This window comes from Sphingobacterium sp. N143, assembly GCF_030325625.1.
Lineage (GTDB): Bacteria > Bacteroidota > Bacteroidia > Sphingobacteriales > Sphingobacteriaceae > Sphingobacterium.
Genome location: NZ_JACAIS010000010.1, coordinates 115,343 through 173,013, shown reverse-complemented (window position 1 = coordinate 173,013; position 57,671 = coordinate 115,343). Strand labels below are relative to the sequence as shown.

Annotated in this window: 52 protein-coding genes and 1 tRNA gene (2 of these 53 running past the window's edge); 27 read left to right on the top strand and 26 right to left on the bottom strand. The window is 40.4% G+C overall.

All coding sequences use genetic code 11. From position 1 onward, the window contains the following. The 6 genes from kdpB to HX021_RS18545 all read left to right on the top strand — a co-directional run. A protein-coding gene (gene kdpB, locus HX021_RS18570; protein ID WP_286592049.1) for a potassium-transporting ATPase subunit KdpB crosses the window boundary here: on the top strand, positions 1-1,829 show its 3' portion. 181 nt of this gene lie to the left of the window's left edge; only the last 1,829 of its 2,010 coding nucleotides appear in the window; its start codon lies beyond the left edge, outside the window; its stop codon occupies positions 1,827-1,829. 20 nt (positions 1,830-1,849) lie between these two features. Beyond that, the gene (locus HX021_RS18565) at positions 1,850-2,413 is read left to right on the top strand and encodes a K(+)-transporting ATPase subunit C (protein ID WP_286592048.1); all 564 of its coding nucleotides are present in this window, start codon (positions 1,850-1,852) and stop codon (positions 2,411-2,413) included. 11 nt (positions 2,414-2,424) lie between these two features. Continuing rightward, entirely contained in the window at positions 2,425-3,507 is a 1,083-nt protein-coding gene (locus HX021_RS18560) for a porin (protein WP_286592047.1), read from the top strand. Positions 3,508-3,585: 78 nt separating this feature from the next. Continuing rightward, complete coding sequence (locus tag HX021_RS18555) at positions 3,586-4,707, top strand: sensor protein KdpD (RefSeq protein WP_286592046.1); 1,122 nt, start codon at positions 3,586-3,588, stop codon at positions 4,705-4,707. A 1-nt stretch (position 4,708) separates the two neighbouring features. Further along, the gene (locus tag HX021_RS18550) at positions 4,709-6,454 is read left to right on the top strand and encodes a sensor histidine kinase (RefSeq protein ID WP_286592045.1); all 1,746 of its coding nucleotides are present in this window, start codon (positions 4,709-4,711) and stop codon (positions 6,452-6,454) included. A gap of 112 nt (positions 6,455-6,566) precedes the next feature. Then, positions 6,567-7,019, top strand: coding sequence for a hypothetical protein (locus HX021_RS18545; protein ID WP_286592044.1), 453 nt, complete (start codon positions 6,567-6,569; stop codon positions 7,017-7,019). A gap of 83 nt (positions 7,020-7,102) precedes the next feature. Here the strand turns inward: HX021_RS18545 and HX021_RS18540 are convergent, their stop codons facing one another. Beyond that, entirely contained in the window at positions 7,103-7,903 is an 801-nt protein-coding gene (locus HX021_RS18540; RefSeq protein ID WP_286592043.1) for a 3-keto-disaccharide hydrolase, read from the bottom strand. Between the two features lie 290 nt (positions 7,904-8,193). On the opposite strand from HX021_RS18540, the gene HX021_RS18535 reads away from it, so the two are divergent. The 5 genes from HX021_RS18535 (at position 8,194) to HX021_RS18515 (ending at position 10,745) form a co-directional block, all read left to right on the top strand. Continuing rightward, complete coding sequence (locus HX021_RS18535) at positions 8,194-8,472, top strand: TFIIB-type zinc ribbon-containing protein (RefSeq protein ID WP_502959013.1); 279 nt, start codon at positions 8,194-8,196, stop codon at positions 8,470-8,472. Positions 8,473-8,642: 170 nt separating this feature from the next. Further along, on the top strand, positions 8,643-8,984 hold the full coding sequence (locus HX021_RS18530; RefSeq protein ID WP_286592041.1) for a hypothetical protein: 342 nt from the start codon (positions 8,643-8,645) through the stop codon (positions 8,982-8,984). A gap of 278 nt (positions 8,985-9,262) precedes the next feature. Continuing rightward, positions 9,263-9,344: transfer RNA gene (locus HX021_RS18525), tRNA-Leu, on the top strand. A gap of 41 nt (positions 9,345-9,385) precedes the next feature. Beyond that, a complete protein-coding gene (gene rsgA / locus HX021_RS18520; protein WP_353621063.1) occupies positions 9,386-10,138 on the top strand; it encodes a ribosome small subunit-dependent GTPase A in 753 nt (250 codons plus the stop codon). 160 nt (positions 10,139-10,298) lie between these two features. Next, complete coding sequence (locus tag HX021_RS18515; RefSeq protein ID WP_286592039.1) at positions 10,299-10,745, top strand: VOC family protein; 447 nt, start codon at positions 10,299-10,301, stop codon at positions 10,743-10,745. 153 nt (positions 10,746-10,898) lie between these two features. On the opposite strand, the gene HX021_RS18510 is transcribed toward HX021_RS18515, so the two are convergent. Next, on the bottom strand, positions 10,899-11,867 hold the full coding sequence (locus tag HX021_RS18510; RefSeq protein WP_286592038.1) for an ROK family protein: 969 nt from the start codon (positions 11,865-11,867) through the stop codon (positions 10,899-10,901). 660 nt (positions 11,868-12,527) lie between these two features. Here HX021_RS18510 and HX021_RS18505 point away from each other — a divergent pair. Then, positions 12,528-13,745, top strand: coding sequence for an enolase C-terminal domain-like protein (locus HX021_RS18505; protein ID WP_286592037.1), 1,218 nt, complete (start codon positions 12,528-12,530; stop codon positions 13,743-13,745). A gap of 24 nt (positions 13,746-13,769) precedes the next feature. On the opposite strand, the gene HX021_RS18500 is transcribed toward HX021_RS18505, so the two are convergent. The 6 genes from HX021_RS18500 to HX021_RS18475 form a co-directional block, all read right to left on the bottom strand. Further along, entirely contained in the window at positions 13,770-14,828 is a 1,059-nt protein-coding gene (locus tag HX021_RS18500; RefSeq protein WP_286592036.1) for a DUF6807 domain-containing protein, read from the bottom strand. A gap of 19 nt (positions 14,829-14,847) precedes the next feature. Further along, entirely contained in the window at positions 14,848-16,212 is a 1,365-nt protein-coding gene (locus HX021_RS18495; protein WP_286592035.1) for a Gfo/Idh/MocA family protein, read from the bottom strand. A gap of 148 nt (positions 16,213-16,360) precedes the next feature. After that, the gene (locus HX021_RS18490) at positions 16,361-17,548 is read right to left on the bottom strand and encodes a DUF1501 domain-containing protein (RefSeq protein ID WP_286592034.1); all 1,188 of its coding nucleotides are present in this window, start codon (positions 17,546-17,548) and stop codon (positions 16,361-16,363) included. 17 nt (positions 17,549-17,565) lie between these two features. After that, on the bottom strand, positions 17,566-18,939 hold the full coding sequence (locus HX021_RS18485) for a DUF1800 domain-containing protein (protein ID WP_286592033.1): 1,374 nt from the start codon (positions 18,937-18,939) through the stop codon (positions 17,566-17,568). Between the two features lie 208 nt (positions 18,940-19,147). Next, on the bottom strand, positions 19,148-19,498 hold the full coding sequence (locus HX021_RS18480) for a VOC family protein (RefSeq protein ID WP_286592032.1): 351 nt from the start codon (positions 19,496-19,498) through the stop codon (positions 19,148-19,150). Positions 19,499-19,618: 120 nt separating this feature from the next. Next, positions 19,619-20,503 carry an NAD(P)-dependent oxidoreductase gene (locus HX021_RS18475; protein WP_286592031.1) on the bottom strand — a complete coding sequence of 295 codons (885 nt, stop codon included), beginning with the start codon at positions 20,501-20,503 and terminating at the stop codon, positions 19,619-19,621. Between the two features lie 139 nt (positions 20,504-20,642). Here HX021_RS18475 and HX021_RS18470 point away from each other — a divergent pair, with 139 nt between their 5' ends. After that, complete coding sequence (locus HX021_RS18470) at positions 20,643-20,936, top strand: winged helix-turn-helix transcriptional regulator (protein WP_286592030.1); 294 nt, start codon at positions 20,643-20,645, stop codon at positions 20,934-20,936. 122 nt (positions 20,937-21,058) lie between these two features. Here HX021_RS18470 and HX021_RS18465 read toward each other — a convergent pair whose 3' ends face one another. Next, entirely contained in the window at positions 21,059-21,751 is a 693-nt protein-coding gene (locus tag HX021_RS18465; RefSeq protein WP_286592029.1) for an HAD family hydrolase, read from the bottom strand. A gap of 75 nt (positions 21,752-21,826) precedes the next feature. Between HX021_RS18465 and HX021_RS18460 the strand changes: the two genes are divergently transcribed. Next, complete coding sequence (locus HX021_RS18460; protein ID WP_286592028.1) at positions 21,827-22,423, top strand: Crp/Fnr family transcriptional regulator; 597 nt, start codon at positions 21,827-21,829, stop codon at positions 22,421-22,423. Here HX021_RS18460 and HX021_RS18455 read toward each other — a convergent pair. Beyond that, entirely contained in the window at positions 22,405-22,893 is a 489-nt protein-coding gene (locus HX021_RS18455; RefSeq protein WP_286592027.1) for a GNAT family N-acetyltransferase, read from the bottom strand. The genes HX021_RS18460 and HX021_RS18455 overlap by 19 nt on opposite strands. Positions 22,894-23,179: 286 nt before the next feature. Then, positions 23,180-24,520, bottom strand: a complete 1,341-nt coding sequence (locus HX021_RS18450; RefSeq protein WP_286592026.1) for a M60 family metallopeptidase — start codon at positions 24,518-24,520, stop codon at positions 23,180-23,182. Between the two features lie 364 nt (positions 24,521-24,884). Between HX021_RS18450 and HX021_RS18445 the strand changes: the two genes are divergently transcribed. The 4 genes from HX021_RS18445 to HX021_RS18430 all read left to right on the top strand — a co-directional run bounded on the left by HX021_RS18445 (position 24,885) and on the right by HX021_RS18430 (position 31,077). After that, positions 24,885-25,256: a hypothetical protein gene (locus HX021_RS18445; RefSeq protein WP_286592025.1), complete on the top strand. Its 372-nt coding sequence runs from the start codon at positions 24,885-24,887 to the stop codon at positions 25,254-25,256. Between the two features lie 114 nt (positions 25,257-25,370). After that, a complete protein-coding gene (locus HX021_RS18440) occupies positions 25,371-26,756 on the top strand; it encodes a TolC family protein (protein ID WP_286592024.1) in 1,386 nt (461 codons plus the stop codon). A 13-nt stretch (positions 26,757-26,769) separates the two neighbouring features. After that, entirely contained in the window at positions 26,770-29,940 is a 3,171-nt protein-coding gene (locus HX021_RS18435; RefSeq protein ID WP_286592022.1) for an efflux RND transporter permease subunit, read from the top strand. 9 nt (positions 29,941-29,949) lie between these two features. After that, entirely contained in the window at positions 29,950-31,077 is a 1,128-nt protein-coding gene (locus HX021_RS18430; protein WP_286592021.1) for an efflux RND transporter periplasmic adaptor subunit, read from the top strand. A 119-nt stretch (positions 31,078-31,196) separates the two neighbouring features. Here HX021_RS18430 and HX021_RS18425 read toward each other — a convergent pair whose 3' ends face one another. From HX021_RS18425 to HX021_RS18400, 6 genes are all read right to left on the bottom strand, one after another. After that, on the bottom strand, positions 31,197-32,312 hold the full coding sequence (locus tag HX021_RS18425) for an SGNH/GDSL hydrolase family protein (RefSeq protein ID WP_286592020.1): 1,116 nt from the start codon (positions 32,310-32,312) through the stop codon (positions 31,197-31,199). Positions 32,313-32,401: 89 nt separating this feature from the next. Then, complete coding sequence (locus HX021_RS18420; protein ID WP_286592019.1) at positions 32,402-33,283, bottom strand: glycerophosphodiester phosphodiesterase family protein; 882 nt, start codon at positions 33,281-33,283, stop codon at positions 32,402-32,404. 173 nt (positions 33,284-33,456) lie between these two features. Beyond that, positions 33,457-34,821: a Gfo/Idh/MocA family protein gene (locus tag HX021_RS18415; protein WP_286592018.1), complete on the bottom strand. Its 1,365-nt coding sequence runs from the start codon at positions 34,819-34,821 to the stop codon at positions 33,457-33,459. 158 nt (positions 34,822-34,979) lie between these two features. After that, entirely contained in the window at positions 34,980-35,501 is a 522-nt protein-coding gene (locus tag HX021_RS18410) for a fasciclin domain-containing protein (RefSeq protein WP_286592017.1), read from the bottom strand. Positions 35,502-35,556: 55 nt separating this feature from the next. Continuing rightward, the gene (locus HX021_RS18405) at positions 35,557-36,930 is read right to left on the bottom strand and encodes a RagB/SusD family nutrient uptake outer membrane protein (protein ID WP_286592016.1); all 1,374 of its coding nucleotides are present in this window, start codon (positions 36,928-36,930) and stop codon (positions 35,557-35,559) included. A 92-nt stretch (positions 36,931-37,022) separates the two neighbouring features. Beyond that, a complete protein-coding gene (locus HX021_RS18400) occupies positions 37,023-40,052 on the bottom strand; it encodes a SusC/RagA family TonB-linked outer membrane protein (protein WP_286592015.1) in 3,030 nt (1,009 codons plus the stop codon). Between the two features lie 541 nt (positions 40,053-40,593). On the opposite strand from HX021_RS18400, the gene HX021_RS18395 reads away from it, so the two are divergent. Continuing rightward, positions 40,594-41,091, top strand: coding sequence for a DinB family protein (locus HX021_RS18395; protein WP_286592014.1), 498 nt, complete (start codon positions 40,594-40,596; stop codon positions 41,089-41,091). A gap of 89 nt (positions 41,092-41,180) precedes the next feature. Here HX021_RS18395 and HX021_RS18390 read toward each other — a convergent pair whose 3' ends face one another. Further along, positions 41,181-42,107 carry a 2-hydroxyacid dehydrogenase gene (locus tag HX021_RS18390; RefSeq protein WP_286592013.1) on the bottom strand — a complete coding sequence of 309 codons (927 nt, stop codon included), beginning with the start codon at positions 42,105-42,107 and terminating at the stop codon, positions 41,181-41,183. Positions 42,108-42,273: 166 nt separating this feature from the next. Between HX021_RS18390 and HX021_RS18385 the strand changes: the two genes are divergently transcribed. After that, complete coding sequence (locus HX021_RS18385; protein WP_286592012.1) at positions 42,274-43,041, top strand: DUF4382 domain-containing protein; 768 nt, start codon at positions 42,274-42,276, stop codon at positions 43,039-43,041. A gap of 106 nt (positions 43,042-43,147) precedes the next feature. Here the strand turns inward: HX021_RS18385 and HX021_RS18380 are convergent, their stop codons facing one another. Then, a complete protein-coding gene (locus HX021_RS18380; RefSeq protein WP_286592011.1) occupies positions 43,148-43,453 on the bottom strand; it encodes a hypothetical protein in 306 nt (101 codons plus the stop codon). 59 nt (positions 43,454-43,512) lie between these two features. Then, a complete protein-coding gene (locus HX021_RS18375; RefSeq protein WP_286592010.1) occupies positions 43,513-43,749 on the bottom strand; it encodes a TetR/AcrR family transcriptional regulator in 237 nt (78 codons plus the stop codon). A 434-nt stretch (positions 43,750-44,183) separates the two neighbouring features. On the opposite strand from HX021_RS18375, the gene HX021_RS18370 reads away from it, so the two are divergent. Then, positions 44,184-44,741 (top strand): hypothetical protein, encoded by a 558-nt coding sequence (locus tag HX021_RS18370; protein WP_286592009.1) that lies wholly within the window; start codon positions 44,184-44,186, stop codon positions 44,739-44,741. Positions 44,742-44,803: 62 nt separating this feature from the next. Here HX021_RS18370 and HX021_RS18365 read toward each other — a convergent pair whose 3' ends face one another. The 3 genes from HX021_RS18365 to HX021_RS18355 all read right to left on the bottom strand — a co-directional run bounded on the left by HX021_RS18365 (position 44,804) and on the right by HX021_RS18355 (position 48,525). Continuing rightward, complete coding sequence (locus tag HX021_RS18365) at positions 44,804-46,642, bottom strand: cytochrome-c peroxidase (protein ID WP_286592008.1); 1,839 nt, start codon at positions 46,640-46,642, stop codon at positions 44,804-44,806. Between the two features lie 31 nt (positions 46,643-46,673). Next, positions 46,674-48,020, bottom strand: a complete 1,347-nt coding sequence (locus HX021_RS18360) for an alkaline phosphatase family protein (RefSeq protein ID WP_286592007.1) — start codon at positions 48,018-48,020, stop codon at positions 46,674-46,676. A gap of 121 nt (positions 48,021-48,141) precedes the next feature. Next, positions 48,142-48,525 (bottom strand): winged helix-turn-helix transcriptional regulator, encoded by a 384-nt coding sequence (locus tag HX021_RS18355; RefSeq protein WP_286592006.1) that lies wholly within the window; start codon positions 48,523-48,525, stop codon positions 48,142-48,144. 216 nt (positions 48,526-48,741) lie between these two features. Between HX021_RS18355 and HX021_RS18350 the strand changes: the two genes are divergently transcribed. The 5 genes from HX021_RS18350 to HX021_RS18330 all read left to right on the top strand — a co-directional run bounded on the left by HX021_RS18350 (position 48,742) and on the right by HX021_RS18330 (position 52,602). Beyond that, on the top strand, positions 48,742-49,425 hold the full coding sequence (locus tag HX021_RS18350; protein ID WP_286592005.1) for a YceI family protein: 684 nt from the start codon (positions 48,742-48,744) through the stop codon (positions 49,423-49,425). A gap of 199 nt (positions 49,426-49,624) precedes the next feature. Further along, a complete protein-coding gene (locus tag HX021_RS18345; RefSeq protein WP_286592004.1) occupies positions 49,625-50,362 on the top strand; it encodes a YoaK family protein in 738 nt (245 codons plus the stop codon). A gap of 241 nt (positions 50,363-50,603) precedes the next feature. Beyond that, a complete protein-coding gene (locus tag HX021_RS18340; RefSeq protein WP_286592003.1) occupies positions 50,604-51,230 on the top strand; it encodes an HPP family protein in 627 nt (208 codons plus the stop codon). A 326-nt stretch (positions 51,231-51,556) separates the two neighbouring features. Further along, positions 51,557-52,330: a hypothetical protein gene (locus tag HX021_RS18335; RefSeq protein ID WP_286592002.1), complete on the top strand. Its 774-nt coding sequence runs from the start codon at positions 51,557-51,559 to the stop codon at positions 52,328-52,330. Beyond that, positions 52,324-52,602 carry a hypothetical protein gene (locus HX021_RS18330; RefSeq protein WP_286592001.1) on the top strand — a complete coding sequence of 93 codons (279 nt, stop codon included), beginning with the start codon at positions 52,324-52,326 and terminating at the stop codon, positions 52,600-52,602. The genes HX021_RS18335 and HX021_RS18330 overlap by 7 nt, the downstream gene beginning before the upstream one ends. A gap of 129 nt (positions 52,603-52,731) precedes the next feature. On the opposite strand, the gene HX021_RS18325 is transcribed toward HX021_RS18330, so the two are convergent. The 3 genes from HX021_RS18325 to HX021_RS18315 all read right to left on the bottom strand — a co-directional run bounded on the left by HX021_RS18325 (position 52,732) and on the right by HX021_RS18315 (position 56,568). Beyond that, positions 52,732-53,136 (bottom strand): VOC family protein, encoded by a 405-nt coding sequence (locus tag HX021_RS18325; RefSeq protein ID WP_286592000.1) that lies wholly within the window; start codon positions 53,134-53,136, stop codon positions 52,732-52,734. Between the two features lie 83 nt (positions 53,137-53,219). Continuing rightward, positions 53,220-53,855, bottom strand: coding sequence for a Pr6Pr family membrane protein (locus tag HX021_RS18320; protein ID WP_286591999.1), 636 nt, complete (start codon positions 53,853-53,855; stop codon positions 53,220-53,222). A 265-nt stretch (positions 53,856-54,120) separates the two neighbouring features. Continuing rightward, the gene (locus tag HX021_RS18315) at positions 54,121-56,568 is read right to left on the bottom strand and encodes a glutaminase family protein (RefSeq protein WP_502959014.1); all 2,448 of its coding nucleotides are present in this window, start codon (positions 56,566-56,568) and stop codon (positions 54,121-54,123) included. A 442-nt stretch (positions 56,569-57,010) separates the two neighbouring features. Here HX021_RS18315 and HX021_RS18310 point away from each other — a divergent pair, with 442 nt between their 5' ends. Then, positions 57,011-57,671, top strand: the 5' portion of a protein-coding gene (locus HX021_RS18310) for a DMT family transporter (protein WP_286591998.1). The gene runs 209 nt beyond the window's last position; only the first 661 of its 870 coding nucleotides appear in the window; the start codon lies at positions 57,011-57,013; its stop codon lies beyond the right edge, outside the window.

Below are 57,671 nucleotides of genomic sequence, written 5' to 3'. Positions count from 1 at the left end.
GTTTTGGATACAATTTCGCTGTTTTCCTGATATTGTTGCTCACACTATTATTTGCCAACTTTGCCGAGGCTATTGCCGAAGCGAGAGGAAAAGCACAAGCAGACAGTCTACGCAAAACCAGGGAGGAAACACCTGCTAAACTGAAAAACGGAAAGACAATATCATCTGCTCAACTCCAAAAAGGGGACACCTTTATCTGCCAAGCAGGTGATATCATTCCTGCAGATGGTGAAATTATTGAAGGCCTGGCAACAATCGATGAGAGTGCCATCACTGGTGAATCGGCTCCAGTTATTCGTGAAGCTGGTGGAGACAAAAGCTCAGTAACGGGTGGTACCAAGGTACTTTCTGACAAAATTGTAGTACAAGTGGCTACACAACCAGGAGAAAGTTTCCTGGATAAAATGATTGCCCTGGTTGAAGGTGCTTCAAGACAAAAAACACCTAACGAAATCGCACTGACAATTTTACTGGCGGGCTTTACATTGGTATTTATTATTGTCTGCGTAACTTTAAAACCTTTTGCAGATTATGCCAATGTGGGTATCACGATAGCATCTTTTATCTCACTATTTGTATGCCTTATTCCTACAACAATAGGAGGTTTATTATCCGCTATTGGTATAGCAGGTATGGACCGAGCGTTGCGAGCAAATGTGGTCACCAAGAGTGGAAAAGCTGTTGAAACTGCAGGTGATATTGATGTCCTATTACTAGATAAAACGGGTACCATTACCATAGGCAATCGGAAAGCAACCCACTTTTATCCAGCACATGACATTGATGAGAAAAAATTAATAAAGGCAGCTGTGTTGAGTTCCATGGCTGACGAAACACCTGAAGGGAAGTCTATTATCGAACTGGCCAATATCGACCCATTGAGCTACGACGTAAAAAATCCTGAATTTATCAAATTTACAGCGGAGACACGAAGTTCGGGTATAGACTATGAGAACATACGTATCCGAAAAGGTGCGACTGATGCGATTAAAGATATTGTTACTGGAGCTGGCAATACATTTTCCGAAGAAGTCGAAGAACGGGTCAAAGCCATATCCCAAAACGGAGGAACACCATTAGTGGTATCTGAAAATGAAATAGCATTGGGCGTAATAGAATTGCAGGATGTCATCAAACCCGGAATTCATGAAAGGTTTGAGCGTCTTCGTAAAATGGGGATTAAAACAGTCATGGTAACAGGTGACAATCCCCTTACAGCCAAATTTATAGCCGAAAAAGCAGGAGTCGATGATTTCATCGCTGAAGCTAAGCCCGAAGATAAGATGAACTACATCAAAAAGGAGCAGGCTGAGGGCCGTCTGGTGGCCATGATGGGCGATGGTACAAACGATGCTCCGGCACTGGCTCAGGCTGATGTGGGTGTAGCGATGAATTCAGGAACCCAAGCAGCAAAAGAAGCCGGAAATATGGTCGATTTGGACAATGATCCGACCAAATTGATCGAGGTAGTTGAAATCGGCAAACAATTATTAATGACAAGGGGCACATTGACCACTTTTAGTATTGCCAATGACGTAGCTAAATACTTTGCTATTATTCCAGCCTTGTTTATCACAGCAATTCCGGCATTACAAGGGCTTAATATTATGAAACTACACAGTCCGGAAAGTGCCATTCTATCGGCTGTAATTTTCAATGCCATCATTATTCCCCTGTTAATACCATTGGCCCTAAAGGGGGTTGCTTATAAACCGATTGGGGCAAGTGCTTTACTACGCAGGAACCTTTTGATATTTGGACTTGGTGGTGTATTGGTTCCTTTTTTAGGAATTAAGCTTATAGATATGGCCATATCTATTTTCTTTTAATCATACATAAAATAAGAGTAATGAAAAAAAATATTTTACCCGCAATAAAATTGACTGTTATAATGATCTTATTCTTTACAGTCATATATCCGTTAGCAGTTTGGGGAATAGCTCAGTTTTCGCCCAACGCTGGAAAAGGAGAAGTCATTGAACATAAAGGGAAAAAGTACTATACAAACATCGGTCAGGCCTTTACAGTTGACAAATACTTTTGGTCGAGGCCATCAGCTGTAGGCTATAATGCTGCGGGTTCAGGAGGAAGCAACAAAGGGCCATCTAATAAGGAATACCTCGCTCAAGTTCAAACACGTATTGATACATTCTTGGTACATAATCCAGGTATTAGAAAATCCGAAATCCCAGTAGACCTGGTTACAGCAAGTGGCAGTGGCCTGGATCCCAACTTTTCGGTTCAAGCTGCCAAAGTTCAGGTAAAACGCATTGCAATGGTAAGAGGTATCGAAGAGCAAAAAATAAATCAAGTGATCGAGAGAAACATAGAAAGACCCTTATGGAGAAATTTTGGACCTCAGAAAATCAATGTTCTAAAACTCAATATTGCTTTGGACAATATTGGCAAATAACAATTAATCGGATGAAAAAAATATGGATGCTCCCTGTCCTCTTATTGGGAGCAACAGGTAGTTTATTGGCTCAAGAAGAAGCAAAAAAAACACTTACCATCAGTGGCTATGCAGAAGTTTATTACCAACAGGATTTCAATAACCCCAAATCAAATACAAGGCCCGGATTTGTATATAGCCACAATAGAAACAACGAGGTGAGTTTAAATTTAGGGTTGATAAAAGCCACATATGAAACACAAAATACGAGAGCTAACCTTGGTATAGGTGTAGGCTCATATATGAACGCCAATTATATGGCAGAACCAGGAGTATTAAAAAATATATATGAGGCAAACATTGGCATAAAATTGTCCAAGACCCATAATCTATGGTTAGATGCAGGCATTTTCCCTTCCCATATCGGTTTTGAAAGTGCCATTAGTGCTGATTGTTATACCTTGACAAGAAGCATCATGGCGGAAAATTCACCGTACTTTGAGACGGGAGCAAAACTGTCCTATGGTACAACAAATGGCCAATGGAATATGGCCGTTTTCATTTTAAATGGATGGCAACGCATTCAGCGCATGGATGGCAATACCACTCCTGCCTTTGGTCATCAGCTCACTTTCCGTCCTTCCGATAAAATCACCCTCAACAGCAGTTCATTTATTGGTAATGATTTCCCAGAAAGTGAGCGTAGAATGCGGTATTTCCATAATCTATATGGACAGTTTCAGGTCAGTGATCAATTTGCACTCATCGCAGGTTTTGATATAGGTACTCAGCAAAAAGCTAAAGGTAGCAGCAAATATAGCACTTGGTATGCTCCGGCACTGATTGCAAAATACAGCCCATCAGAAAAAATAAGCATGGCGGCAAGAGGCGAATATTATCATGATCAAGACGGTGTGATTATTTCATCAGGTACAGCAAACGGATTTCAGACTTTGGGGGCTTCGGTCAATATAGACTACCAAATATTACCAAATATCGTCTGGAGAACCGAATTTAAAAACCTGCGTAGCAAAGACGCGGTATTTGCAACCCGGGGAGAGAAAATGAAGAAAGGTAACTCTTCATTAATAACAGCTTTGGCTGTTCGTTTCTAATGATCCCATATTTTAGTAATTCCCCTAGGCAAATTGTCTTAGGGGAATTTGTAAGTTTATATAAGTAAAGATATATTTATGGATGAAAGAAAAAGTGCTGAACATTTTTTGAATCTGATCCAGAAATCCCGGCGGGGTAAATTCAAGCTTTATATTGGGATGAGCGCCGGCGTAGGAAAGACGTTTCGTATGCTCCAAGAAGCTCATACTCTTCTGCAGAGCGGTATAGATATTAAAATCGGATATATTGAAACCCATCATCGTACCGAGACACATGCTCTACTGAAGGGTCTTTCTATTATCCCCAGAAGAAAGTTATTCTACAAGGGTAAAGAGCTAGAGGAGATGGATTTACAGGCTATCATATCTCTTCGTCCGGAAGTCGTTATCGTAGATGAGCTGGCACATACCAATATTGAAGGTAGCAAGAATGAGAAAAGGTGGCAGGATGTCATGGATATCCTTGAAACTGGTATCAATGTAATCAGCGCGGTAAATATCCAACATATCGAGAGCCTCAACAATGAAGTCAGAGACATCACTGGGATTGACGTTCAGGAACGCATCCCTGACAGTATTGTAGCACAAGCCGATGAAGTGGTAAACATTGACTTGACAGCAGAGGAGCTCATCAATAGACTGAAAGCAGGTAAAATTTATGAAAGCTCAAAGATAACTTCAGCACTAAATAACTTTTTTAAAAGTGAGCATATCCTACAACTGAGGGAATTGGCCTTAAAGGAAGTAACCTCCCAAGTACAGCGAAAGGTTGAGACTGAAGTGACCCTCAATAGGAATATCAAAAAAGAAAGGTTTTTGGCATGTATCAGTTCGAATGAAAACACAGCAAAAAATATCATTAGAAAAACTGCTCGCCTTGCCAATTATTATAATAGCAAGTGGTATGTCATGTATGTACAGGTCCCAAAAGAAAGTGTAAACAGGATCGCATTGGACAAACAACGGCACCTCATCAATAATCTTAAACTGGCGACCGAACTCGGTGCTGAAATTATCAAAGTAAAAGCAAAAAATGCAACCAAAGCTATCATAAAAGAGTGTGAAGATCGTATGATTACTACAGTATGTATCGGTAAGCCTCATTTAAATCTATTTAAGATTATTTTGGCAACAGATACATTCAACACATTACTGAATAAACTTTCGCAGGAAAATATTGACCTCGTAATATTGTCATAAAATGAAAATTAAAGCAAAATTAACCTTTGGAGTAGGACTTCTGTTTATATTGATTGTGGCTTTAGCAGTCATTAGTGGATGGTATGTTAATCGGCTCAAAAGAGACACAAATAATATCCTCGTTGCTAATTACAATACGCTATTGTATTCACGCAATATGCTTAATGCCCTTGAAGATATCGCTAAGGACGATTCGGCGATTGATACCTTTCGGAATAACTTAGTTCTTCAGAAAGGAAATGTGACCGAAATCGGTGAAATCGAAACAACAAATCTCATTGTGAAGCACTTCAATGCACTTAAGGACCATCCTGACGATGTACAATTGAGCTCTTTAATCAGAAAAGATATCACCGAACTGATGCGTTTGAATATGGATGCAATCAATAGAAAAAGTGGTATTGCAGATGAAACAGCAAAAAAAGCAATACTCATCATTTCATTTACGGGAGCACTATGTTTCTTGATTGCAGTCATATTATTGATAAACCTTCCATCCAACATCGCCAATCCGATCAAGGAGCTGACCGAAAGTATAAAAGAAATAGCTGATCAGAATTACTCAAAACGTGTCAATTTCGGGGGACATAACGAATTTCGAGATCTGGCAAGATCATTTAATACCATGGCCGAAAAACTTGAAGAATATTCGGACAGTAAATTGGAAAAAATTCTAAAAGGGAAAAAAAGGATCGAGGCGCTCATTGATAACATGCATGATCCCGTTATTGGAATTGACGAGGATAAAAAAGTACTGTTCGCAAATGAAGAAGCCTTAAATATTTCGGGCTTGAGTAAAGAAGATTTCATCGGAAGAACAGTGCAGGACATAGCAGTTACAAATGATCTTATCCGCGATATTATAAAGGATATTTTCCAATCAGATGCTAAAGATAGTAAAACAGAACAGCTGAAAATCTATGCCGACGGTAAGGAAAGCTATTTTGAAAAAGAAGTTCTTGACATCAATATTGTTCCAACTGGGGAAACAGAGACCAAGTTTATCGGCCAAGTCATCCTATTACGTAATATAACGCCCTTTAAAGAGCTTGATTTGGCTAAAACAAATTTTATGGGAACAGTATCTCATGAGTTCAAAACCCCTATTTCATCAATCCAAATGGGCATCCAGCTATTAGAAAATGAGAAAATAGGTAATTTGAACGGAGAACAAAGGGACCTCATCAACGGAATCAAGGATGACACCGAACGGTTACTGAAAATAACAGGCGAACTACTCAATATCACGCAGGTTGAAAGTGGGACCATACAAATCAATCTATTGCCATCAGCGGTCAAACCTATCATTGAATATGCCGTAAATGCGAACAAATCGGCTGCAGACAATAAAAATGTTCAGATAGAAATTGAGATGGAAAAGAATATTTCTATTGCATTGGCCGATAGTGAGAAATCAGCCTGGGTACTCACCAACTTAATTTCCAATGCTATACGCTATTCCTATGAAAATGCTAAAATTTATATAAAAACAGAACAGGAAAATAACCAGATCAAATTTTCGGTCACAGATACTGGACAGGGAATCCAACCTCAATATTTAGAGAAGATTTTTGAAAGGTATTTTCGTATTCCAGGTACTAAGAAAGAAGGTACCGGTCTGGGGCTGAGCATTAGTAAGGAATTTATTGAAGCTCAAGGTGGTGAAATTTGGGTTGAAAGCGAGTATTGTGCAGGCAGTACTTTTTATTTTACACTTCATTTGGATAAAAAAAAGAATAAGCCTTAATTTTAGTGTTTGCATCTTAATGATTTCTTACCTAACTTAACAGCTAATTATATTACTATAATGAAAAGAAATATGCCACAAGGTATCCTTTAAGGTAATAAAAGAAAAACTTATGTTGCATACAGGTCTTATTTTAAGTTTAGGGATTTGCACGTTAGCAAGTTGTGTTTCACAAAAGAATAATGCGACAGACGGGCAAGACAGTCTGCGTATCGAACTAGCTGAAGGACAACAAGAGCTACTAAAAGAATACCCGATGCTTATTAAATTCACTGGCATCGTAGAAGACAACCGCTGCCCCAAGGGTGTCAACTGTATTTGGGCAGGTGTTGCTGTTGCCAGAATTGAAATAACTGAAAAAACTGCTAACACCATCAGCTTGAATCTTGCCACAACAGAAATGGAGAAAAGAGGCTATCAGAAATCGGCCACCAGCAACGGATATACATTTTTACTGCACGACGTATCCCCCTACCCTACGGCTGAACAGCGTGCACCAAGCCTAAAAGGTACTTATAAAATTACCATCACCATACATCGAAATAAAACTACTTCTCCCGACTAAGCCGATCTTCACGACATATAAATTTGCTACTGGAACAACTGGCCTTTCACTATAAAGCATGCTATCCGACCTTGAAGGGCTACTTATTTCTTTGGTACTGGGAGTTCTTTGATCCAAATATTCTTAAAATCTACAGGTTGTCCTTCACTTTGCAACGCAATAAATCCACTGCTAAGTAACTTACCGTCAATCTTGATCTTAGGGTCATAACCATTTGCAGTACCACCTCCGATTTGTGGTTTAGAATATTCAAGCACGGTATCCCCATTGATGATATGTTTTATCAGGGAATCCCCCAGTACAATCAGTTCCCCTTTGACCCATTGATCGCCATCATAGGTCTTAGAAGTCGAATTTAAGCAATGCGAAGCAGCTATCTTACCTTGATACACCACATTGGTTCCTGGAGAACACATATTACCTGTAGACCGTGGTTGACCATCGCTAAGACCTCCTAAAAGTTGCATTTCTACAGAAATTGGCCAATCCTGCTCTTTCAACATTGTTCTGGGGTCTTGGGAATGGAACATAATACCACTATTGCGTAGGGTGTAGGAAGGTGCTCCTCGATGAAGATCACCCTTAAAGCGATATTCAAATTTTAGATGATAATAGGAAAAAGGCGTTTTGTAATATAAATGACCGAACTGATCATTGAAATCATCATACTGATCGTACCTGATCTTAATCATTCCATCTTCAACTCTGAAGGTATTGCCAAAATTCTCACCAACTTCATGATGATGGATCTTGACAAACCAATCTTTGATGTCCTTTCCATCAAATAATGGTCTCCATCCTTCCTTGTTCTGCTGTCCTTTTATTCCCGCGCAACTTGTAAAAATAAGACCTGAAGCAAAAATTATATAAATCAATCTTTTCATTTAATCTATAGTGGTTTAAATTGAACAACAATATACGACATATTCCATTAATCTGATTTTTTTCCTTATTTCCACTTCCAACCAATTCATATTTTCCACTCTAAGCTTTAGTTAATGCTTATGAGTAAATGCTTAAAGCAGATCTCAGAAAATTGAACATATAAAGACATCAGTTAAAAAATGCTAAATATGGCATCAAGAAAGGATTGGTTGTGCATTTTTGATTATATTGTAATTTCACAAATATTTGAAAAACCATGAAATGTCCAAACTGTAACGAAACACTACTGATGACAGAACGTCTCCGAATTGAAATAGATTACTGCCCGAACTGCAGAGGTGTGTGGCTGGATAAGGGAGAACTGGATAAACTGCTGGAGCAAGCTGGCAAGGAAAGTGAAAATAACCAGGCTGAAAATAGAGATACTGGCGGTTATCCTAAAAACGAACGGGAAAGCTATCAATCTCAACAACAACACCGTGATAGTGACCGACATTCAAACAGTCACAACTATCCGCATGGTCGAAAGAAAAAATCTTTTCTCTCCGATCTATTTGATTTTGATTAGAAATAAATGTACACATGGCTCTATAACTATCATTATGGGGCCATTTGCATTTTTGGATTAAACTTGAACTACCTAGGTCACAGTATAAATTCAACAATAATTTTATCCATACCTTTGTGTAAATGAGCATCAGTAACAGGATTTTAGATGCTCTCACAAAATGGTATTATATGAAAACTAAAAACCAAATTAACGAGATCACCTATCTGCCTGTCGCCTGGGAATATCGTGAGATTATTGAGGAAGAAATCAACAAAAAAAACAGCGGAAAAATATTTTATTTTGAAGAGGACAACAAGATTGGTGAAGCACAGGGAATCATTAGCGAAATGATAGAGCAAAAAAAGAAAGGGGTATTTATTGTGATGCAAGATGGACTTCAGATAAGGATAGATCGGATCATTACACTCTTCGGAAAAGTAGGGGCAGCCTACGATGAATATAATGCCTATGCGGATGCTTGTATGGATTGTTCCGGAGGCTATTCAAAAGAAGAATTGGATAATATGTAAGTTAATGAAGCTAAAAACATTGTTTGATAGCCGCATCAGACTTTTGACGGCTGTAACAAGTAAAACGCCCCCTATGACCAAGCATACAAATTATATACAGATGTAATATGATGCACTTTTACATCTGTATGGTCCAATTTGATCATTAGCAAAAGTTCTTAAAAAAAATATTCTGTTCATAAACAGGACAATCTGTATCTGATATAAGGAATATAAGCAGAATGCTTGCAAGATATGGGTTTGGTTCCTATATTTGCGACATCAAAAGAAATCCTAATGCGGAAGTGGCGTAATTGGTAGCCGCACCAGACTTAGGATCTGGCGCCGCAAGGCGTGGGGGTTCGAGTCCCTTCTTCCGCACATGAAAAACTCCCGAGTATAAACTCGGGAGTTTTTTTTGAATAACCTCTTACATTGACATGGCTTCTATTGTACAGAGCCTTGATAACAATTTTAATGTACGTAGAACCGAACGTTTCATGATTCAGATCCTTGAGGCAAACATCAAACCGATACTGGTACTCAACAAAGCTGACCTGGAATTTGACCATGACCATGTGGCTGCAGCAATCAAGCACCTGGAACAAAATATGCCCGTATTGATGACAAGTATCCATCAGCCACAGACGATTACTCAGTTACGTAGATATATTGCAATGGGTGAGACTGTTGTGATCGTGGGGTCTTCTGGCGTGGGCAAAAGTTCCCTTGTCAATGCTTTGTGTGAAAAATCAACCTTGCGTACATCAAAGATAAGTCAGTCTACAGGAAAAGGAGGACATACTTCAACCCAACGTCAAATGGTCGAGATGGGATATTCCGGCATCTTGATCGATACGCCTGGTGTGCGCGAATTTGGACTTACCACAGGTCGTACCGAAACGTTGTTAAACGCATTGGACCTTAATGATTATGCCAGACTATGCCGATTTAAAGACTGCACACACCACAACGAGCCCGGATGTGCTGTTACAAGGGCAGTAAATGAGGGTACCCTGGATCAAAAGGTATATCAAAGTTATCTTAAGCTTGAACGGGAAATAAATCATTTTACGGCATCAGAACATGAAAGAAGGAAACTACAAAAGTCTCAGTCGAAACTGGTGAAAGAGGTGAAGAAACGAAAAGGGATACACAATGCCTCAGGACATTAAAATATAATTAAAATCAGAACAATTCTATTTTATTTGCTGTTCTTGATAAGTAGCTATAAACATTCGTTAAATTATAAAAATGAAAGTTACTTTAAGCTATTGACAGACTGTTGTCAATAGCTGATTTATCTTTGATGTATTCAACTAAAATTATATTATCATGGCACTATTACACGCATATTTAAATTTCAACGGCAACTGTGAAGAAGCGTTTGAATTTTACAAAACAGTATTTAATACTCCACTGATCGGAGTTCATCGTTTTGGCGACATGCCAGCAGATCCTGAATACCCGGTTGCGGATGCTGACAAGAATAAAATTATGCATACTGCACTAAAAATCAACGATTCGGTCATGCTCATGGGATCTGACTGCTTAGAGAGTTTCGGACAGAAGGCAACCTTCGGAACAGGGAGCTACTTGATGTTAGACGCTGAGTCTGCTGCAGAGGCAAAAGCGTTATACGATAAACTTTCGGCAGGCGCCCAAAACGTGGAAATGCCATTGGGTGAACAATTTTTTGCCGAGCTATTTGCTTCTTTTCAAGATAAGTTCGGCATTGCCTGGATGATTCACTTTGAGGGAAACAAAAAGATGCGCTCATAAAGAAGTTTTGTTCAGCAAGGTGATCGATCCTGTTGGAAAAGATAAGTCGCTTGAGATGTTCAAGCGACTTTTTATAAGAAAAAATAGTTGCTATTAAATATTAAAGCAAAACTTCATTTGCTAAAAATCATTCAGCTACTCCGTGGGATGAGGTTACTTTTCCCAAACCAAAGCACTCGCTCCCAGAATAGCAGCATCGGCTTCGTCAAGCTCACTGAAAACCAATTTCACTTTGTTCCTAAACAGTGGAAAAAGATTTCTTTCCATATGCAATTTTGCAGGTTTTAAAATAAAGTCTCCAGCCTTAATGACCCCACCAAACAACAGAATAGCTTCAGGGGAGGAAAACATCACAAAATTTGCTAAGGCCTCACCTAGCTTTTGTCCCGTATACCGGAATACTTCAATAGCAATTGCATCCCCTTTTAGCGCACATTCATGAACGGTTTTAGAATTGATGGCATCTTCAGGAAACTGATTGAGCATCGATTCTGGAAATTCGGCCCTCATTTTTTTGGCTGTAATCGTGATACCAGTTGCAGAAGCATACGCCTCCAGACTTCCTTCAGAACCGGTGCTCCAGTGCTTTCTTCCTCCTGGCTTGACAATTGTATGCCCTAATTCCCCAGCAAATCCATCGTGTCCATATATAAGCTTTCCGCCAGCAACAATACCGCTTCCTACTCCTGTCCCTAGGGTGATCATGATAAAATCTTTCATCCCCCGAGCAGCTCCAAAAAGCATTTCACCATATGCTGCGGCATTTGCATCATTGGTAATGGTGCAGGGAATATTGAACTTTGCAGTCATTAGATCACTGAATCGAATCACCCCTTTCCAGGGAAGATTGGGGGCATGATCTATTGTCCCCGTATAATAATTCGCATCAGGCGCACCAACACCAATTCCATCAAAGCTTTTCTCACCGCCAAACATTTCGATTAAGGGGTACGCTTTCTCATATAAAGCGTCGATAAACTCTTCAACACTCGCGTACTCATCTGTTTTTAAGCTTCCTTTTTCAAGTACTTCTCCTCGATGATTGACCACCCCAAATTTCGTATTGGTACCGCCAATGTCTATTCCCAAGGCTACGCGTTTTGATAAATCTATTAATGACATTTCTATTCCTTATTTTCTAAATTCTAAAATTATAAAAAGATAATACTTTATGAGGAATAAATGAGGGAAAAATTACAGTTTCACCAAAACAACCAACCTGATACTTGAAGATACCAATGAAAACACACCTTTATTCCAACATTTGATACGTTGTCAGAAAAAGATAGTTTTTATATTCAACTTACCTACTTACAAGGAGAGAAAAAATTCAGAATCATGGATAACGACTTTGGATCAATTTTTAAATACTATAAAACAGGGTATCTCGCTTTTGATAAATCGAGTATTAACGAAGAAAGAAAATTAAGATTTGGAAACATGACATTGAAAATTAGCTCCTCATTTAAGTTTATGCAATGATGGCAATGAAATAATTGAAAATAAGTTCTGGAGCTAATCTATCGAACTTCTTAAATCACTGGCCTGCAAATAAAAAAACCGATAGCGTATTCACAATTTAGGTTTATGAATTTTGATACGATTTGCATATCAAATGATACAAACTGACATCTCATGATTTATAAATCTCCGTAATTTGTACATATTCTTTAAAAGAATTGCTCTCCCCTTCAGAATATGTACAAAATGTATTTCAATCGGGAAATGTAGAATAGATAGATAATTAACTATTCGGTTGATGACCAAAAAGATAAACTTAATATGAGAAGAAGAACTTTTTTGCAGGCACTTAACCTGGGTATTGTATCTGCCACATGCTACAGTGGACCTGGATATGGAATGTCGATAGTGGATTTTTTGGACAAGAATAACGATGATAACGAACTGTCGTACCACCGCATACAGCAGGTCAATTTCTCGTCCGTCAAATTGAAGTACCCTCGTTTAGTGGGAAAAAATGCTCGACTTGACCTCCATGGGCATGGACCTGAAGTGGAAATATGTTATATCAAGACAGATAAAGGTGCAATGGGATGGGCATCACTCCGTGGATCCAAAAGGGATGCTGAGCAGGTTGCAAACACCCTGATAGGCAAAAAGGTATCTGAGCTTTTCGCTTGTCGAATCGGCACATTAGATGACAGACATATTGCTTTTGATATTGCGCTTCATGATCTCGCAGGTGTAATATTACAGAAACCTGTATATGCACTGCTGGGCAAAAAAAAACCATTCATTACAGATTACTATAGTGGCATGATCTATTTTGATGATTTGGAACCTACTGATAAACCAGCCGGGATTGACCGTATTCTGGAAGAATGCCATGATGATTATAAGTTAGGTTATAGACAGTTCAAGCTGAAAATAGGCCGTGGTCATAAATGGATGTCATCCAAAGAAGGATTACAACGAGACATAGACGTTACGAAGGCTGTTGCAGCGGCCTTTCCCGATTGCGGTATACTAGTGGATGGTAACAATGGTTTTTCTGTAGATCAGTTTATCCAGTATCTCAAAGGGATCCATTCGGTAGATCTTTTTTGGATTGAAGAACCTTTTCATGAGACGGTCGCCGATTATCAAAAATTAAGAAGCTATATGCAAGGGGAAGGCAGAAGCACTTTGCTAGCCGATGGTGAGGCCGACCCAAATCCAGCACTGTTGAAAGAATTATTTAGTAAAAAGCTGCTGGATGTACATTTAACCGACATTGAAGGGCTAGGCTTCACCAATTGGAGAAAGTTAATGCCCGAATTGAAAAAGCTGGGTGCAAAGGCATCCCCACATGCATGGGGTTCTCAGCTCAAGAGCTATTATACTGCCCACTTAGCTGGCGGGCTCGGAAATACCGTAACCATAGAGGGGGTAACAAGCACCTCAGCGGATGTTGACTTATCGAGCTATAGGATCAAAGACGGAAAACTGATCCCTCCTTCTACCCCAGGCTTCGGAATGACACTCATAAAAAAATTATAGACAACAATTTTATGTCTTAAAGCTTTATCTTTTTTTAGCTACACCTTCGGATGCGGCAAATGCATGCGTTAATTTATTGATCTCATTGTTAGACAGTCGCTCCTTCCCCGATGCGATCACCACACGGTATCGGAACGTAATAGACTTACCTGTTTCTAATTGCAGATTCAGTGCCTCAGCCCCATTACTGAACACTTTCTGTCCAAGTGGGTTAGCAGCAAACAGGCCATAGCCACGTGCGTGCCAATAGGTCGGATAACCAATATTGTCGGGGTGATCTATCATGACAATACTCATCGTATCTTTTCCTTTCTGACCATAGAGCATACACCATTTGCCCCGTGTACCCCACACGCTGTCACCCTGTTTATTTTCGCTGGTCAGATAATTCCCTGTAACAGTTTGATCGTCATTGCCCTTTACCGTTGTCACCTCTCCGTGGGCATCCGTAAACTTCCGTTCTTCTTTGCTCGGCAGTTCGAGTTCATGTGCAACACGCAGACCAAGAAGACCGTCCTTGACATCGGTAAAAGAAACAGGTTCAGCAGCAGTAAGTGTAGTAGTACGGTCAATAATCCGATAAGCTGCTGTGGCGGCAAACTCCAGTGTGCTATGTTCTTTCAATATGACATGCTGCCGAATATCACTCCAATCGGCAGTATATTTGATCACACCCGTTTCCCCACTCTTAGTTTCGGTTATGGCTGTGGTTTTGATCCAGCCATATTTACTCTTTTTAGCTGGGGCAATGACTGATGAATTGTTCCAAAAGTCAAGATCATTCACACTTTCATAATTCATCCATAAGCCAATATGATGCGGATGGTCTGTGGGTTCCTTAGCCCGCGGAGCAAGGGGGAATCCACGAGTAATAGTTTCACCATTTGCAGCGATGATAGGGAACAGCGTTGGTTTCTCTAGATTTTTGGAATAAATAAATGCAGTAAAAGGCAAGCCATCAACCTGGACAACAACTTCCTGATGTACCTGGTCTTGCAAAACACTTATAGCTTGCTTTTTCTGGGCATAGGCCAGGGAAATTAGTGTTCCAAAAATGGATATAAATAATAGTATTTTTTTCATATTAATATTTGGGCTTGGGTTAATATTTAAATACTTTTCCACCGGCAATTACCTCTTGCTTTTGATCATCGAACGTGACCTTCTCACCAGTACGGTAGGCAGCATTGGCCATCATAACAGCGATCGAATGGTTGTAGCCTGCTATAACGGGCGCATTGGGTTCCCTGCGGTGACGGACACATTCCATCCAATTGCGTACATGGGCCATGGTAACAGGATCACCTCCCGTATTGGCAGCTGTGCCAACACGTACGTCACTTAAACTCATTTCTGGCAGCAAATTCGCCTGCATTCCCATGACGCTGGCATACTGCTCTGTGAGACCACCAACAGCGGTAATCTTATTGGTATCTAAGTTAAGAGTTCCACCATTGCTGTAATAGATTTCCTTTACTTCTTCCCCGTTCAATACACCCGAATTTGTCTGTCTCGATTTAAAGAGGACCTGAAATCCTTTGGTCAGATCATCAAATGGCCCATAATCAAAAACAGCTGTAAAAGTATCAGCATTCTCCCGACCATCTTTCCAAACATAGTTGCCCCCATTAACCGCTACACTCCGGGGGTGTGAAAGTCCGGTAAACCAATGCACAGTATCAATCTGATGACATAACCACTGACCAGGTATACCCGATGAATAGGGCCAAAATAGGCGATATTCTAAATAATGCCTTGGATTGAACGGTTCATAGGGCCTGTTGAGCAAAAAACGTTTCCAATCAGTATCTTCTTCTCTTAACCTGGCGACTAACTCAGGCCTCCGCCATCTTCCAGGCTGATTTACGTTCCAGGTAAGTTCTACCATGACGATATCACCAAATTTTCCACTTTTGATAAAATCATTGGCCGCAAAATAATTGATACCACTCCGACGCTGTGAGCCAATTTGGACAATCTTTTTACTATCAGCGACAGCCTTTAATACCGCACGTGCATCTTCCATGGTCTCGGCAAGCGGCTTTTCTACATAAGCATCCTTTCCCGCGCGAACAGCTTCTATGGCATGCATGGCGTGCTGAAAATCGGCAGTGGAAACAAAGACAGCATCAACATCTTTCATGGCATACAATTCTTCATTGTTCACACATGGCTTAATATCATGCGCAAGCTGCTGTTTCCAAAAATTTGCACCCTCTTCACGACGCAATTTCCAAATATCACTCACCGCGATAATATCAAAATTCAATTCTTTATAAGCGGCGAGAAAGGATGGTGCATGGGCACCTTTATGACGGTCTGAGAACCCAATCACCCCAATATTTATACGGTCATTTGCACCAATGATTCTCCGATAACTAGCAGCACTGAATGCATTGGCCCCGACATACATACTTGTACCGAGCAAACTTGCTTTTTTTATAAAATCTCTCCGCGAATTGTTCATGGTTTTAAGTTTATCTAGTTAATAAAGAATATTTTCGACATTTTGTTTTCACATACATACAACCTGTATGCTGAATAATGTAAAAAATCTGTCCTCTCTAATAACTGGAGGGAAATTATAATAGGTAAAAATTCCAGATTGATTTGGCTCAGACAAAATCATATAATCCATTTTTCCAACCTAATATTTTGGATGAGTCTGCCTTTAGCCAGTTTTTAAGTACCGTAGCATAGACTTTTCGGAAGTCTTCAGCATAAATCAGATCACCTTCATCCAGATTCTGGAGGTCGGGAAGTGAATTGAGCAAGCCTTTCTGTTTCAGTCCCCCTGATAGAAAAAAAAGCTGGTTTGCAGTACCATGATCTGTGCCATGGCTTGCATTCTGCGATACCCTCCGCCCAAATTCGGAAAAGGTCATCAACATAACATGTTCGAAAAGTCCATTTTTCTTTAGGTCATGCACAAAGGATTTCACCGCATCATTAATTGTATGAAACAAATTTTCCTGTCGTTGTCGTTGATTGATATGGGTATCAAAACTACCAATCTGAAGATAGTATACTTGTGTATTGATATCGGACTTGATCAATGATGCAATGGTCTTAAAATCTTTACCCAAAGCAGAATTGGGATATGTTGTAGCCGTCATCTTTGCTCGACTTTTTTCAAAAATATAGTCAGCATTGTTAATCGTTGCCCCCAGAGTCTGATAAAGATAGCTTACCGTTTCATCATCATGTTGATGATGTTCATAAATTGATTTGAAATATTCCTCGCGACTCGTTTGATAAAGTTTTTTCGGGTCTTTAAAGGCGAAAGCTTTGTTTCGTTCACCTTTCAGAGCGAGGCTAAGCATATCATTGATTTCCAAAGCCTGAGTAGGATGCGCACAATCATAACACGCTTCATCCAGATACCGCCCAATCCACCCATGTTCTAGATATTCGTCACTACGGCTAGCACTGTGCCAGATATCCATGCTTCGAAAATGTGACTTATCGGGATTGGGATAACCGACATTATTCAGCACAGCCATCTCACCTTGGTCAAACAGTTCTTTAAAAAAAGGTAAAGCAGGATTGATACCAGCATCATCCGTAAGCCTGAGTGCATTATTGACGGCGATAGTCTGCCGTTCCCGAAAGTAGATATCATTGCCCATGGGGACGATCGTATTGAGTCCATCATTCCCGCCACTGAGCTGAAGGACCACCAGGATCTTCTTTTCAGGTTCCAATGCACCCGGTAAAGCCATTGCTTTTAGAAAATTGGGGAGCAGCATAGATGCTGTTGCTAATGAACCTACTTTAAGAAATTCGCGTCTTTTGATAATCATGGTCTTTAGCTTAAAGGTTAACAGAGCTGGTATTCAGGAATGCTCATGGTCTCAATGATATCCATCTTGGCGCTCCCATCAGCATATTTTTCTAAAGCACGTTGATTAAAGGTAGGTTCTTTCTGCAATAATATGGCTGATGTTTCCCGCGCTGCAAATACGGCTTCAACCTGCTCCCATGCGATCGACATATGAGGATTTTTAAATCCTTTGGCCAACGGTCCTTTTTGTTTGAGCCCCATGTCAATATCGTCGTCGTTTGGCGCATCGAATTCGAGGGGCCGCAGACCGCTCCATATCTGTGGGATCTGCATCCGAAGCAGAAGTGTCGAACTATCAATCCAGGCTTTTCCTGATGGCCAGCCCGAAACATTTGGTGGATATAATAACATCTGTCCCAACAATCTTTGATATAGGATCAAATTTTCAGGATTTTCTATTTTCATAGGCAAAACACGCATAATACCGACCATAAGCTCTATCGGCGATTTTATTTTACGGCCTATATGTTTCTGATCATAAAACCACGATGAGGTAAATATCGTATCAAGTAACTTTGCTATGTCATAGCCTGATTCATAGAACCCATTACTCAACATATCAACGATTTCATCATCTACCTGCTCATTGACGAGAAAACGGTATAATTTGTTTGTAATAAATTTTGCTGTGGCAGGCTGCTCCAAAATAATATCCAAGATAGCATGACCGTCAAAATGCCCAGTTCTTCCTAAAAATGTCTTGCGGCCTTGGTCATGAAATCTTTTTCGTTCAACAAATTGAGCTTCTTTATTATAAGACCAGCCAGTAAATGCACGTGCAGCCTCCCGTACATCCACTTCAGTATATTTGCCTCGCCCAATCGTAAAGAGCTCCATGACCTCACGTGCAAAATTTTCATTTGGATGGCCCTTTTTATTTTGCTGATTATTGAGAAAACTGAGCATCGCTGGTGCTTTGGATACGGCATACAACAGATCTTTAAAGTTTCCCAAGGCATTTTTGCGAATTGCATTGAGTATATGTGCGCTAAACTTAGGATTGGCAACCCGACTGGCAAAATGACCGTGCCAGAAGAAAGCCATTTTCTCCCTTAACTGATCTTCGGCGTGGACCATTTCCATCAGAAAATTAAGATTGATTTCAATATTCTGCCGTCGGTTCAACTGTTGTACTTTCTTTTTCGCTAAAGCATTGAGTTTGGCGGCTGCACCATATTCGAAATCTATAGGGGGAGTATCAAAACCGATAGGTTTGAATGGCTGTGGCCTCGAATATGCTTTCCAGACCTCCACCGTACTTTGATGTTCAAATTGTTCAACCTGTGCAAGGCTAATTCCAAATCCGGCACGATTGGCCAGGTGCTTATTTTTTATGAATTCAGAAACCATTGCATTCCGTTTATAACATTAACAACTGAAGTTAGGAATCTTTGGCCCTCAATACAAAGATTTAACAAACCTTAAGGTATATTAACAAAAACAGTCTGCCAAGTGATGGTAGACCAATGTAAAAACATGTTATAAAATCTGATACGCCTTAATTTACAGCGGTAATATGTGCCTACGATTTCTTGGTATATCGATCCAGTGACCAACATCAGCGATGCATAAGAATATTGACAGTCTTTCCAAAGGGATCTTCAACAAAAAATCTCCTGACTCCCCATGATTCGTCGTTGGGACCATAGATAATCTTAAATCCTCCTTTTTTCATCTGCTGATATACTTGATCAACATCATCAACCTCAATAGAAATGTCAGGAACAGGGGTCCCAGCTCCTCCTTCACTGAGAAAACTTATCTGTACTTGCATTTGATGATCATTTCCATAAGTACGGATCCATGTCATATCCATAAGGGGTTGTAACCCCAAAATTTCTCCATAAAAATACTCCGCCGCTAGCATATTTTCGGTCGGGATATTCACGACTATTCTTCTTGTTGCCATGCATTCCTAATTTAGTGTGGTATTGCAAAAGAGAACATAATCATTCCGTTGAAAATTATGTCAAACTCCCTTGATTATAATTCACCAATATAACATCTCGATATAAAAATAGTTTAATTACTATTTACTTTGCCTCAGCATTTTGATCATTGCCGCAAACTCTTCGTTTTCATAACCAGCAGCTTTTGCCTTTTGAAGCCAATTTACTGCAAACTGGGGAAATTCACTATTTATTCCACTCAGCATCGCCATGGCAAGAATTCGTTCTGTTGCCCCCACAGAAATAGATAGCGGGCTTTGTGAGATCTTAAAATCTCCACTACTGATCACCTCGCCCTCGTGTTTTAAAAAATCTCCCATTCCCGGTGCAATTTCCGCAATAATATTTCCATATTCCCGCACATCAAAATTCTCTGATTCTGCAATGAGTGCTCCATGAAAAAAACCTATCGCAGCACCATAGATATAGGACAATGTAGCAGTATCTAAGGCTGCAGCAGCCCCGATCTTAGCGCCTAGGTATTTTAGGTTGCCACCCAAGATCTTCAATTGGTCTTCCACCTCGGAATATTTAGTCTTATTGCCGGAGAACAGTATAGTGGTATCCGGCTGAGACATCTGTTCGGGTGCGACCTGTATTGCACCATCCAGGTAATTGGCATTTTTACTAGTAAACCAAAGCTCACTCTGACGTGCTTCCTGGGAGGTTCCTGTGGTTAACTGGACAATAGTCTTACCGGATAGCACATTATCGCCCTCAACAGACGAAAAAAGTTCTCCAGCAATGGCATAATCATGGACGATAACTATACTTAATGGGCTAGCTGCAATAGCTTCTTTAATTGATCTTGCAAGGACAGCCCCTTCTTTGACCAGCTGGTCTGCTTTTGCTATTGTTCGATTGAATACAGTGACCTGAAAACCCTTTTGTAGATAGAGCTGTGCTATTTTAATACCCATGGGACCTAGTCCTATAATACTGATGTGTTTTGTAGCTGTTTCCATTTTTTTGCTTGAATTTGTTCCAGAGCAAATATGGGTACAAGCCGCTGCATATACAATAAGGGAAAAATGATTCACCCAGGGAAAAATGATTCCTTATAGAATTTAAAATTCGGTAGATTTATTAAAAAATGTATAAATTATGTATAGCAGAAAGATTCCGGAAGATCTTGATTGTGGCATAGTCATCACAATGAGAATACTCGGTGGTAAATGGAAAGCCTGTATATTGGACGGTATCCATAAAGGGATAAAACGTCCCAGTGACTTGCATCGCACAATTAGTGATGCAAGTCCAAGAGTGATTAATATGCAGCTCCGTGAACTTGAAACTGCCGGAGCCATAGCAAAGAAAATATATCCTGGACTGCCACTTAAAGTAGAATACAATTTAACCGAACTGGGGATCAGCTTGTTGCCGGTCATTGACAAATAGGGTATTGAAAACAACGCTTTAAAAAAACCATAGAAAACATCACAAATTCATTAGACGGTCTCACCTTACTATGTCTTGATATTCCTTGGCTATGAGCATAGGTAAAAAAGTCTACAGCTCATTTACAAATAGTTCAGAATTTCATTGATCTGTTGTAGTTCGACAAAATTACTGTGATGCAAATTGTACTCCTGCTGTTCGTGTGTCCAAGTAACATGATACGGAATATGCCCACCAAAACCACCTAGTTCCAGCACGGGCAGAATATCAGACTTGATGGAGTTACCCAACATCAAGAAGTTTTCCGCTTTACAGTCAAGATGTTTCAGCAATTTCTGATAATCGACGGTTTCTTTATTGCTCATAATCTCGATATGATGAAAATAACTAACCAATCCGGATTTCTTGAGCTTCCGTTCCTGATCAAGTAAATCGCCTTTAGTCCCTACAATTAATCGATATTTACCACTTAATTTTTCTAATGTTTCCATCACACCAGGTAATATTTCGATGGGTTTTTGCAATAGATCATGACCAATGGAAATGATTTTGTTCACCAGTCCCAGTGATGCCCTTTCATTGGAGATCCGGCTAGCTGTCTCTATCATGCACAGGATAAAACCTTTTACTCCATAACCATATAGATGCAGGTTCCTCATTTCTGTGGCAAATAACTCCTGCGAAACTGAATGCTGTGGCAAATAGTGCTCCATTAACTCACAGAATTTCTCTTCTGCCTCCTGAAAATAGAGTTCATTTACCCACAAGGTATCATCAGCATCAAAAGCAACTGTCGTAATTTTATCTCTCCACATAATTTTGTAATTTTCTACCGCAAATTTCTAGATCAAAGAAATAATAAAAAAGGACATTTGTCCCAAATTGGAAATATGTTACGAACCAACGAGAAATTTTTAGCGTATATACAAAACCTTTACGACAATCAACTGCGCAAGGAGGATGTGACGATACGGTACTTTGAAAAAGGTCAGAAATTGCTGTCTCAGCACGAACCTGCAACCAAGGTTATGTTGATCCATGAAGGCATCACCAAATGCTATTTCATGGAAGCAAATGACAAGGAATATATTGTTGAGTTTCTTGGCAAAGGAGAAATCTTAGGGGAGATAGAAAGCATACGTAATATCCCTTGCCTCTGCTCAATAGAAGCATTGACCGACGTCTCTGTATTTGCTATTTCAGTCCCCTATTTCCAACAATTATTAAGTCAGGAAATTACATTGAACAGATTACTGATCGATGTTTTTTCCGAACGTATCGTAAACACATCAAGCAGGGCTTCTTTTCAGCAATTATATACAGTGGAGCATAGTTTAGGCAAATTGCTGAAACTCATTTCTCGACAAAAAATTCAACTTTCCAAAGATGATATAGCAGCTTATCTGGGCATTTCGGTACGCAGTTTAAATAGGGCTTTAAAACAAATTAACACCACTGAGCATCCTGATCAATTATCCAGTCTGTAGATAAATTCTTCTATACGCGTTTGTCTTTCATTTGCAAAACCCTGGTCTGTACCGACCTTAACAAAACCACAGTTTTCTAAAACCTTCTGTGAGCTAATATTATCGTATGCAACACGCCCAAAAATAGGCCGGATCGTTTCAAGGGCAAGAAAGTCGGTGAGTGCCACAGTTGCAATACCTTGTCCCCAAAAATTTCGGTCTACCCAGTAAGTGATTTCTGTATCACCCTCTATCACAAACTTGGCAATACTTCCTACAATATCATCACCGGCAACAATCGTCTGATTGTTTACTGTCGGGTCATTCAATAACTTCGTGTATTTCGTCAGGTAGGCTCCCCTGTTCGTTGTCTCCTCTGAGGTAAATGCGGCTAAATAACGGGCCTCTTGATCAAGTTGAAATTGAAAGAGGATGTCTAAATCCTCAACCTCTGTTGGTCTAAGTCTGATGTTTAATTTGTCATTCGTCATGTTGACTTTTCTTTGATCGGTTTAATAATATTCAAAATTATCCCACCCCCTAATCGAGCATCTAGAAATCAATTGATGAGTTGAGCTCTTCCAATATTAAAGTTATGCTTTTTAGCAATAACATGCATTACTCTTAAAGAAATTCCAAAAGCGTATTTAAAGGAACAGTAAAGGCCTATAACAACACGATACTCACTATGGGACTTTCCTTAAACTATCAGTTTTCAATAAAAAGGGTACATGAATGCTCATGTACCCTATCATACTAACTATTGAAAATAATATTTTAATCCCTCAATGTCGTAACATCCTGGTTCGGTATCGGAAGATTGAGATTGGCTATCTCTGTATAAACAGACCCATCAACCTTGAAACCCCATTTTCTAAAAAAGTCTGACAAGTCTTTCTGTGAAAATTGACAAGCTGAAAGCATAAAATAACGCATTTTCTCCGCATCTGTTGATAAACTGGGGCGATTTTCACGCGTAGCCTTACTCAAATTAATATACAGATCATCACCAAATGCTAACCATAATTGATGGAACATAATCATCTTCAAATCATTGTCACCCGAATTAAAATCACGTTCAGTAATAGGCTTTTGGAAATAAGCATCCAATTTTGGCCATGCATTATTTGCAGTAACACGACTAATAGGTAGACCAAAACCGCGCTCACTTGCTAATGAATAGACGTTGACAGTAGTTTCCGTCAAATTATTCCAGGTCCAAGCTTTTTGCTGGTAGGTATGTCCTACTTCATGCCAGATACCCCATCCATTCGTGTTGGAAAGATATTTAGGCTGCAGCATTCTATAAGACAATGATTCTGTGTAATAAATAGCAATACCTGCTGCCATATATCCTCCAGATGCAGAATCCCTAACTGTGATCAAATGTTTATTATAAGGGATGGCATGTACACCGCTAGTACCACTCAAGCCACTAATATGATTTGAAAAACCAATGATAGAATCCAATCGATCAACGATCAATTGTTGATCCTCCCCCTTATAAAGAAGAGCCTCATCCATGTTGGCCACCATAATTGTACGGTCGGAAGAAAATACCACATCCGGAGCACTGTTCTTCAGGGAGTCCAATGTCGCTACCCATTGATCATGTGTTGTTTTACCTTTTTGAAAATAGGGAACAGGAATAAATCCATCTCCGAAAGTAAGTTCAATCTCACCTGATGTTGTATAATTATTAGCGGTATAGATTAAATAAACTAGCCCGCCGTATTGATCTACCGTAAAGGATTGTGTTCCCGATTGTAAATCAAAATACTGTCTCACAGGCCTGATATTATCCCTAAAAGGAGTACCAATAGCAAGCCGGGCACCTGTTGTTCCAGCTTTGATGTTAACGGTTACTGTTATTGTACTATTTGGGGCAGCATAAAACCCTGTCGCCTGCATATCGTTGTGATTTCCCCTGAATTGCATCCGATCGGTTTCTGTCGACGCCGAAGGCATCACTTTGAACGTTTGGATACTATCTGCAATGGCGAGCTCCACTGATTCCGGATCAGGATCAACTGGATGCATCCAACCACCATCCTTTTTACAGGAGGTAAATACACTAACAAAGCAGACCGCAAATACATAAAAGATGTTTTTTCTCATTGGTTTTCAAAATTAAGTTTATGAATAATGTTAAAATGACTCCAGTTTAAAAATTTGTTAAAAAATTATTAATAGGATTATAATCTATGACCAATATAGAAGTAAATGTTTCAACAAATCCCAACAATCGATTGCGCAACAAACGAAAACGTTATCGTGTATTATTAACACAGAATACTAAAAGGAAACAACACACCATTAAAAGAAATAAATAACTTATATAAATTAAAAACAAACATCTTCACCCATCCACTTCCATCCTTCCCATTATTATTTTATTGCCTTGAAAAAATGAAACTTATTTGCGTTCCAAGCCGAATATTTATAAATTCGCAACTATATGGATCAAAAAAGAAAAAATAGCATGAATTCAATAGTAAGACTGGCGCTTACTATCGGAGCGGTTATTCTATTATTTCTTTCATCCTGTCCTATCAAAACAGGCATCAAAACCTTAATGGGTGTGCCTCCAAAAATAGAACAGGTTGCGAACAATAAAGGTCACTTTATCAGTACAAGCCTTGAGAGCTGTTCAAGCTCCATCTTGACTGATGCCTCGATCTATGAAAAAGCAGGATTGCAAGGTAACAATCTTCTTCCCGCAGTCATTTTAACCGCTCTGGCGTTCTTCTTCTTCCAGTTTCGGATCAAAGAAGACATTCCCCCTCTTTACAAGAGTATCAAAATCCAAGACACTCTTCCTATCTTCCTCCGCGATCGCAAATTGATCATTTAATATCTCGACTGAAATCTGATTTCCTGTTGGATATTCTCCAATGGGCATTTTGTATTTATCATTTTTCACAACATTGATCGGTCCTTCGGTCGATCATCATCTTATTATTTTACTATGATCAAACGTCACATGGCTGTTGTATTTTTTATGACAGCTATTAGTTCTGCTCTTTCCAGTTATGGACAGCAGAACAGCGGCAATACCTTGGGCAGTCTTTGGCCAAGGGTAGAAAACAATTACCCTGGAATTCACGCGAAGAGTGCAGCTGTAGATGCAGCGAAAACACATGCCAGAGCAGTCAAAACAAACCGTCTACCGCAGGTTAAGGTGCAAGCCCAGAATACCTATGGCACATTTGAAGGAGCAGCAGGGGCATTTTTTCCCCAAGCAGGTTTCTTCAATGTCTCCGGCTCTACCGCCACATCAACAGGCTCTTCCGTTGCGGCGAATACTTTTGGCTCTGCAACCGCAGAATGGGAAATTTTCACCTTTGGAAGACGACAAAAAGAATATGAATTGGCCCAAGCAGTTGCAGATAAGCATATAAATGAACAAGCTGTCTACCTATTGGATCTCAAAAGATCTCTTGCCGAACGTTATATAACACTGTTATATAACCAGGCAAAATTAAACTGGAACAATAAAAACCTGCAGCGTCTCCATGATATCCATCGGATCACTTCCAGTCTTTCCAAAGCAGGTCTACGACCAGCAGCAGACAGTCTCTTGGCACTCTCTTCCTATAACCAGTCCTTGGCTGACAACGACCATTTTACTGGCTTAAAAGATGCGGCAATGATTAAGATTACGGAACTGTACGGCAGTCCAGACCTGGATTATACTGCATCATTGATACGTTTTTCCAAACCAACGTCTGATGCTTATGGCAGTACCAAATCCATTACTGTCTCCCATCCTGCGCTGGCGGTCTTGCAAAAACAGATGGATTATTACCAACTTAGCAGTACTGTGCAGAAACGTGCTTCACTGCCAGCTGTCCGTTTGTTGGGCGGTTATGCTGTTCGTGGGACTGGTATTCATCCGAGCGGTCATGTATCAGATCGTTGGGAGGCAGGTTTCTCCAATACAACAGGAAACTACCTTTTTGGTATTGGCGCTGTTTGGAATATCACCGCACTGAAAACAAACAGTCTGAAAAGTCGCGCCTTTCAAAAAGATGCTCAAAGTATTCAGCAGCAGTTTTCAGCATATGAAATAACCATGCATGCAGATCTTCAGGCTGCCAGCACAAAAATTGCACAGCAATTTCAACAAATCAGCAAAACACTTACTGCAATGAAACAGGCAGAAAAAGCCTATGAGATGTATCTCGCAAGGTATAAAAGCGGTCTGATTGCATTGAGTGAACTCTTGCAAATCAGACAGCTCCTGGAGAATGCTGAAAATAACCACCTTGAAGCCGCCAAACAATATTGGTTGCTGATTGCCTATGAAGCTGTGCTGACAACAGATTTTAATTTCTTGTTTAACAATTTATAAATCTATTTATCGAATGAATATCATCAGATTTGCATTAAGAAAACCGATCTCAATTATGGTGGCCGTACTTGCGATCGTCTTCTTTTCTTACAGCACGATCAAGAAAATAAATGTGGATATATTTCCACAGGTCGAGCTACCGGCCATGTATATTGCCATGCCCTACGGTGGGCTCTCGCCAGCCTATATGGATGGTTTTATGGCCAATGAGTTTCAGAAAGTCCTCCTGTTTGTCAGTGGGGTGAAAAACATAGATTTCAAGAGCATTCAGGGATTGACCATGATGAAACTGACCTTTTATCCCGGCACCAATATGTCACAGGCTGCTGGCGAAGTCTCCGCATCGGTTTCCCGAGCCATGGGATTTCTTCCCCCGGGGGCAGTCCCGCCTATTGTGGTCCGTTTTGATGGCAGCTCCCTCCCTGTCGGGCAACTGGTCTTTGAAAGTGATCAAAGATCCATCAATGAAATACAAACGTTGGTACTCACCAAGATCAGACCGATGTTTGTGGAGATCCCGGGGATCACTGCTCCTGCACCCTTTGGCGGAAATGCACGATCCATTGTGGTCAATGTAAATCCCGAACTGCTGCAAACCAATGGCCTAAGTCCAGAAGATATTACTGCAGCAATCACCAAAAACAGTCTCCCCTCACCTGCTGGAAATATCCGCATCGATGATGAAAATCTCATGGCCCCAATCAACTCGATTGCCCGTGGTCCCGAAGAATTTCTGAATACCCCTATCCAATCAAACGGTGGACGAACGCTTTATATAAGGGATGTTGCAACCGTAACAGATGCTGCCGACCAGACAACTGGTTATGCATTGATCAATGGAAAACGTTCGGTTTATCTCCCAATTATCAAAAAGGCAGATGCCTCCACATTAGAAGCCGTAAAAAATCTCAAAGAATCACTTCCCAAATTACAGCGTATGCTCCCTGAAGATGTCCAGATCAACTACGAGTTCGACCAATCTAAGTATATCGAAAGGTCCCTCTCCAATTTGGTACATGAAGGGCTATTGGGTGCGGTATTCACTGGTCTCATGATCCTTTTATTTTTAGGTGATACACGCGGTGCAATCATCGTTGTTTTGACAATACCTATTGCTATCCTAGCGGCAGTCACCGTTATGTATCTTTTTGGCCAGACAATCAATATCATGACCCTGAGTGGTCTCGCATTATCCATTGGTATCCTCGTCGATGAGGCAACAGTAACCATTGAAAATATCCACCAACATATGGAAATGGGAAAACAAAAACATCGGGCGATTATGGATGCTTTACTCGAAATATCTATCCCTAAGCTTTTGATCTTGCTTTGTATCCTGGCCGTACTGACTCCTGCATTGATCATGACAGGAATTCCCAGGGATATGTTTATGCCACTGTCAATGGCTGTAGCCTTTGCCATGATTGCCTCTTTTATTGCATCACAGACATTTGTGCCGATCCTAGCTAACTGGATGATGAAAGACAAACACCAGCGAGATACCAATACAGCACGCAAAAGGGTTTTCTTCGAAAAATTTAGAATCAATTATTCTTATCGGATGCGCAAATGGACCAAACATACAGGAATGTTACTGGCCTTCTACCTATTGATCTGTACTGCTGTTATTATCCTGTTATTGCGGACAGTCGGAACAGATGTCATGCCCGTCTCCAATAGTGGCGAGTTTCAGATCCGCATCCAAGCACCCCAGGGAAGCCGGATAGAAAAAACGGAAGAAATTGTCAAACAAATAACAGCTGCAATCAGCCAGGAGCTCCCAAAAAATGGGGTTAATATCTCTTCCGCCTTTGTAGGTCCCCAACCTGCGGGATCCCCAATCAACCCGATTTTTCTATTTACAAACTCGTCCCATGAAGCTGTCTTACAAATCGCTATCAATCAGCAGCTATATCGTGGATCCATGGAATTACTAAAGGAAAAAATCAGGAATACGATAAAGCAAAACCACCCCGAGATAGCCTTCAATTTTGAGCCCATGGAGCTCACCGAAAAAATTATGGGGCAGGGATCAATGACACCAATTGAAGTCAAAGTTGGTGCTCCGCAGGTCAATGGGGCATTTCAATTTGCCTCCAAGATTGAAAATAACCTCAAAAAAATCCCCTATCTGCGCGATATACGAATTGCTGAGCCTATGGCTTATCCAACCTTAGAAATCGAAGTTGATCGGGACCTTGCCGGGCAATTTGGTCTGACCATGCAAGATATTACACGAAGTCTTGTAACAGCAACTTCATCGACTCGATTTACAGATAAAAATCTCTGGATAGATCCCAAATCGGGATTAGTATTTCAGGTACAGGTACAAATTCCGGAAGGGGTCATGTCATCAGAAGAAAAATTGCGGTCACTTCCCCTAAAAAAAGGAAGCACAAGACCTGTCCTGGAAGACGTAGCAACATTGCGCCGTGTGACAACCGCAGCTCAAGTAAACCGCAAAGGGCCAAACAGATATGTCACCTTATTGGCCAATATTTATGAAAAGGATCTTGGGACAGCTGCCAAAGCAGTCCATCAGGCCATCAAAGATGCCGGTACTCCACCCCGTGGTATAAGTGTATGGACTGAAGGTACATTACAGTTACTCAATGAGACTTTAGGAAGTTTATTGGCCGGTCTTGCCGTGGCGATTGTTGTTATTTTCCTCATGCTATCAGCTTATTATCAATCGTTTAAAATCCCACTGATAATCCTATCTGTACTACCTGCGGTAATCGCCGGAAGCCTCATTATGCTATTCGTCACCGGAAGTACACTGAACCTACAGTCATACATGGGCATAATCATGTCCATCGGTGTTTCTGTATCCAATGCAGTCCTACTGGTCAACCAAGCCGAATTCTACCGTAAAGGATTTCTTTTAAGCACCTACAGTTCAGCACGATTAGCGTCATCTTCCCGTCTGCGACCTATCCTAATGACTGCCGCAGCGATGCTCGCAGGAATGCTACCCATGGCTATCGGTATAGGTGATGGAGCCGAGCAGGTCGCTCCACTGGGCAGGGCAGTAATAGGCGGCTTAGTCGCTTCTACCATAACTATCTTACTACTGATTCCGCATTTTTTTGCCTCTTTTTTAGCACATACAAAAGTACACAGTCCCTCACTTGATCCAGATGATGCAACAAGCCGGTACTATAATCCAGTTACAAAAAAATAATCACATAAAATGAACACAAGCATATTGAATCCAACGCAGCAAAATTTAAAGCTAATATTATTCCTTATTGTTGCTTTTGCTGGAGCATCCTGTTCTCCACAAAAGACAGCAGAAACAGCTGTAAAGACAGAACAGGCCAAGGTGAAAGTTCCTAAAACAACACCTATTAAATTTGACAATCCGGCATATGAGATTACTATTCCAGCAGAATTACTTCCATATGAGCAGGTAGCTGTATATGCCAAGGTCACGGGCTTTGTCAAAAAGCTCCTCGTTGACCGGGGATCACAGGTCAAAAAGGGGCAGCTGCTCGCTGTATTGGAGGCTCCTGAAATGGATCAAAAATTGAATTCCAATCGATCTGATGAACAAAAGCTGCATAGTGATTACCTATTTGCAAAACAAACCTATGACCGGCTCAGTGAAGCGTCAAAAACAGTGGGCGCAGTAGCCGATATTGAACTGGAAAAAAGTAAGAGCATCATGGAAAGTGCTTGGGCAGCGTACCAAGCGTCAAAATCAGAGACTGCAGGCACAGCGCAGCTACAAAGATATCTCCATATAACCGCCCCTTTCGATGGGATTATTACGGATAGAAATGTCTCCATAGGTGCTTTGGCAGGTACAAATTCCAACATTCCATTATTTACAATAGCCCAGGGTAACCAGCTCAGACTGACCCTGTCTTTGCCGGAGAAACATGCTGCGTCAATCTACAAGGACATGCCGGCCACATTTACGGTCAGTTCCAGGCCTGGAGAAACTTTTGAAACCAAATTATCAAGGTCATCTACCCTATTGGACAAACAAGACAGATCACTCAAGATCGAATTTGATGTTGCTAATGCAAATGGACAATTACAGGGCGGAGATTATGCACAAGTAAAGCTGCAGCTGAAAAGAGCTGCAGCAACAGCATGGGTGCCCCAGAAAAGTATTATCACCTCACAGGCAGGAACCTTTATATTTACCTTGAACAGTAATAACGAGATTAAAAAAATTGCCATCAAGGAAGGAATCCGACGGGATAGTTTAACCGAAATATTCGGACAGCTTAATAAAGGGGACATGATTCTGCTCCAACCTTCAGAAGAAATCAAAGAAGGTAAAATAGACGAAATCAATACGATCCACTGATAGGATAGAGAGAGCCTGTTTTTCAAAAGACCTACCCAAAGAATCGTTAGCCATTCTCGGGGTAGGACTATCTTCAGGCTCTCTTAATTTTGCAACGATATTATTCCAGGGTATGCTCGCTAATTCTGAATTTTTCTGACGACCTGCAATATTTTATTGGAAATTCGGTCAAACCCCAAGTCAGTCAGATGCACTCCATCTATCGTCGCCTCATGATCTGTGCCCATAAGTTCATCTGCCGTAATATAATGAATCCCAGTAATCCCCTTTTTTGTCAATTGAGCATAGACTTCCTGTATAGCTTTATTTTGTTCACTGACACGGGTACCAACATGCTGATCAAAGTGACCATTTTCACGGATGACTGTTTCCACTAAAATAATGGGGGTATGAGGCCTTTTTCTTCTTAGGTAATCAATAAAAGCAAATCCCCTTTCTTTAATTTCTGTCGGACTTGGATTGGGGATACAGTCAAGTACAAAGCAATCGGCAGGTACAGTAGCCAAATATTCAGCCAATGGCATTTCCATCTTCGCACTACCACTAAACCCCAGATTAATAACGTCTATACCAAGTTTGCGCTGCAATATTGCCGGATATGCCATCCCCGGCCTGCTTGCTGACGCTCCCTGTACAATACTTGACCCATAGACGACCAAGCGTTTTTTCATATCTATATTTTTCGGTATTGAAGCAGTTATTGAACTACCAGGATCAACACCGATCTCCAAACTGGTCAATGTGTTATAAAGCGGTAAGTACAACATAAATTGCTTCATACTATGATCCATATTGTGCACAAGTAATTGATTTTGATGAATGGAATCCTTTACAGGTTTCCCTGTATTTACAAATTGCCATTTCCCGTCATTATAGCAATACAGATCTAAACCGCTATGCCCAATAGGTGTCATATTTGCCATATATTTGAATTCGGCCAAGTCCCATTTAGCTCTAATCAAAGGGGAATTTGTTTCAAAAATGACGGCAATCCCCGCACTGTTCATGGCCAGTTTCCGCACAGATTCCGGCATACCCACTGTACTATCTCTGTCGATACGCTGATAGCTATTTTCTGTTTTCTTGGGCTTACCAACAAATGTTAAATTTTCTGCAGCAATATACTTCACTTGTCCAAATGCGTCAAAAATTAAGATAGAAATGAAGATTATACTGAGGCCAATATGTTTTAAACAGTTTTCAATTTTTACTATTCGGTTAATTTTACGGTTCATAATTTAATTTCTCTTAAGGGTGTATGCTGAAAAAGTCCTAAATATAATTAAAGATGAAGATAAAACCATATCCTATTTAAATCTATGAATCAATCGTTTCTAATCGCCTTGCTTACCTCTATGGGCAAATCCGACTCCAAAATTGAGGCACCATCTGCGAATACAGCGCGATACCTTTCGGCGCGTTGTTCTTTTGTACTCAATTTATCATAACTTGGAGCTGTAGAAATCATGCACATCACGCCTTTGGAATTGAAAAATTGATACATCGCCTGGTTGGATGCAATGATCTCTGGACCAATATAAACAATCATCCGGTCATAGGGCAATCCGGATTTTTTAAACTTATCCAAGGCTGCTTGGTCCTTAATATGCATCGATAAATATTGTGTTGCGTTCTGATCCAGGTAATACTTGGCCTGTTCAACATTATGCACTGTTACCCAAACCCAACCATAAGCATTGTTCTTACGAATAATTTCGGCAGTTTTTGCGGGTGGAAGGTCTTTTTTATCCAGATTAAGAATTGTTTTTCCCTTTGCCCATTCGATCACTTCCTGTAAAGTGTTGATGCGATACTGGGTTACCCGACCAGTATGGTCTCTTAATTTTAATTTTTTGAGTTCAGCCCAAGTATGATCCGATACTTTTCCAGTTCCATTCGTTGTTCGATCCAAAGTTGCATCGTGAAGCAATACAGCCACACTATCCTTGGTATATCTCGGATCAATTTCAAATATTGCAGCAGTGTGTTTCAGTACAGCTTCAAAGGCCGCAATAGAATTCTCAGGAAGTCCATTTTCAATAGTTCCGCGGTGTCCGCTGATTATCTTCTTTCCAGGGACATACCGAAAATATTCCCACATAGCCGTATTCGATTTAAAACTTAAGGTATGAAGTTGCTGCGCAAAAGTCCTGTTCCCGATCAGAGAACTACATATTAAACCAGTCAGTAGCAGTATTTTTTTCATAGGTACGAAGATATTGTTATTTCGAAATGATGAACAGAATATATTTATCGCCAAAATTAAGCATTCAACTTTAACAAACTAAAACCAGAAGATTTACTTCATGTAAACATCAACTTTTTTTTGTACGTTCGAACAAAAATATTAGTCAAATTGCCTCAGTGATCATTGCTAGGTTAATGTTGAGCCGGATGCTGCCAGGGGGCACGGTATGGCCTTCTTAACCGTTTGGTTGCTTCTGGATCATCGACGCAGATTTTTTTATGGGGGTCATACTGCAATGGACGATCTAATTCCATGGACAGGTTGGCGAGTATGCAACAGGCAGTGGATATATACCCCTCTTCAATATCCGCTACGGGAAGATCGTCATTTTCAATTGCTGACAAAAGGTTCAACATATGCTGCCTTGTGGCAGGCGCCGTATGCAATTCTATTCTTGGTTCTTCTACATCCATTGGAAACTTCTCTTTTTCATAGACAACGTCCCGTTTGATAGCATCTCCTTTTCCCACTGGAATAAATTCGTACTTCATTACGCTTCCTTTTAATGTACCTTTATCCCCATAGATAATAAATGCCCAGGGGTATTCGGGATCTGCGGCATTCCCCCATGTCCGGTGCTGCCAGACACAATTGAGCCCATCATATTCAAACAAAGCTGTCTGCGTGTCTGCAATAGTCGACTTCCCACCTTTTTGAACATAAATACCCCCGGTTGCACTGATTTTTTTCGGCCATTTAAGCCCCAATAACCAACGGACAGTGTCAAACATATGCATCCCCATATCACCTGTGATACCATTACCATATTCCATAAAAGTCCGCCACCATCCACCATGTGGTAAACCATCATACGGACGCAAGGGTGCCGGACCGGTCCACATGTCATAATCAAAGTGCTCTGGAACAGGTTGCAAAGGTGGATTTCCATTTTGCCTCATGTGGTAATAACAACACATCTCCACATGTGAAATTTTACCGAGTAACCCCTGATCTATAATGCGGTGCTTAGCATCAATAAGGTGAGCCGTACTTCTCCGTTGGGTACCTACTTGGACTTTTTTATTCAATTTTCTGGCCTGGCTGAGTATGGCTTCCCCTTCGAGCACATCCACACTGACTGGTTTTTGTAGATACAGATGAGCCCCTGCACGCATGGCATCAATAGCCTGGCGTGCATGCCAATGATCCGGCGTAGCGATGAGCACTAAATCCAATTGATGATCAGCCAGCATTTTACGATAATCCGTATAGAGCTGCGGAATCTTTCCCGAAACCTGGCGCTTACTGATCAGTTGCCCGGCTTCCTCCAGATGTTTTTTATCCACGTCACAAATAGCAACCACATCCACAGGCCTGATCTGCATCAACCTAAATAGATCACTTTTTCCATACCAACCTGCCCCGATCAGTCCGACACGCATATTTTTGAGCGCATTATCAAACGTTAATCCCTTAGCCTGCAAGGCTGACAAGGTTAACAAAGCACCAGTTCCTTGAATAAATTTTCTACGATTGAGGTTATGGTCGATCATCATATATTGGTTCTTGTTTATAATATAGAAAACAAACAACTGAATATAATGTTTATTTGACTATTATTTCCCGAATGGAATCATTTTTTTTGAGAAATCCAGCAATCCCCACAATTAATCAGCAATTAAAAGTAATGCCTGCAAAAATAACAAACACAATGTTACTTCGCGTAAAAGACCACGTGATCAACAACATGGATCACGCCGTTATCCGGCACCAAATTAGATGTCCGGATTTCCCATTGTCTGCTCGTCCCTTCGTTTATCAGTCCAACATAAGTGCCCGTGTGAGACAAATACATCACTTGACCGTTCTCGGTTTTATAGGCAATAGGCTTGTTCTTTGGAGCCAGCGCCGGATCATTAAAATTTACCACTGCCTGAACAATATGATACTGTAACACATCTTTCAATACCGGCAAAGGTATGGAGGAAATGGCATCGTAATCATTTTCTTTTAGATAAGCCCTAAATGCCTGGTTGGTGGGAGCAATATAGGTTGCTTTTTCAGTTCGTTCGTACAAGGCTGCAAGATCAGTTTGTTCAATCGCCTCCTTTAGAAGGGATAATGAATCATGCTGCTGAATGTATGCCCAGGTCGACATATTCAACTTACTATTATCCTCAGCATAATCATATTCAAAGTTTTCTTGTATTTCACAACTGGATAAAAGCACGAACATTCCCATTATAATATAAAAAAACTTTACCCTGCTATATTTTACCTTTCTCATAAGATTACTTATAAAATTCATTTTGTTTCAAGTTCGGATTCTTAAGAATCTCGTTTTCATGGACCGGCCACAACAGGTTACCCGTATCCGAAAGCCCATTGATTGGTTTCATGGTGGTAATCGCAGTCCCGCTACGGCGGAGGTCAAACCAGCGGTGCCCCTCAAAACAGAGTTCAACAGAGCGCTCATGCAAAATACTTGCAACCAGACTCCCATACTTACTGGTAGCCGTCAATTGATCCAAAACCGGAAGTCCGGCGCGTTGTCGGATCCGGTTCAGCAACTCCAGCGCTTCAGCTGTCTGATTTAAATGTGCATGTGCTTCTGCCTTCAGTAAGATAATATCAGCCAATCTCGTCAATACAATATTATTGGATGAAGCTTCAGGGCTTTCATCGTTAAACCCTTCGCCGAAGAATTTCCAGATCTTGCGAGGCTGTACTTCTGACACATCGTAGATACGGGATTGACGCAGATCCCCCTGTTCAATGGAAGCTATAAAACCTGAACTCGGCACATAGTCACTATCGGATCCCATGGCATACAGTAAACGCAAACTATTGGGCTGCACCTCATTGTAGCCCACCTCAAAAATACTTTCTGAACTGCTTCCTTCCACAAAAATATCATTCCAGTTAGCCATGGGCACCAAAGCATACTGGCCATCCGACAGGATCTTGTCAGCCACTGTTATTGCCTGTGCATAATCTTTTTGCCACATATAAAGCTGTGTCAAAAAAGCATATACCCCACCCTTCGTTAACAAAACCCGATTACGGTCCCCTGAATAGCTATCGGCACAATTTTCTGCAGCAAATAGGAGATCTTCTTTAACCAAGGCTAACACCTCCTCTACTGTATTTCTTTCCACAAAGATATCCTGTTCAACACCTTCATAAGGTTGCGTAACCAGAGGTACACCACCCCAGAGGCGAACCAAATAGAAGTAAGCAATAGCCCTCAGCGCATGTGCCTGTCCGAGCAATTGGCTCTTCAACTCACTATCTCCTGATCCAAAAGCCTGTGGAATATATTTAATCGCATAGTTTGCCCGGGAAATGACCGTATAAAAATTGTCCCAACGTGCCGAATTGATAATTGGTGTCAAAGCATTCTGTTGTAACGCCCCCGGATCACCGGCGTGCCTGGTCTCGACATTATCTGCCCGACCCTCTCCCCAATAAGCAAGATTCTGGCGGAAAAGTGATTGTAAACCATTATAAATTCCGTTGACGCCTGCCTGTGCGTCACTGGGCTTTTTATAATACCCCTGTCCGGAATAACTACTGATCGGGTCCTTATCCAACAATGAATCTGAACAGGCGGACATTGCGAAAAGGAAAATAGTGCCAACTGTATATTTAAACAATCTTTTCATCCGTATTTTTTTAGTGGCCGATGAGCGCTCGGGTCATCAATCATGGTCCTGAATACCAAAATGATCTAGAACCCGGTTTCATCGCTATAAATTTAAAGTCCAAAGATTAAACCAAACATAAATGTACGGCTCTGCGGATACGAGCCCTCATCCAGTCCAACACGCAGCCCAGCATATGAATTGACATCAGGGTCAAAACCCGTATATTTAGTCCAAGTGATGAGGTTCGTCGCAGTAACAAAAGCTTCAAGCTTACGTAAGCCAATCCGTTTGCTCCAATTTGGATCAAAGGAATACCGGAGATTAACATTCTTAAGTTTGAGATACGAACCGTCCTCCACCCATCTGCTCTGCACTCTACTGTCCGACTGCTTCGGATCATCCCGGATCAAGCGTGGAAAATTTGTCACGTCTCCTTGTTCCCTCCATCGGGTAAGCGCATCAGTAGAGAGATTATTATAACGGACAATTGAATTGCGCTGATGATTCAATTCGCTATAGATCTGATTGCCCACCGAATACTGAAAGAATACGTTCAAATGAAAGTTTTTATAACTAAAATCATTCGAGATACCACCAAAATACTTTGGTTCAGCATAACCAATAATTTCGCGGTCATTTTCATCAATCACCTGATCATTATTCACATCTTTCCAGATCGGATCGCCCCCTACAAAAACCGGCCCATTGGCTCCATGGGTTACGCCATTTTTATTATCTTCATCACGTGCATATACACCCTGAAACCTCCAGCCATAAAATACACCTATCGGCAAACCCTCCTGTAAAATATGGAATGTTCCATTTTGGATATAACCATTGGTTAATAGGTTCTCAGGCAATTCAGTGACCTTATTTCGATTAAGGCTAAGATTAGCCGTTGTACTCCAATTGAATACGCCCTGTAAATTTCGGGTCTGAAGACTAAATTCCAGTCCACGATTTTCTATGGAACCTATATTTTGTGTCATGTATTCAAACCCCGTCGTCCCTGGAATAGGTACATTGTAAAGAAGGTCTTTTGTCTTCTTCAAGTAAGCATCCGTAGAAAATAACAGTCTATTATTCAGAAATCCCAGTTCCAATCCAAGATTGTACTGATGGGTCGTTTCCCATGTGAGACTTCCATTGGGCATCAAGGCTGGCGCAGCACCCGAAAAATCCAGATAATTTGTCCCTAAACTAAATTCTCCAAGAGCAGCATAATCACCGATAGCCTCATTCCCCGTACTCCCTAGACTAAAACGGAGCTTACCATCACTGAGCCAACTTAAATTCTTGATCCCTTCCTCCTCGATGAAGCGCCATCCTGCCGATGCTGATGGGAAAAAGCCAAATCGACGGTCACGACCAAAACGGGAGGAGCCATCCGATCGAAGGTTAAATTCCAGCAGATATTTCCCCAGATAATCATATGTCACACGCCCAAAATAGGAAAGCATGGCATGTTCAGAAGCAATATTAACACCTTGATTTGATATGATGGAAGCAGCATTTAGCGTTCGGATATCATCACTCGGAAAGTATTGACCATCAAGTCCCGTACGGTCATAACGCCATTTCTGAAAACTCATGCCCAATACCGCGCCAAAATTATGAGCAGCATTGATCGTTTTGGTATATGTAAAATAACTCTCATTACCCCAGGTTAAATTTTCGGAAGCTCGTACAGCTCCGGTATTGTAACCTTCGCGATAATCCAGTATTGATGGCATAAATTCATCTTCCTTCATGCTGATATAATCGAGATTGACGTTGCTCCGAAATTTCAGGTCTTTGAATAGATCAACCTCAATATATTGGCTTCCTATGATACGGTTGCTCTTATTCAGATTAGTTGCAAATAAAGCCATCCCTACGGGATTCCGTTGCCCGATCATATAGCCATTCAAGGTTCCATCCGGCAGGTACATTGACATGTTTGGAGGGCGGATCAATAAACTCCGTATGATACTTAAGTTACCTGACCCAGCGGCATTGGTCCGATTATTAACGGCATTGGTATAAGAAATACTCTGCCCTATACGGATACGATCAGAAATATTGAAGTCTACATTTAGCCGCGAAGTAAAACGCTTATAATCCGAATTGAGGATCACCCCCTCTTGATCCAGATAGGATGAACTCCATGCATATTTTGTCCCTTGATTACCACCACGGACGGAAAGATCTAACTTATATTGCTTTGCGGTACGCATCAGCTCGTCCTGCCAATCCACATCACCATTATTCATGGGATTCAGTGAGTCAATAATCGTATAAAACGGTTCTTCAGGATTACCCATTGCGCGATAAGAATCCAATACAGCCGCCCTATATTGTTTGGCGTTCAGTACACTCAGCTTACGTGTCAGTGAACTCACACCTGTTGCGGCATTCAACACAACTTCAGGCCGCCCCTCTGCTCCACGCTTAGTTGTGATCATGACCACACCATTGGCGGCACGCGATCCATAGATCGCAGTAGAAGCTGCATCCTTTAAAATTTCAATCGATGCAATATCACTGGGATTGATAGCTGCCATTGGATTGAGCCCCGAGTTTTCTGTTCCATTCAATGACGAAATAGAATTGGATTCAATTGGAATACCATCCACCACAAAAAGTGGATTATTTCCAGAATTCAACGAAGAATTACCCCGTACACGGATACTCATCTCCCCTCCCGGCGCACCCGAGTTAGACGTGACCTGTACTCCAGCTGCACGTCCCTGTAAAACAGAAATAGGATCCTGTAATGTGGTTTTCTCAATCTCTGATGCCCCTACCGAAACAATCGCTCCTGTTAAATTTCGTTTTTTCTGACGGCCATACCCAACGACAACAGTTTCTTCCATCACCGTGGAAGCACTATTTAATTCGATCGTGTAAGCACTTCGCGTATCGATCTTTAGACGCTGACCACTGTATCCCACAAAAGAAAAAGCAACAGCCTGTCCACTCAATACGTTATCCAGCACAAAATTCCCTTGATCGTCCGTACTGACAGTAAAATCTTTTTGGTCAACGACTCTTACTGTGACCCCTGCTAAAGGTTTCTTGCTGACCGCATCAATCACTTTACCTGTGACACGCTTTTGCTGAGCCATCGCATCATCCGGAAAAATTAGAATCACGCACATGAAAAGTAAGGATAGAACACAGCATAATCCCTCTAGTTTACATTGGTTAGTGACAAATCCCATATGAAGATTTTAAGTTTATACAATTTATTATTATAGAGTATGATTAATAATAAATATTTTAATGAAAACATTTACATTAAAACGTTAAGCATTATTAATTCATAAACGCATAAAAGAAATTAATAGTATATAGTCATTTAAATAGCACCTACAATATTTTCAACCTTCATATCAAAAAATGGAATATAGCTTTGCAAAAATAGCCTGTAACAAAACTGCCCTGTAAACAAAATAGGATCACCTAACTTTTCAAGTTGCTGCAAACATAATTTCAAGAAAATCGTTATCTATCAGGTTCCATATGGATCAAGACAGGCCTACCGCATATAGTGACAGGTAAATAGTATAAATACCCAATGATCCATTTAATAAAAAAATAATGTTGACATACTATTGTCACATCATGCCATTATCTTTGTTCTATGATACATCAAATGGATTCTTTTTAAAATTTAAACTATTATAAATCAAAAACAAGATGAATACGATCCAGCAATTAAAATCTGAACTCGAGAATGAATATCAGATCACCAAAAATTTTATTGGACTTTTCCCAGATGGTAAAAATGAATATGCACCACATGAAAAAAGCATGAAAATGATGCCGTTAGCAACTCATTTGGTGGAAGTTTTTGAATGGCCAAATACGATTCTCAAAACTTCAGAACTTGACTTTGCAAAAGGAGGATACAAACCCACTGTTCTAGCAACAAAGGAGGATCTTTTAAAAAAATTGGATGCGGATTTTGCAGCCGGAAAACAGGCTTTGGAAAATGCAAATGAAGATGATCTGAACCCTATGTGGACCATCAAGAACGATGGGCATGAGCTGGCAAGCTGGACAAAATATGAAGCAATCCGCCATTCATTAAATCAGATTACACACCATAGAGCACAATTAGGTGTCTATTATAGACTCAATAATATTCCACTACCGGCAAGTTATGGCCCTTCAGCGGATTCACAGAACTTTTAAAAGAAAAAATCATTTAGAAAAGGCTGGAGTTTTGCGCTAACAGCCTTTTCTAACAAACACGTTGATTCCCCTCCTTTAATTGTCCGGTCCTAATATCCTTTTTTTAACGAGACTTCGTTCAGTAAAGATTGATGATGGAGCATTCTTTTATAATTGTCCACGACTTGTTTGACGGAGGACGCAATATTTGTTCTACTCGCCACATGTGGTGTGATGAAAATAGGTGCACAATCCCAAAACAGATGATCTTCCGGTAAAGGTTCATGATGGAACACATCCAGATACGCAGCCTTGATGACCTTATTTTCTATTGCTTCTAATAAGGCATCCTCCACCACATGCCCCCCTCTTCCCACATTAATCAGGATACTGCCTGATTTAAATAACTTAAAGACATCCCTATTCAATATATTTTCTGTCTGGGTTGTGAGCGGCAAAATGTTTACAACAAAATCCACCGCATCAATGGCCGAGCCAAGCTCATCTAAGCCTACAAAAGACTCAACTCCCGGAATATTTTTTTTCGAATTGGACCAACCTTTTACATCAAACCCCATACCGGCCAATTTTTCAGCAACATATCCACCAATTTCCCCTAAGCCCAAGATCGCAACCTTGGTTTGATCAATTGTCATGTACGCCAGAGGATTCCACTGTTTATTGCTTTTATTCTGCGCATAACTAGCAAAGTTTTTCATACCGTTCATCAGGCAGGTTAAAACATGCTCAAACATATCCTCTTTCAGTACTGGATCCACAATTTTGCTTACGCTAATATGTTCGGGTAGCGATTCAGGAAACAAATGATCTATTCCAGCCCCGGCAGATTGTACGACCTTCAGGTTGGGAAAACGCTTGTAATACGCCGGTGCCGGTTTCCAACATAAAATAAACTCCACCTCATTCGGGTTTTCGATATCCGGATAAATTTCAATTTTTGTCCCCGGGAGAAGCTTTAAAAGTTCATCTCGCCAGTCACCAGACCGTTTACTGTTTATTTCCAATGCTATGCTCATCTTTTCTCATTTTATCCATACGAAAATAAACAATTTAAAATAATCCTTCCACGCATAGTCCCGTCCTATTCAGCTGTTTGCACATCGATCCGGACAAATGAACCATCTATTTAACGAACCAAAGTTGGCATAGCTTTTGCCAGCTGGTTTTTACAAGTTACTAACTATGAAAATAAATTCAATTATTGTTGCAGTTGCAGCCACGGCGCTGCTCGGCAGCTGTAGCACAGACGATAGTCCGTCTACGCAGAGAACCCCCGTGACCGTTAAGATCACAGATGCACCAGGTTATTATGATGCAATTCATCTGAATATAGATGAAATCGAAATTCGTACAACATCCGGAAGCGAAAGCTTGGACGTTGATGGAAACCCATTCAACATTCTGGACTATACCATGGGCAAAGACACGGTCATCGCTGGCGATGATGTACCTTCTGGCATGATCCAGGAAATCAGGCTCAAACTTGAAGATGAAGGTAACGAAATTTGGGTGGATGGTGTCGCTCATCCCCTAAAAACCCCTAGTGGCCAATCTTCAGGTGTAAAAATTAAGGTTCAGGATGAACTCATCCCTAATGTTGCCTATACACTTTTACTTGATTTTGATGCTGCAAAATCTATCGTGAAAACTGGAAATGGTGAATATTTGTTAAAACCTGTTATCCGTGCCATACCTGTCGCCACCTCTGGTGCGATCGCAGGTACCATTACACCAGCTGAATCACTGGCAAATGTATATGCTATTGACGGAACGGATACAGTGGGCACATTAGCCAATTCGGTCGGAAAATTCTATTTCCCTGGCATGCCGGAAGGAACATATAAAGTAGTCGTTGAGCCTACGGCAACGGGATATATGGACAAAACCATTGAAGATGTGCAAGTGGTAAAAGGTAGTGTCAAGGATCTTGGCATCATCTCGGTACAATAAAATATACGCACATGAATCCTTGTAAAGAAGGGGTTTTATTTAACATTCGGCCCCTTCTTTACTATTTTTCCACCTGCAATAATCGCACACCCTTTATTTCACCGTACTATTTCCTAATCCCATTGAAAATTAGGGAAACTAGAAATTTGGTATCCCAAAGACTTTGCGAGTAATCGATTTCAACCTGTTTCTTCAATATGGCCTGCTGTTCAGTATAATGTTTTAACGCATTGGCGAAATTAATAAGCACAGAAGCCGTCTTTTCTGGATCGGTAAAATTCAATTGTTCCTCTGAGACGGCCTTTTGTAGAAGCTCAGTAAGAAACAGTTTTTCTTGCAGCATCATTACGTTATACAATTCGAAAAACCGCGGTAAGATCTTATCAAGCGATTCCACCGACACTTTATTCATATTCAGTACGTTGATGTAATAATTCAATCTTGCCTCCAGATAGAAAGAAATCTGATTTTCTATACCCTTTTTTTCAATGTCTTCTTTTGTAATGTAGCAATGAAGGATTCTCCTTCCCGTATGGCCACTTCGATAAAAATATCCTCCTTATTCTTATAATAGTAGTAAAGCGACGTCTTATTTAAGCCCACAGTTTTCGCAATGTCATCCAGTGTTGTTTTTTCCAATCCATATCGTTCAAAGCATTCCATGGCAGCATTTCCTATTTTCTCTTTGACCTGTTCCTTTTTGTTCATCTGAAATATTAATTGATTAAATTACCAAACATGAATGATCACTATAGTATAATCATCTTCCCTCCCTCCACATGCCCAATAAAAATGATACATGGACAAGAACAAAAAGATAACCGTATTTACAATAGATCATATCCATTCCGTAGGCTAAATATAACAAATAGCTATCTTCCATCAAAAGATCTAAAACACTGAAAATCAACTAAAGAAAACCAAAAGCATCAAGCTACGCACAATGACTTCCAAGTGCCCCAGGTATGATAAGTGCCGAGCAAAAGAAAACTTTTGTTCGTAGTGGATACAGTCAAAAGTTTTCCTATCTTTATTTCGCTTAGCCTGTGAATAGAATAGCCCGATTGTCGGATAGTGTAACTGTAGTAAATACACAACATACTGCTGACATCAGCTTCAAAACCATATTAACAATATTGATTATGAACTTTTTAAACTTCTTGAAAAGACAAAGTAATTTAAAACAAATTAACGTCAGTGAAGATGAAGATTTTGTTGACCTACGATTAACAGTAACAAAATATTGGCGCGATGAATTTCAAAATCATACTATTCGTGCAAAAGGACTTTGGGGAAAAGAAATGGTTGGATTTGAACTCTCTTTTCGCCCAGACATGAAATTGGGAATCGTCAATACAGACGTCGACAAAACAAGATTCTACCAGGAAGGCATCAACTTTCATTCAATTGGAGTCTTGAGTGACAACTTTGTCAGCGCATTGAATATCCTGCTTACGACGGATAAGACACCAATGAAAATGGTCAGCCGGATAGCATCCACTACATTTGTTCTTAGTGGGGAACCGTCATATTTTGAGGATGAGTATATCAAAACCAAAATCTTCTTTAATATCAGCGGTAAAAAAGACCGTTACGCGGAATGGTATGTCAATGTTGACCTAAAAAATAATATTCTCGAACTCCGGGAGAAAGATCCAGCATACAGGAGAAATATAATTAATATCTTAACAGGAAGCTGATGCTAATAACGTACAAGCAATCATGATACGATCTGGCCATAATCCCATAAGAAAAGCGAAACTTAATTGCTTTCCAAGCTTTCCATAAAAGCAATAATATCCTTGCGTTCTTTTTCAGTAAGATGAAGATTTTCTTCAGGAAGAGTCTGATTAGCAAGAGCTATCCCCAATCCGGCAGCCCCACCATTGTTATAAAATTCCATTACCTCATCTAGCGTCTGATATACGCCATTATGCATATAAGGTGCTGTTTTTTTTATATTTCTGACGGTAGGAATTTTAAATGCATATTTATACGAATCAACACCGCTAATATCAAAATAACCAAGATCAGCATCAAGAATAGAGTCCCTTCGTGATTGTGGAACCCCCAATACCTCGACTTCGCTTTGGACAAACTTTGGTGGGGTAATACCGTTAAACAAAGGAAGAAAATGACAGGTAGCACATTTGGCCTTCCCCATAAACAAGTTAAAGCCATTCAGTTCCTGCAAGGAAAGCGCTTCTACACGCCCCTGCATGTACATATCAAATCGACTATTGAGCTTCGTCAAAGAACGAATATAAGAAGCTAACGCATTCGCAATCAGGTCGCTCCCGATAACTGAATTTGATTCTGGAAAGGCTTTTGCCAACAAGAACCGATAGGTGCTGTCCATGGTAACATACTCCACAATGTTATCCATTGATCCATCCATTTCCTGTTTATTGCTGATCACGTCCTGTATCTGATCCTCCAATGTCAATGCACGCATATCATAAAAATAGTTTGACTGCAACGCAGCATTCAGCAATGTTGGCGTATTTCTTTTCAGCAGTCTGTCAGCATGATGAAGATCTTCCTGCCGGGTTAATCCATCCGTGAAGGCCAGTTGAGGCTGATGACATGAAGCACAGCTTCGGCTATGTGTCCCAGATAGATTTACATCATAAAAAAGTTTTTCTCCCAGGATTACTTTTTCATCCGTCAAATGAAATTCCGGTCCCGGGGAAAATGCATCCGCATTAAATGCATCTGTATCAAATAAAGTATTTACCTCTTGCCGGAGCATTCGGTTGTATTTAATCTTGGCACCGGGCAGATTGCGCTCTAATTGCGCAATCCCTGTACTAATCTTATTCGCAAAGCCCGTAATAAATGCTGCACGATCAAAAGTATTGAAATCAGGATGATCCTGAAGATAGCGAATAGCAGCGTCCAAATCGTTCAGTAATATGCTGTTTTCCCTTGTTTTGGCATACCGCCGAAGGACGTCCCGGAGACTTTCCAAAGATCTCGAAGATTCTTCCATACTATGCAATGAAAGCCCATTATCAAACCCCGTGATTCCCAAGGAAATAATTCGGAATATTTCCAGCTTAGCGGCATCCAAAATGCGCCAGTCGTCCAACTGATGATCCGCAAAATATGAAATCAGGTAGTCCGTATTTGTTATCAGGTGGTTGACCTCCTCAACAAGCGCTGTTTTACAAATGGGGTCATAATTGGGATAGATAAGTTCCTCTATCACCTGTAAACCCATTGGATCTACCCCCCTGGATAAGGAAGGGTCCAGCAAATCCGCATTTTCAACCTCCTCAACAGGGGGGCCATTCAGTCTTTTCGTTAGGTCGGCAGTAAAATATTCAGCTGCCCATTCAAACTTTTTGAAAAGCAATCGTGCTGTCAGAAAAGCTTGTTTGAGTTTTAGCTCATGTATTGGGTTCAGCTTCGCTTCAGCGGATAAGGTATCTTTCAAATAGCGACGAAAGGATAACATCTGTCCCAATAGCTCTTTTTGGATCTTTCGCTCCCGTCCATTGGGTCTCTCCCTTCGTACATGATTTAATTTCCCCGGACTAAAGCTCAGCATACATAATACAGCAGACAGCAAGGTCAGCACAACAATCTTCTTATACATACCCTTCTCCCCCTTTCAATAAATAGGTATTTTATTGAAACATCAACGCATTCCGGAATGGATTGGCATGTTTATCCCGCTCCGCTAGCGGTGTTATTCCCCATCGATGTTCTATTAAAGAAAGAATACTGACTGTCTCGTACTGTGTATGATCCACAATTCCTTTCTTGGCAAATGGCCCGATCAATATGGCCGGAATACGGCTTCCTGGCCCCCAACGATCGATCACTGGCGGGTTTACATGATCAAAAAAACCACCGAATTCATCATAAGTCAAAATCACTAGGGCATCTTTCGCATTCGGTCCTTCCAATACAGCGTTAATCAGATCCACAGCCAGTTGTTCTGAAGAATATACCGCTGAGCTACCTGGGTGTTCATCATTTCCACCGCCCGGCTTTACAAAAGAAACACTGGGAAGAGTACCATCTTTCGCTGCTTTGATAAAGTCATTTTGATCTTTCATATGCTTTCGCCCCTCCGTTCCTTCCGCATAATTGGCAAAATAGAGGAAAGGCTCATGATTATAGGCAAAGTTGTTTTTACGTCCAGCTACCGCATCATCCCATCCTTCAGAATACCAGGCCCAACTTACATTTTTTTCCGTCAGACGGTCACCGATAGTAGGCATTGTCTGGGCTGGCAATAGTTTAGACAAATCAGATTTAGCAGGATAAGGTTTATTTTTCGAAAGCACATGATTGATCGCGTAACCATCAGGTGTGACAATACCGTCCTTAATCATCTTGCCTTCAGTATCCAGTTGTGCAATTAATGATTTCGGTGCATTGGGCCAAACCGGTATAGCGGCTGAAATCAGGTAAACATGATTCAGGTAAGATCCCCCAAATACACTCTGAAAGAAATTATCGCACAGTGTATATTTTTGAGCAAACGGAAACAAGGGCAATTTTTCAGTACTATAGTACCCCATCGCCAGCCCTTTGGAATCATTGTACAGCGCAAACTTATCCATCTTTCCGCCATTGATTTGCAGCTGATTATGATAAAAACGGTGCGTTACATCCGGTGTAGGTTTATCAGAAGGAACAAATTGGTCTATGTTGAAAAATTGATTGGGAAGATTGGTAGGAAAAGAATTATTTCTTGGAATTTCAGGTAGATATTGATAGATCTTTCCATGTTCATCTACTTGTAGAAACTTACTCTTTTGGGCATTTGCAATCCCATTGGCACCTTTAAACTCTCCATACAAATTATCAAAACTATGGTTTTCCATATAGACCACCACGATATGGTTAATCTGTTTGACTCCCTCATCAAATGAGATTTCTTGATGTTTTACGTTTTTGGTAATGCCGCAGCTGCTGATTCCCAAAACACTTATGGATAGATAAAAAAATCGTTGTAACCGCATCTTTTTTTTGTTTTATAGATATGCTTCTATAACAAACATACGATTATTATATTTTTTTAAACTGCCAGCAATACAAATCAGGTAAAACGTATCAGGTTCTTTACAGACGCAAATATTATACTCACATTAAAGATTCCTTGGTTTCATTCTTATTATAAAGTGTGCTTCTGTAAGTAATTCCCCATTTGGCGATTTCATCAATAATAGGCCCCAGCGTCTTCCCACATGCTGTCAATTCATATTCCACCGTAAGTGGTTTAGTATTTAATACTGTTCTTTTTATCAGATGATTCATTTCCAGATCCTGAAGTTCCTTGGAAAGCATTTTTGCTCCAATCCCATCGACCTCGCGTAATAATTCCATAAAACGCAATTTATCGACCAGCATCAAGGTGCCTATAATATGGAATTTCCATTTGCCCGCCAGGATTTCCATCGTATCCTTTATAGCCAGGACACGTGTTTTACAGCCCCCATTCGTGCTTAAGGTTGCTTCTTTTTTCATGTATCTACCTCCTTATTCTTTACAAAAGTACAGAATTACAGCATCATAGCATACTATCTTTTTGGAAAGTAGTTTCATTAAGGAAACTAATACCAAAAATAAACTATGTATCATTTACCTTTGTAATCAATAATACGAGCTGATTGAATTGGCATAATTGATGCCGTCAATACTTAACGTGCAAATAACATATTTAAAAAAATAAAACGATTAAAAATGAAAAAACAATTAATTTCAGGCTTAGCCCTCATGCTGCTATTCGCTTCATGTCAAAACACAAGTGGCGATAAAGCGACTACAACAACTGCACAAGAAGTGACTGAACAAAAAGGACAAACCTATACTGTGGAATCAGACAAAAGCACTTTAAAGTGGACTGGTTACCATAAAGGAGGTTTAAACCCACGATTTGGTATTCTAAAAAGTGAAGGAACACTATCGGCAGAAAACAATGCAATCACTGGAGGTTCTTTTACAATTGACATCAACTCTATTGTTACAGATACAGCATCTGTGGATCCAACTACTACAGGTGGAAAAAAAGCAGCTGATCTAGATGCACACTTAAAAAGTGCTGATTTCTTCGACATCGCTAAATACCCGACCGCTAAATTTGAGATCACAAAAGTAGCACCTTTTGATGCAGCGCAAGAAAAAAGTGTTATTGAAGGAGCTACTAACACCATCAGTGGTAACTTAACGATTAAAGATAAAACAGTAAATGTAACTTTCCCCGCAAAAATTGCCATTAACGGTGATGAGGTAAGTTTCTATTCTAAATTTACGATCCAAAGACAAGATTGGGGGCTTACCTATGGTACTGAAGGTAATCCTCAAGACTGGATGATTGCACAAAATGTTGACCTTGAACTTAATGTCGTTGCAAAAAACGCAAAATAAAATAATAGGCACGGCTAAGGCCTGCACTCAACCCAAATAGATACCATATAGGCCCATTAATGGGCCTATATGGTTAATAAAATCCTCCTTACTCTATTTTCCCCAATAAAATATATCAAAACTCAACAAGAGTCTTGTTTGATCGTATAGAATTTTGTTATTTGCACCTGTTCTGTATAACGAGCAGAAATCCATACGAATGTTCAGACATAAAGGAAAGGGAAGAAACTACTCCCATAATTTAAAATTGGCATCTATTTTATCCTGTGTAGCAGGTTTGGTTAACATTACAGGGGTACTGAAACTAAACACGCTGACCACAAATGTAACTGGCCATTTTGCCTTCTTCTCGGAGCAATTATTCCTAAAGAACTATAGCATGGCTTTCATCTATCTGAGTTACATTCTTTTCTTCTTATTGGGGGCTTTTGCCTCTGGTATCATCATCGAATGGGCGTCCAAACATAAATCTCATACTTCGTATATTATCCCCATTAGCATTGAAGCCCTGATCTTATTTGTGATCGGTTTTACCCATAGTGAAATAAGCAGCAGCAACCTTTCACTATCGTTTATTGTGGCTTCAATATTACTTTTTGCCATGGGGCTCCAGAATGCTCTTGTGACCAAAATATCCCAGTCCGTGGTTAGGACCACGCACCTTACTGGCTTGTTTACAGATTTAGGCATTGAGTTTTCACAACTTTTCTTTTACAGAGGAAAAGATGAGAAAATAAAATTGCATCGATCAATTTTCTTAAAATTGATCATTATCAGCTGCTTTTTTCTCGGAGGGATCATTGGTAGTTTTGCTTTTCAGCACTTTAACCTAAAAACACTTCTATTACCCGGAACATTACTCTTATTTACACTATGGTATGATCGTCTCTTACTCCGGTACTACCACCTGAAAAGAAAATTCCGAGATCAGGACTGAATCAGCAGGAGATGTTCTGTAAAAATAATTCGGCAGAAATCTAAATTGCATAGGAAAATTAAGTCTTAAAATTAAAACTGGCCATACGCTTCTTATTATTTTAGTGTAATTTTGCGCATTCATTTCTCAACCTACATTGAGATAAGATCTTAGTGTATTATTTGAATGATAAATATTACAAAGGCTAGCATAGAACACACATAAAGATATAAGGTTGATCTATGTAAATTTGCACAATAAAATGAAAAATCAACTTCAGAGACAATTCCGGATTTATAGATATGTAATCTACCGTGAGACATTAATTGATCCTTGGGAACATTTTTGGTCCTTCGTTGGTGCTTTTGTAGGCATATTTCTCATTGCTTTTACACAATCACTTCATCTGCCATCATTGGAAAATGTTTTCTTGATCGGGTCCTTTGGTGCTTCTTCCGTTTTGGTATATGGAGCAATACAAAGTCCACTTGCACAACCTCGAAATTTGATCGGGGGCCATGTGATGTCTGCCATCGCTGGGGTTACTGTCGCCCAGATACTTCCGGATATCATTTGGCTCACAGCTCCTTTTGCTGTCGCGTTATCCATTGTATTCATGCAGCATACACGCACCTTGCACCCTCCAGGAGGAGCCACAGCATTGATTGCCGTCAGTAGTGGCACCAAGATCTCTTCTCTCGGTTATTGGTATGTGTTAAGCCCCGTACTCTCCGGTTGTCTGATTTTATTGGCAGTGGCCCTTATCTTTAACAATATCACCAAAAAACGTCATTATCCAGTTAGAAGATCTCGTTTACGTCGTTCAAGAAGACAACATATGAAAATGAGATTTGAGAAAACCAGGAACTCGCTCAAAACGGAATCTTAACCCGATAAGATAAATCAGCGGGTTCTTCCCATACCGCGGGTAGCCCTTCCCTTGAATGGGCTTACTATTGTCATGGCATCCTGGTAAACGATTCCTGTTCCCACAGTTCCCCAGGCAAGCAGCCTCATGAAGTTTTCCCCGGACTTCTTTCCTCTCCCTAGATCATTCAACTGGTTCCTCAGCCCAACATCGCACGATAAGTAGTAATAATTTCTAAAAAAGTAATTACCAAACCTAATAAAAACCTATATTTAAAACAATTTAACTCTAAACCAGTTAATTTCTTATTAATTATATTTAATCTCATTCTTAAACGTATGAACCTTATGACTAGATTTACAAAAACATTCCTGTTAATCTTATTGATTTTCAGCAGTCAGCTTATTGTTAACTGTTCCTCTGACGATGATTTAATCAATGAAGAAATCGAAAATTCAACCAGCTGGATGGATGATCTCGAGCGATCACTTGGCTCCGGTACAAAAGCTAAATTGAATAGTTGGATAGACAAAGGGTTGGATAAGGGAAAACTTAAGGAAGCCTTTTCTAAGGCCAAAGACAAAGCCGGTTTAATGACCGATCTCGAAAATGCCCAAAGTATCTACCACCAGCGGGTGTATATTGAGGACTGGGATAATATCCCTGGGATTGCAAAATCTGATTACAGTCCGAATGGTTTGACTTCAGGGATGACACATCCTGCATGGAAGAATTCAGAGTTGGATCTGCCTGCCGTTGAGGCCGCAAACTTTGTTGATGCTGTGGCGACCGAATTACCTGCTGGGACCAAAATATACCGCATCACCGGCGGAAATCCGGCCGGAGGATATTGGACAAAAGCTAAACCCAGCTCTATTGGAGACGTGATCGGAGGTACGGCAGTACAGCCTGCATGGAACAATTTCAGTAAATTCTACACCTATGAAGTTCCACAGGCCCAAAAATTGAAAGTCTGGCAAGGAACGACTGCAAGGCAACCTATTGCAGCAGGTGTCATCAACCCACATCTTCCCGGAGGAGAAATCCAACTGTTCCTTCCCCTTGCAGTCAGAGATGAAACCTTCAAAAAACTAGTACAAGAAATTCCATTACCATGGTAAATTCCGAAAAAATAAAAAACCACTATCTGGCGCTTCTGCAAGTAGTCGAAGCCGAAGCCACTACCAATATGGCATCACATGATTTTTTAACCTACTTAAACAAGTATAAAGATCAATTCACCAGCGCAAATAATACAATGCATAGCGCTGAATTAAAGGAATCGATAAGAGGTGTAAATAGATTCGCAGACCAATTCGTATTCTCGGCCCCACATGATTCCAAGATACGGATGCTCATAAACACCCTTTACGAAACACTGAGTCAGTCGTAAAATCATATCACGAATACAGCGGCAGCAGCATCCTGCTAATGGGATTGTTTCAATCACCAAGTATAAAGCCATTTACGGAATACATGTAAATGGCTTTATTTCCTTAGGATCAGCCTGATGAATCTCCATCTATGCTGTTGGAAATTTACTCATGTCCATATAGAATATTTCCCAGGTATGACCATCATAGTCTTCTATTTTTCTAAGCTGCATAAAACCATGATCCATCATTGGCATTGGTTCGGCCCCACCTGCCTTCAATCCTTTATCTACGATTTCATTGACTTGATCCAAACTGTCGACCGAAAGTGCAAATAACCCTGCAATATAATTTTTCGTGTCTGCAATCTGTTTCTTAGTAAATGTTTGAAATTTATCATGGGTCATGATCATCACATAAATATGGTCACTCCAAACCATACATTTAGCTTGATCGTCCGAAAACTGGGGGTTATTTTGAAAACCCAATTGCGTATAAAAATCCATGGATTTGTTCACATCTGCGACTGCGAGATTAATAAATACTTGTTTCATCTTTTAAATTTTTAATCGTTATTGATTACACAAAATTGATCATTATCATTCAGAAAACACTTCGCATATGTCAAGAATAAATATTAGGTTGCTCTGGTCTGCCACTTCCCCATGGCAATCAATAATAGACCAACGATGAGAAAAACAAATGTAACACCAAGGCTATTAATAAGGACTCTTTCGATACCCAAATCAGTTACATTGACAAAAGGATAGGGATAAAAGTCCGAGTAAGCACCATGGCATAGTGTATATAAAAGATAAATCAATGGAAACACCATCCAATAGAGAACCTGATTCCAGGTGATGCCTCTTTTATCAACTAAGAACCACCAATACAAGAAGAAACTCAACGGGATAACCACATGCAGTAGTTCATCCACAACCTGCATCATCCCATGAAGGTCCAAGAGGAAACGTAGGATACCATTATAAATAATGCCAACAACAAGGATGTATAAAGTGATAGCAGTCATCGATGCAGGCTTGGTGATCCATCTGCCGAGCCGGCTTTTAGAAGAGAAAACGATGCAGCAGCAACATAGCATAACCAGTACATTACTAAGAATGGTGAAATAGCTGAAAAAACGAACGATATATTCGGCTCCGCTTATCTCCAACGTAAACCAGCTCAAAATAAATTGCATCGCGATTGCAAATAAAGCGATCAGACCTATGCCCGCCGCAAGAACTGATTTTAATGACTTTAGTGATCCCATAATATGCTATTCCACATACGAATATAACGATTTCAACCGCTTTTATAATAGGGAATGCTTCCTAAACAGCCATCATTTTACAGGGTAAAAATCTACAAAAGAAACTAAGGTAATAAACGAAGGTATCATACAAATAGCAATTCAGATGCTCGGAAAACTATCATAGCGCACTGTTTTCTGCTACATGCGACATTCAACAAAAAAGAGGCTCAAATGAGCCTCTTTTTTGTTGAATGTATGATCAGTTATACGCCAATTTGCCTGCTCAATGCTGGATTTTATCTGCCAGCAGTTTCATATAAAACCCACCTACCACGCTGCGTGCCTTAAAGTTCTCCCGGATACCGGTATTAGAATCATAAAAGTCATTCAGTGGAACGCGTGATTCAGTTTGGAGGGCATGATTGTAAACCGGTTTGATTAGCGTTTCAAATGCCTCCCGGGTAGGGGCAAATGACGCAGTCCACAGAATCCAATCATTTTTGGTATATGCTTTTCGGCTGTCTAATGGTATACCAAATCGATTTTGTTTTGTCAGGTAATAGTTGATTTCGGTATCATATACGTTCTGTGGGAATAAATTCAATCCCAGTACCTTATCCCAAATCAGATTATATTTTTGGCTCCATGTGTTCTTATCATCAAAGGTTAAAGCATAATGATCCCCAGCATCCGCCATTTCCATCCATTTAGGAACCATTTCCGCTGCAATTGCCCGATATTTTTTTGCCGTTTCTGTTTCGCCTATCATTTCTGCCATTTGTGCATAACATGCGATTCCCACGATGGCTTTAACAGATAAATTGGCATTCCGGGCTAAATGGCCCGCAAAATCATCCGTACATAATTGTGTTTTAGGATCGAAACCGTCTTTGACAAGATAGTCCACCCATTTAGTCAGTGTTTTCCAATGTTGCTTAGCATAACGGCCATCGCCCTGGACTTTTGAAATTGCGGCAGTTAAAATAATCATATTCCCAGATTCCTCAACAGGCATTGGTTCACCATAAGTCTGGCCATTTGCCAAGGGATAAGTACCCAAATCGTGAGCAGCCCAAGGATGGGGATAGCGACCTGTTTCACTAAAATAAAAAATGCCATTCAGCATCCCCTTCAATAATTCAGGGTTATAGATCAAATATAATGGTGCTGATGGGTAGGTCACATCAACGGTGTTGATAAAACCACCACTATTGTTTTCTTTGGACAACCAAAGCAATTCATTTTGCGGGCTTTTTACCAAGGTATGAGCAGCAATGCTCTGGCGGTAAGCCAGCATACACAAATGAGCATACTCCTTCCCCCCTGATTTTAGAGCAGCACTATAGATTTCTTTGTCGAATGCCAAACACCGGTCCATAACAGCAGGGTAATCGCTGGCGGCCACAGTCAGCTGGTTTTCCATGGTCTCTTTCCCCGAATTATTCCACCACGGCCTCAAATTGTTTTTAAAATATTGAATAGCATAGATTTCATCATATCCAAGTGCAACGAAACGTTCAATTTCCTGATCGCTGACTTTACCAAAAGGAATTACTGTGTTCAGCGCCAGTCCAATACCCTTTGAGCTTGACGATGTTGAGGTTCCATTCCTAAAATTGTCGACTGCCATTGTCATAGGGCTTATAAACTGTTGTACGTTATCCTTTTTAGGAGCAGCAACATAAAAATACCCCCAATCGATCCGCATATCGTCGGCACCTTTTTGTAAAACTGGCTGTTCTACCGTCCCTACTTTCAGAATCGACAAGTTGTCCGTTTCATAATTTTTTGCAGACACTTCCTGCGATGGTTTATAAACGGCAATGTTAGATGACGCGCTCATAAAAACCTTCACATCATGTTGTTTACCATCATTTGCTTTTACAGCATAAGTAATATAAGATACTGGTCTCGACAACAGCGCTAAATCATTCAGTAACAAAGGTGAGGTAAAAGTAAGTTTTAGGTCCACCTTTCCTGCCTGAAACTTATAAACCGTACGTGTCGCCGTAATCTCCACACTTTTCTGTACCGCAACTTGTATTTTAGAACCACTTTCTTTGCGCTTGTCCACTAAACCAAAATCAAGATAACGCCCCCCGGCCGTATTTCTCAAATGAATTGCCAGCTCATTTTTTCCCACCTTCAGATTCGTTTTATCAATTGGTATATACTGAAACTTATTTGTCCAGCCCGTCTTTTCATATACCTTGTTACCGTTCAAAAATACCTCCACATTATCATCATGGTTCAATTTTAAAAAAAGCTCATTAACATCCTGTAAATCTGCAACCTTGAAATCCCGCTTCACCCAGATATCCGCCGATTTCCAGATTGTCTTTACCTGTTTTTCATCATCCCCAATGGGAGCATACCCAGATTTCCAGTTCTTTGCATCAAAAGAAGGCTGGTTCCAGTCCCTTTCCGGTTTAGATTCGGTGTACCGTACTGTATAAGCTTGCTCCTCAGCCGTTGGAAGGATGACGTTGTAATGAGGCTCTTCCTGACCAAGAAAGCGATAACTGTCACCATCAACACTAATCAAGCCCAAAAGAGAATGATCAGCCTCTGTCCAATGCTTCGTTGTCGATTCATTTAGCTGATCTGTCATGGACCAGATGCTAAAATTGGGATTATGCGTAATCAATGGATAAGCCGGAGCTTTTCTTTGCTGTGCATGTACGTCAAAAAACAGGGACATACAAATAAATAAAAAGCATAAGCTAGACATGCTGAGTTTATTGATCTCATGAATAGGTTTTTGCAAAGGTTTAATCATATTAGTTGAATAAAATTAGCGATAACAACATCTTTTCTTAAACACCCCATGTAATAGTTAGGACGTTTATCACCACAGTTAAGGGTTACAACAAATAACGCTGGAATAAATTATATTCAATAGCCGCATCGTATCAATTTGCAGTCAATTTATATCATATTTTGCCAGCCCTGTCATGTAGAAACTTGCCCTGCCAGGGCCACACTTCATGTCAAAACTAGTCCCGATGTAAATTCCTTCCTGTTTTGCAGGGTAAATATGGACATAGCTCCGTTTTTTCGTCTAGTAAATAGAACTGTACCCACTATTTTAACTAAAACTGTAACTCTATACGTACCTATTAATTCCTGAGATTTGCATCAGAATTAAAATTGATACCACAATGGTAAGGAATATGGATAGATTAAAATCATCAAATGGATGGATCAATGGACTGATTGGAGTTCTTATTTTTAGTGGCTCATTGCCAGCGACAAGAGTTGCAGTATTGGATTTGAATCCAATCTTTGTAACGGCTGCAAGAGCCTCCATTGCCGGATTACTGGCACTGATGGTATTGCTTATTTCCAAAGAAAAGCTTCCTCCACGGACACAGTTTATCCCATTGAGTATCGTGTCTTTCGGCGTCGTGATCGGATTCCCCTTATTGAGTGCGATGGCGCTACGATATGTCACTTCAGCTCATTCGATGATATTTGTGGGTATACTCCCTATTTCCACAGCCATTTTTGGCATCGTCCGTGGCGGTGAACGCCCCCGGCCAATATTCTGGGTTTTCGCTATACTGGGTAGCCTTTTGGTGGTTGGATATGCTTTCTTCCAAGGAATTACATCCTCACCTCAAGGCGACCTTCTCATGCTTATTGCAGTTATCCTGTGTGGACTTGGATACGCTGAAGGAGGCAAGCTTTCAAAAACATTGGGCGGCTGGCAGGTCATTTCATGGGCATTGGTATTTGCATTACCGATGGTACTCCCCCTGACTTACTTCTATATACCGGCCACAGTCATGAATGTTAATCAAGGAGCATGGTGGGGCCTCATGTACGTTTCCT

What these genes read in the sequence shown, in the direction of transcription:
- HX021_RS18405 (WP_286592016.1), bottom strand. Translation starts at nt 36,930, where the DNA reads ATGAAAAGATTGTTTAAATATACAGTTGGCACTATTTTCCTTTTCGCA.
- HX021_RS18500 (WP_286592036.1), bottom strand. Translation starts at nt 14,828, where the DNA reads ATGAAAAAAATACTATTATTTATATCCATTTTTGGAACACTAATTTCC.
- HX021_RS18515 (WP_286592039.1), top strand. Translation starts at nt 10,299, where the DNA reads ATGGCACTATTACACGCATATTTAAATTTCAACGGCAACTGTGAAGAA.
- HX021_RS18430 (WP_286592021.1), top strand. Translation starts at nt 29,950, where the DNA reads ATGAACACAAGCATATTGAATCCAACGCAGCAAAATTTAAAGCTAATA.
- HX021_RS18380 (WP_286592011.1), bottom strand. Translation starts at nt 43,453, where the DNA reads ATGAATAAAGTGTCGGTGGAATCGCTTGATAAGATCTTACCGCGGTTT.
- HX021_RS18475 (WP_286592031.1), bottom strand. Translation starts at nt 20,503, where the DNA reads ATGGAAACAGCTACAAAACACATCAGTATTATAGGACTAGGTCCCATG.
- HX021_RS18445 (WP_286592025.1), top strand. Translation starts at nt 24,885, where the DNA reads ATGAATTCAATAGTAAGACTGGCGCTTACTATCGGAGCGGTTATTCTA.
- HX021_RS18355 (WP_286592006.1), bottom strand. Translation starts at nt 48,525, where the DNA reads ATGAAAAAAGAAGCAACCTTAAGCACGAATGGGGGCTGTAAAACACGT.
- HX021_RS18320 (WP_286591999.1), bottom strand. Translation starts at nt 53,855, where the DNA reads ATGGGATCACTAAAGTCATTAAAATCAGTTCTTGCGGCGGGCATAGGT.
- HX021_RS18455 (WP_286592027.1), bottom strand. Translation starts at nt 22,893, where the DNA reads ATGACGAATGACAAATTAAACATCAGACTTAGACCAACAGAGGTTGAG.
- HX021_RS18330 (WP_286592001.1), top strand. Translation starts at nt 52,324, where the DNA reads ATGGTAAATTCCGAAAAAATAAAAAACCACTATCTGGCGCTTCTGCAA.
- HX021_RS18480 (WP_286592032.1), bottom strand. Translation starts at nt 19,498, where the DNA reads ATGGCAACAAGAAGAATAGTCGTGAATATCCCGACCGAAAATATGCTA.
- HX021_RS18510 (WP_286592038.1), bottom strand. Translation starts at nt 11,867, where the DNA reads ATGTCATTAATAGATTTATCAAAACGCGTAGCCTTGGGAATAGACATT.
- HX021_RS18360 (WP_286592007.1), bottom strand. Translation starts at nt 48,020, where the DNA reads ATGCGGTTACAACGATTTTTTTATCTATCCATAAGTGTTTTGGGAATC.
- HX021_RS18565 (WP_286592048.1), top strand. Translation starts at nt 1,850, where the DNA reads ATGAAAAAAAATATTTTACCCGCAATAAAATTGACTGTTATAATGATC.
- HX021_RS18400 (WP_286592015.1), bottom strand. Translation starts at nt 40,052, where the DNA reads ATGTGCGTGATTCTAATTTTTCCGGATGATGCGATGGCTCAGCAAAAG.
- HX021_RS18555 (WP_286592046.1), top strand. Translation starts at nt 3,586, where the DNA reads ATGGATGAAAGAAAAAGTGCTGAACATTTTTTGAATCTGATCCAGAAA.
- HX021_RS18325 (WP_286592000.1), bottom strand. Translation starts at nt 53,136, where the DNA reads ATGAAACAAGTATTTATTAATCTCGCAGTCGCAGATGTGAACAAATCC.
- HX021_RS18420 (WP_286592019.1), bottom strand. Translation starts at nt 33,283, where the DNA reads ATGAAAAAAATACTGCTACTGACTGGTTTAATATGTAGTTCTCTGATC.
- HX021_RS18505 (WP_286592037.1), top strand. Translation starts at nt 12,528, where the DNA reads ATGAGAAGAAGAACTTTTTTGCAGGCACTTAACCTGGGTATTGTATCT.
- HX021_RS18440 (WP_286592024.1), top strand. Translation starts at nt 25,371, where the DNA reads ATGATCAAACGTCACATGGCTGTTGTATTTTTTATGACAGCTATTAGT.
- HX021_RS18390 (WP_286592013.1), bottom strand. Translation starts at nt 42,107, where the DNA reads ATGAGCATAGCATTGGAAATAAACAGTAAACGGTCTGGTGACTGGCGA.
- HX021_RS18550 (WP_286592045.1), top strand. Translation starts at nt 4,709, where the DNA reads ATGAAAATTAAAGCAAAATTAACCTTTGGAGTAGGACTTCTGTTTATA.
- HX021_RS18350 (WP_286592005.1), top strand. Translation starts at nt 48,742, where the DNA reads ATGAAAAAACAATTAATTTCAGGCTTAGCCCTCATGCTGCTATTCGCT.
- HX021_RS18490 (WP_286592034.1), bottom strand. Translation starts at nt 17,548, where the DNA reads ATGATTATCAAAAGACGCGAATTTCTTAAAGTAGGTTCATTAGCAACA.
- HX021_RS18425 (WP_286592020.1), bottom strand. Translation starts at nt 32,312, where the DNA reads ATGAACCGTAAAATTAACCGAATAGTAAAAATTGAAAACTGTTTAAAA.
- HX021_RS18530 (WP_286592041.1), top strand. Translation starts at nt 8,643, where the DNA reads ATGAAAACTAAAAACCAAATTAACGAGATCACCTATCTGCCTGTCGCC.
- HX021_RS18365 (WP_286592008.1), bottom strand. Translation starts at nt 46,642, where the DNA reads ATGTATAAGAAGATTGTTGTGCTGACCTTGCTGTCTGCTGTATTATGT.
- HX021_RS18340 (WP_286592003.1), top strand. Translation starts at nt 50,604, where the DNA reads ATGAAAAATCAACTTCAGAGACAATTCCGGATTTATAGATATGTAATC.
- HX021_RS18465 (WP_286592029.1), bottom strand. Translation starts at nt 21,751, where the DNA reads ATGTGGAGAGATAAAATTACGACAGTTGCTTTTGATGCTGATGATACC.
- HX021_RS18540 (WP_286592043.1), bottom strand. Translation starts at nt 7,903, where the DNA reads ATGAAAAGATTGATTTATATAATTTTTGCTTCAGGTCTTATTTTTACA.
- HX021_RS18335 (WP_286592002.1), top strand. Translation starts at nt 51,557, where the DNA reads ATGACTAGATTTACAAAAACATTCCTGTTAATCTTATTGATTTTCAGC.
- HX021_RS18415 (WP_286592018.1), bottom strand. Translation starts at nt 34,821, where the DNA reads ATGATGATCGACCATAACCTCAATCGTAGAAAATTTATTCAAGGAACT.
- HX021_RS18560 (WP_286592047.1), top strand. Translation starts at nt 2,425, where the DNA reads ATGAAAAAAATATGGATGCTCCCTGTCCTCTTATTGGGAGCAACAGGT.
- HX021_RS18315 (WP_502959014.1), bottom strand. Translation starts at nt 56,568, where the DNA reads ATGTCTAGCTTATGCTTTTTATTTATTTGTATGTCCCTGTTTTTTGAC.
- HX021_RS18460 (WP_286592028.1), top strand. Translation starts at nt 21,827, where the DNA reads ATGTTACGAACCAACGAGAAATTTTTAGCGTATATACAAAACCTTTAC.
- HX021_RS18470 (WP_286592030.1), top strand. Translation starts at nt 20,643, where the DNA reads ATGTATAGCAGAAAGATTCCGGAAGATCTTGATTGTGGCATAGTCATC.
- HX021_RS18385 (WP_286592012.1), top strand. Translation starts at nt 42,274, where the DNA reads ATGAAAATAAATTCAATTATTGTTGCAGTTGCAGCCACGGCGCTGCTC.
- HX021_RS18535 (WP_502959013.1), top strand. Translation starts at nt 8,194, where the DNA reads ATGACAGAACGTCTCCGAATTGAAATAGATTACTGCCCGAACTGCAGA.
- HX021_RS18435 (WP_286592022.1), top strand. Translation starts at nt 26,770, where the DNA reads ATGAATATCATCAGATTTGCATTAAGAAAACCGATCTCAATTATGGTG.
- HX021_RS18375 (WP_286592010.1), bottom strand. Translation starts at nt 43,749, where the DNA reads ATGAACAAAAAGGAACAGGTCAAAGAGAAAATAGGAAATGCTGCCATG.
- HX021_RS18410 (WP_286592017.1), bottom strand. Translation starts at nt 35,501, where the DNA reads ATGTTCGTGCTTTTATCCAGTTGTGAAATACAAGAAAACTTTGAATAT.
- HX021_RS18345 (WP_286592004.1), top strand. Translation starts at nt 49,625, where the DNA reads ATGTTCAGACATAAAGGAAAGGGAAGAAACTACTCCCATAATTTAAAA.
- HX021_RS18450 (WP_286592026.1), bottom strand. Translation starts at nt 24,520, where the DNA reads ATGAGAAAAAACATCTTTTATGTATTTGCGGTCTGCTTTGTTAGTGTA.
- HX021_RS18395 (WP_286592014.1), top strand. Translation starts at nt 40,594, where the DNA reads ATGAATACGATCCAGCAATTAAAATCTGAACTCGAGAATGAATATCAG.
- HX021_RS18485 (WP_286592033.1), bottom strand. Translation starts at nt 18,939, where the DNA reads ATGGTTTCTGAATTCATAAAAAATAAGCACCTGGCCAATCGTGCCGGA.
- HX021_RS18545 (WP_286592044.1), top strand. Translation starts at nt 6,567, where the DNA reads ATGTTGCATACAGGTCTTATTTTAAGTTTAGGGATTTGCACGTTAGCA.
- HX021_RS18370 (WP_286592009.1), top strand. Translation starts at nt 44,184, where the DNA reads ATGAACTTTTTAAACTTCTTGAAAAGACAAAGTAATTTAAAACAAATT.
- HX021_RS18495 (WP_286592035.1), bottom strand. Translation starts at nt 16,212, where the DNA reads ATGAACAATTCGCGGAGAGATTTTATAAAAAAAGCAAGTTTGCTCGGT.